Annotated in this window: 8 protein-coding genes and 2 pseudogenes (2 of these 10 only partly in view); all 10 read right to left on the reverse strand. The window is 74.4% G+C overall.

The annotated features are described in order from the left end of the window. Nucleotides 1-2976, reverse strand: the start of a protein-coding gene (locus BS80_RS03025) for a type I polyketide synthase (RefSeq protein ID WP_063771870.1). The gene continues 7992 nt to the left of window position 1, outside the view; 2976 of the gene's 10968 nt are visible here — the first part of the coding sequence; the start codon lies at nucleotides 2974-2976; the stop codon falls past the left edge of the window. Nucleotides 2977-3062: 86 nt separating this feature from the next. Then, nucleotides 3063-9956 (reverse strand): annotated as a pseudogene (locus tag BS80_RS42390) (type I polyketide synthase); the annotation flags it as partial. After that, entirely contained in the window at nucleotides 9941-19096 is a 9156-nt protein-coding gene (locus BS80_RS42395; RefSeq protein WP_063771871.1) for a type I polyketide synthase, read from the reverse strand. The pseudogene BS80_RS42390 and the gene BS80_RS42395, both read right to left, overlap by 16 nt. Nucleotides 19097-19142: 46 nt before the next feature. Beyond that, a complete protein-coding gene (locus BS80_RS43420; RefSeq protein ID WP_269676090.1) occupies nucleotides 19143-34415 on the reverse strand; it encodes a type I polyketide synthase in 15273 nt (5090 codons plus the stop codon). Then, nucleotides 34391-35185, reverse strand: a pseudogene (locus BS80_RS42410) (beta-ketoacyl synthase N-terminal-like domain-containing protein); the annotation flags it as partial. The gene BS80_RS43420 and the pseudogene BS80_RS42410, both read right to left, overlap by 25 nt. 63 nt (nucleotides 35186-35248) lie before the next feature. Then, nucleotides 35249-52330 carry a type I polyketide synthase gene (locus BS80_RS42415; protein WP_035792234.1) on the reverse strand — a complete coding sequence of 5694 codons (17082 nt, stop codon included), beginning with the start codon at nucleotides 52328-52330 and terminating at the stop codon, nucleotides 35249-35251. Between the two features lie 33 nt (nucleotides 52331-52363). Further along, nucleotides 52364-53557 (reverse strand): cytochrome P450, encoded by a 1194-nt coding sequence (locus tag BS80_RS03060; protein WP_035792236.1) that lies wholly within the window; start codon nucleotides 53555-53557, stop codon nucleotides 52364-52366. Between the two features lie 311 nt (nucleotides 53558-53868). After that, a complete protein-coding gene (locus BS80_RS03065; protein WP_035792239.1) occupies nucleotides 53869-54501 on the reverse strand; it encodes an FMN-dependent NADH-azoreductase in 633 nt (210 codons plus the stop codon). 244 nt (nucleotides 54502-54745) lie between these two features. Then, nucleotides 54746-56017 (reverse strand): response regulator transcription factor, encoded by a 1272-nt coding sequence (locus BS80_RS03070; protein ID WP_157535813.1) that lies wholly within the window; start codon nucleotides 56015-56017, stop codon nucleotides 54746-54748. A gap of 1189 nt (nucleotides 56018-57206) precedes the next feature. After that, nucleotides 57207-57671 carry the end of a 5-methyltetrahydropteroyltriglutamate--homocysteine S-methyltransferase gene (metE, locus tag BS80_RS03075; RefSeq protein ID WP_035792241.1) on the reverse strand. The gene runs 1851 nt beyond the window's last position, so 465 of the gene's 2316 nt are visible here — the last part of the coding sequence; its start codon lies beyond the right edge, outside the window — the gene reads right to left on this strand; its stop codon occupies nucleotides 57207-57209.

Here is a 57671-nt window from a genome sequence, read left to right on the forward strand (position 1 = left end):
GCCCAGCTCGTCACCGGCTCGGACGGCCAGCTCCACCAGACCGGTGCTCGGGAAGAGGACCGCTCCCCCGACGACGTGGTCCGCGAGCCAGGGGTGCGTGCGCAGCGACAGCCGCGCGGTGCCCAGCAGGCCGCCCGTCTCGGGCACCTCCACCACCGCGCTCAGCAGCGGGTGGTCGGCGGTGGCCTGGCCGAGCGAGGCCGCGTCTGCGGCCGGGCCCAGCTGGAGCCAGTAGTGGCGGTGGTCGAAGGCGTAGGTCGGCAGGTCGACACGGGCAGTGCCGGTGGGCAGCAGGCCGGTCCAGTCCACGGCCACGCCACGGACGAAGAGTTCGGCCATCGAGGTCAGCAGGCGACGGGGGCCGCCTTCGTCGCGGCGCAGCGATCCGGTCACCAGGGCGTCGGCGTGGGCCTCGTCGACGAGTTCGCTGATCGGCTGGACGAGGACGGGGTGGGCGCTGGCCTCGACGAAGACCGTGTGACCCTCGCTCAGCAGCGTGGCGACCGCCGGGCCGAAGCGCACCTGGCCGCGCAGGTTGCGATACCAGTAGCCGCCGTCCAGCACCCCGGGCTCGGACACCCACTCGCTCGTCACCGTCGAAAAGAACGGGATCTGCGGCGCCTGGCTTTCGATGTTCGCGAAGGCCTCGGCCAACGTCTCCTCGATCGCCTCGACGTGCCGGGAGTGCGAGGCGTAGTCCACCGCGACCCGGCGCACCCGCACACCGTCCGCCGCCAGGACCTCCAACGCCTCGTCGAGCGCCTCGGCGTCACCGGCTACGACGACGGACGCCGGGCCGTTGACGGCCGCGACCTCGACGCGGTCCGCCCAGCGCTCCAGGCGCTTGACGGCGTCCGTCTCCGACAGCGCCACCGACGCCATCCCGCCCCGACCCGCCAGGCTCGCCGCGATCACCCGGCTGCGCACCGCCACGATCCGCGCCGCATCCTCCAACGAGAGCGCACCCGACACGCAGGCCGCCGCAATCTCGCCCTGCGAGTGACCGACCACCGCGTCCGGGACCACGCCCACGGACGCCCAGACGGCGGCCAGACCCACCATCACGGCGAAACTCGCGGGCTGGAGTACGTCCACGCGCTCCAGCAACTCGGCCGGGGCATCACCGCGCAGCACGTCCTCCAGCGACCAGTCCACCCACGGGCCGAGGGCCCGGGCGCACTGCGCGACCCGCTCCGCGAACACCGGTGAGGAGTCCAGCAGTTCACGGCCCATGCCGACCCACTGCGAACCCTGCCCCGGGAACACCAACACCGTCCGGCCCGCGCCGGACACCGCGCCCGACACCACCCCCGGAGACGACTCACCCCGCGCCAGCGCGGCCAACCCCGCCAACGCCTCCTCCCGCGACCCCGCCACCACCACCGCACGCTCGTCCAGCAGCGCGCGCCCGGTGGCCAGCTCCGCGGCGACGTCCTCCAGCGCCGTCCCGTCGGCACCCCCGACGAACGCCTCCAGCCGCGCGGCCTGACCCGCCAGCGAGCCGGTCGAGGCCGCCGACACCACCAGCGGCACGACCAGCGGCATCACACCGCCGGGCGCGGCCACCACCGCGAGCGGCTCGGCCGTCGGCTCGGCGGGGGGCTCCTCCAGCACCACGTGCGCGTTCGTCCCGCTGACGCCGAACGAGGACACCCCGGCCCGGCGCGGGCGGCCGGTCTCCGGCCACTCCCGCGCCTCGGTCAGCAGCTCCACCTCACCGGCGGACCAGTCCACCTCGGAGGAGGGCGTGTCCACGTGCAGGGTTGCGGGCATGACGCCGTGCCGCATCGCCTGCACCATCTTGATGACGCCCGCGACACCCGCCGCCGCCTGCGTGTGGCCGATGTTCGACTTCAACGAGCCCAGCCAGAGCGGACGCCCGGGCTCGCGCTCCTGGCCGTAGGTGGCCAGCAGCGCCTGTGCCTCGATCGGGTCGCCCAGCACCGTCCCGGTGCCGTGCCCCTCCACCACGTCCACGTCGGCCGGGGTGAGCCCCGCCGCCGCGAGGGCCCTGCGGATGACGCGCTGCTGCGACGGACCGTTCGGCGCCGTCAGACCGTTGGACGCACCGTCCTGGTTCACCGCGCTGCCGCGGATCACCGCCAACACCCGGTGCCCGCGTTCCCGAGCCTCCGACAGCCGCTCCAGCACGACCATGCCCGCGCCCTCGGCCCAGCCGGTGCCGTCGGCCGCCTCCGCGTACGACTTGCACCGCCCGTCGGCCGCCAGCGCCCGCTGCCGCGAGAACTCCATGAACATCCCCGGCCCGGCCATCACCGTCGCGCCGCCGGCCAGCGCCAGCGAGCACTCCCCGCGCCGCAGCGCCTGCGCGGCCAGGTGCATCGCCACCAGCGACGACGAGCACGCCGTGTCGACGGTCACCGCCGGGCCCTCGAACCCGAAGACGTACGAGATCCGGCCCGACGCCACACTTCCGGTGGTCCCGGTCCCGGTGAAGCCCTCCAGCTCCGGGGGGACCGGACCGCCGGTCGCATAGCCCTCGTTGATCACTCCGACGAAGACGCCGACGTCCGAGCCCTTCAGCCCCGCCGCGTCGACGCCGGCCCGCTCCAGCGCCTCCCACGAGGTCTCAAGGAGCAGCCGCTGCTGCGGGTCCATCGCGACCGCCTCACGCGGCGAGATCCCGAAGAACCCGGCGTCGAAGAGCCCGGCCTCGTGCAGGAAGCCGCCCCGGCTCACGTAGGAGGTGCCGCTCTTCTCCGGGTCCTCGTCGAACAGCCCGTCCAGGTCCCAGCCACGGTCGGTCGGGAAGCCCGACACGCCGTCCCCGCGCTCGGCGACCAGCTGCCACAGGTCGTCCGGGCTCGCCACGCCGCCCGGCAGCCGGCAGGCCATCCCCACGATCGCGATCGGCTCTGACTTCTCGGCCTCCAGCTCGAGCACGCGTTGCTGGGAGCGGCGCGCCTCGGCGAGGACGCGCTTGAGATAGTCGCGAAGCTTGCTTTCATCCGCCATCGAAGTTCGGCTCCTAGAAGGCTGCGGCGTCGGGGGGGTCTGCGGCGTCGGGTCGTCTGCGGGTCGTGGGACTGCCGGTGGACGGCTCAGCCGCCGAACTCCGTGTCGATGAGGTCGAACAGCTCGTCGTCGGAGGCGGTCTCGTAGTCGATCTGTTCCTCGGCGGGCTGCGCGCCGTTCGCCGTCGACCAGGTGGCCAGCAGGCCCTGGAGCCGGGTGGCGACCTGGGTGCGGGCGGCGTCGCCGGCCGGTGTCCCGGCCAACATCGCCTCCAGCCTGCTCAGTTCGACCAGCAACGGGTGCGAGGTGGACGCGACCTGGGCGTCCGGGTCGAGCCGGTCGTACAGGTAGCGCGCCAGGGCCAGCGGCGTCGGGTAGTCGAAGACCACCGGGGCCGGCAGGCTCAGCCCCGTCGCCTCGCGGAGGCGGTTGCGCAGCTCGACCGAGGTCAGCGAGTCGAAGCCGGCATCCTTGAACGCCATTTCCGGCCTGACCCGCTCCGCCCCGGCGTGGCCGAGGATGGTCGCCACCTGGGCCCGGACCAGGTCCAGCAACAGCGCCTCCTGCTCGGCCGGGGCCAGCCCGGCCAGCCGGCGGACCAGGCCGCCACCGCCGTCACCGGCGGCCGCTCGCACCTGCTGGCGGCCGGTGCGAACCAGACCGCGCAGCAGCGGCGCGACTCCGCCGCCGAGTGCGGCGTCGGCGCGCAGCGCCCGCAGGTCCAGGTCGGCGGGGACGAGCAGCGCCTCGCCGGAGCGCAGCGCCGCGTCGAACAGCTCCATGCCGTCCGCCGCCGTCAGGGGCCGGACGCCACCTCGCCGGACGGTCCGGTCCTGGCCGGGCCCGTCACCGGAGCCGTCCGCGCCGGCGCTCTGCGCCCACACGCCCCAGGCCAGCGAGGTGCCGGGCAGGCCGGCCGCCCGGCGCCGGTGCGCCACCGCGTCCAGGTAGGCGTTGGCCGCGGCGTAGCCGCCGGTGCCCGCGCCCAGGAACACCGAGGAGGCGGACGACATCAGGACGAACGCGCCCAGGCCGGGGGCCAGTTCGCGGGTCAGCTCGTCCAGGTGCCGCACCGCGGTCACCTTCGGTGCGAAGACCCGGGCCAGCCGGTCCGGGTCAACCTCGCCGATCACTCCGGCGTCGAAGACCCGGGCGGCGTGCACGACGCCGGTGAGCGGGTGCCCGGCCGGGACGGCGCCCAGCAGCGCGGCGACCGCGGCCCGGTCGGTGACGTCACACGCCACCACCGACACGGTGGCTCCCGCACGCGTGAGCTCGGCGGCGAGTTCCGCCGCGCCGTCGGCGTCCGGGCCCCGCCGGCCGGCCAGCACGAGGTGGCGGACGCCGTGTCGCGCGACCAGGTGACGGGCGGCCAGGGAACCGAGCCACCCGGTACCGCCGGTGATCAGGACCGTTCCGTTCGGGTCGAACCCGGCCTCCTCCGCCACCGGGCCGGGTCCCGCCTCGGCGGCGCCGGTCCGCACCCGGCCCAGGCGCGGCACGTGCAACGCCGTCCCGCGCACCGCGACCTGCGCTTCCCCGGACGGGAGCACCGAACCGAGCACGGTGTCCAGGTCGCTCGCGGCGGCGGGGTCCAGGTCGAGCAGGAGGATCCGGTCGGGGTTCTCCGCCTGAGCGGCCCGGACCAGACCCCAGACGGCGGCGCCGGCCGGGTCGGTCACCGCGGCGTCGCCGCCAGCAGCCACCGCGCCCCGGGTCTGCACCACCAGCCGGGAGTCCTCCAGGGATTCGTCCGCCAGCCAGGCCTGCACCACCGCCAGCACCCGGGAGGCCAGCGAGAAGACGGCGCCCTCGTCGTCGCCGTCCGCGACCGCCTCCAGGAGAACGACCGGGGGGACCTCCGCGCCGGCCGTCAGGACCGCGAGGTCCGCCGCGGTGACCACGGCCGCGCGGCGCGGCGGCGTCCCGGCGGTCTGCAACGGCGCCGGGGGCAGCACCGTCCACTCCACCCGGAACAGCGCGTCCTCCTCCGCCGTGCCCGCAGCGGCCGCCAACTGCTCGGCCCCCAGCGGCAGAAGCGTCACCGCGGACGCCGTCAGGACCGGGCCGCCGGACTCGTCGGCCGCCGTCAGCGACAGCGTGTCCGCTCCCTGCGCGCTGATCCGCACCCGCAGCGCCGAGGCGCCGACGGCGTGCAGGGCCAGCCCACGCCACTCGAACGGCTGCCACATCCGCTCGCCGTCCGCCGCGCCCGCGTCCCGCAGTGCCGGGTGCAGGGCGGCGTCGAGCAGCGCGGGGTGGATGCCGAACCGGGCGGCGCTGCCCTGGTGTTCGGCAGGCAGCGCGATGTCGACGAAGACCTCCTCACCGCGCCGCCAGACCGCCCGCAGGCCCTGGAACGCCGGGCCGTACGTGTAGCCCAACCGGATCAGATCCGCGTAGAAGGCATCGACGTCGACCTCGACCGGCTGCGCGCCGGGCGGCGGCCAGGCCGTGAAGTCGAACTCCGTGCCACCGGCGACCGCCGTCGCCATCAGCGTGCCGGTGGCGTGCCGCGTCCAGCCGTCCTCGGCGGCGTCCTCCCGGGCCGAGTAGATGGCGACGGTGCGAGCACCGCTCTCGTCCGGGCCACCGACTGCCACCTGCACGCGGACACCACCGTGCTCGGGCACCACCAACGGCGCCTCGATGACCAGTTCGTCCAGCGTGCCGCAACCGACCTCATCGCCCGCCCGCACCGCCAGCTCCACCAGACCGGTACCCGACACCAGGACGACGCCACCGACAGCGTGATCCGCCAGCCACGGGTGCGTGCGCAGCGACAGGCGGGAGGTGAAGACCAGCCCGTCGGACTGCGGCAACTGGACCACCGCACCCAACAGCGGGTGATCGGCCTTGCCCTGCCCAAGCGAGGCCGCGTCGGTGGACGGGCTGCTCTGGAGCCAGTAGTGCTGGTGGTCGAAGGCGTAGGTCGGCAGATCCAGATGAGCACCGGCGGCGCCGGCGGGCAGGGTCTTCACCCAGTCCACCTCCACACCCCGCACGAAGAGTTCGGCCACCGAAGCCAACACCGTCTGGGCCTCCGGACGGCCGTCACGCAACGCCGCGACACAGACCGCAGCCTCACCCGCCGACTCCGCCACCACCGCGCTCAGTGCCGCGCCCGGGCCCAACTCCACGAACAACGTGCCACCCAGCGCAGCCGCCGCACCGATCCCGTCCGCGAACCGCACCGGACGCCGCACGTGCTCCAACCAGTACGCCGGATCGGCCAGTTGGCCCGGCTCCGCGACCACACCTGTCACGTTCGAGACGACCGGCAGCTTCGGCTCCCGCCAGGTCACCCCGGCCAGCACGGCGGCGAACTCCGCGAGCATCGGCTCCATCAACGCCGAATGGAACGCGTGCGACACCGTCAACCGCTTGACCTTGCGGCCCTGCTCCTTCAGCGTCTCGGCCGCCTTCAGGACGGCCGCCTCGTCGCCGGAGAGGACCACCGACGACGGCCCGTTCACCGCCGCCAGATCCACCCCACCGCCGAGCAGCTCCGCGACCTCGGCCTCCGTCGCGGCCACCGCCACCATCGCACCACCCGACGGCAACCCCTCCATCAACCGGCCCCGGGCCGCCACCACCGCCGCCGCATCCTCCAACGACAGGACACCCGCCACATGCGCCGCCGTGAGCTCACCGATCGAATGGCCCATCACCGCATCCGGACGCACACCCCACGACTCCACCAGGCGGAACAACGCCGTCTCCACCGCGAACAACCCCGCCTGGGTGAACACCGTCCGGTCCAGCAACCCCTCCCCCGCCGTGCCGAACACCACATCCTTCACCGAGTGCTCCACCCGACCCGCCAACTGCGCATCGAGCGCCGCACAAGCCCCCTCGAACGCCTCCGCGAACACCGGATACCGCTCAGCCAACTCCCGACCCATACCGACCCGCTGCGAACCCTGCCCCGGGAACACGAACACCGTCCGCGCCCCATCGGACACCACACCGGAGACCACCGTGCCGTCGGACTCACCCCGCGCCAACGCACCCAGCCCCGCCAACGCCTCCCCCGTCGAACCCGCCACCACCACCGCACGCTCACCGAGCACCGCACGCTGAGCAACCAACGCACCCGCCGTACCAGCCAACGACACCGACTCCGCAGCATCCAGGAAAGCGCCCAGCCGCCCAGCCTGCCCGGCCAGCGACCCCGCACTCTTCGCCGACACCACCAACGGCACCGCACCCGACGGCTCGACCGCCGGCGGCGCCGCCTCGGCCTCGACCGGCGCCTGCTCCAGGATCAGGTGCGCGTTCGTCCCGCTCAGCCCGAACGAGGAGACGCCCACCCGGCGCGGCCGACCGGTCTCCGGCCACTCCCGCGCCTCGGTCAGCAGCTCCACCGCGCCGGCCGTCCAGTCCACCTGCGAGGACGGCGCGTCCACGTGCAGCGTGGGCGGCAGCACACCGTGCCGCAGCGCCTGCACCATCTTGATCACACCGGCCACGCCCGAGGCTGCCTGCGTGTGACCGATGTTCGACTTCAACGAGCCCAGCCACAACGGGCGTTCCGGGTCGCGGCCCCGGCCGTAGGTGGCCAGCAGCGCCTGCGCCTCGATCGGGTCGCCCAGCACCGTCCCGGTGCCGTGCCCCTCGACCGCGTCGACGTCGGACGGCGCGAGCCCGGCCGTGGCGAGGGCCTTGCGGATCACCCGCTGCTGCGACGGACCGTTCGGCGCGGTCAGACCGTTGGACGCGCCGTCCTGGTTCACCGCCGAGCCGCGCACCACCGCGAGCACCCGGTGCCCGTTGCGCCGCGCCTCGGACAGCCGCTCCAGCACGACCACGCCCGCACCCTCGGCCCAGCCCGTGCCGTCCGCCGCCTCCGCGTACGACTTGCACCGCCCGTCGGAGGCCAGGCCCCGCTGGCGCGAGAACTGCACGAACGCGCCGGGGCTGTTCATGACGGCCGCGCCGCTGGCCAGCGCCAGCGAGCATTCGCCCGAGCGCAGCGCCTGCCCCGCCAGGTGCATCGCCACCAGGGACGACGAGCAGGCCGTGTCGACCGTGACCGCCGGGCCCTCGAAGCCGAAGACGTACGACACCCGGCCCGACGCCACGCTGCTGCCGGCACCGGTCGTGACGAAGCCCTCCAGCTCGGCGGGCACATCGCTGCCCGAGCCGTAGCCCTGGCCCATCAGGCCCGCGAACACCCCGACATCGGTGCCCTTGAGCGTCGCCGGGTCGATACCGGCCCGCTCCAGCGCCTCCCAGGAGGTCTCAAGCAGCAGCCGTTGCTGCGGGTCCATCGCCAGCGCCTCGCGCGGCGAGATCCCGAAGAAACCGCCGTCGAAGAGGCCGGCGTCGTGCAGGAACCCGCCCTGGTCCACGTAGGACGTACCGGCCTTGTCCGGGTCGGCGTCGAACAGCCCGTCCAGGTCCCAGCCGCGGTCGGAGGGGAAGCCGGACATCGCGTCCCGGCCCTCGCTGACCAGCCGCCACAGGTCCTCCGGACTGCTCACGCCGCCGGGCAGCCGGCAGGCCATCCCCACGATCGCGATCGGCTCGCCGGGATCGGCCGCCGTCGTCGTCGGCAGAGCCGCCGCCGAGTCCCCGGCGCCGGTCGTCTCGCTGAACTCGCTGTGCAGGAGGCGGGCCAGCGCGAGCGGCGTCGGGTGGTCGAACACCACGGTCGCGGGCAGCTTCAGGCCGGTCGCCTCGCGCAGCCGGTTGCGCAGCTCCACCGAGGTGAGCGAGTCGAAGCCGGAGTCACGGAACGCCGTGTCCGTCTTCACGCCCTCAGGACCCGCGTGCCCGAGCACGGTCGCCGCGTGCGTGCGGACCAGCTCCAGCAACAGCGCCTCCTGCTCGGCCACCGCCAGCCCGGCCAGCCGACCGGCCAACCCGCTCGCGCCGTCACCGGCCGCAGCGGAGCGCGCGGTCTGCCGGTTCACCCGGACCAGGCCCCGCAGCAGGGGCTGCACGTCACGGCCGGTCGCCGCGTCGGCGCGCATCGACCGCAGGTCGAGCTTGATCGGGACGAGCAGCGCGTCGCCGGCGCGCAGGGCCGCGTCGAAGAGGTCCAGGCCCTCCGCCGGCGCCAGCGACCGGTTCCGGCTCCGGCTCGCCCGGGCCTCCTCGGCCGTGTCCAGGTGGGCGGTCATGGCGGTGGCCTGCTCCCAGAGGCCCCAGGCCAGCGACATGCCCGGCAGTCCGGCCGCGCGGCGCTGCTGCGCCACCGCGTCCAGATACGCGTTGGCCGCCGCATAGTTGCCCTGCCCCGCCGAACCGAACACCCCGGCAGCCGACGAGAACAGCACGAACGACCGCAGCTCCGGCGCCAGTTCACGCGTCAGCTCGTCCAGATGACGCACCGCGCTCACCTTCGGACCGAACACGTGACTCAACCGCTCCGGCGTCAACGCACCGATCACACCGTCGTCCAGCACACCCGCCGTATGCACCACACCCGTCAACGGATGCTCGGCCGAGACAGCGGCCAGCAGCGCGGCCACCGCCGCGCGGTCGGCGACGTCGCTCGCGACGACCGAGACGGAAGCACCGAGCTCGGCCAGTTCGGCCACCAACTCCGGTGCGCCCTCGGCGTCGAGACCGCGACGGCTGGCCAGCAGCAGGTGCCGCACACCGTGCCGCGTCACCAGGTGCCGGGCCAGCAGCGCGCCCAGCGAACCCGTACCGCCGGTGATCAGGACGGTGCCCTCCGGGTGGAAGGCCGAGTCGCCGGCAGGTGTGTCGCCGCCGGTGGCCCGGACGAGGCGCGGCGCGAAGAGCGCCTCCCCCCGCACGGCCACCTGCGGCTCACCCGTCGCCAACACCCCGGCGAGCAAAGGCTCGACATCCACACCGCCAGCGGGATCGGTGTCCAGCAGCACGATCCGGTCCGGGTTCTCCGCCTGGGCGACCCGGACCAGACCCCACACCGCCGCACCCGCCGGATCCGTCACCGCAGCCTCACCACCGGCGGCCACCGCACCCCGGGTCACCACGACCAGCTGGGCCGCGTCCAGGCCCGGGTGTCCAGCCAGGCCTGGACGACGTCCAGCACCCGGCTGGTCAGAGCGAGCGCCGCGTCGTCGTCCGCGTCGTCCGCGACCGCGTCCAGGACGACGACGGGAGGCACGCCCGAGCCGTTGGTCAGCATGGCCACGTGGGCCGGGGAGGCCACCGGCACCCACGCCGGCGGCAGTTCCATGCCCGGCGCCACCGTGCCGGGGAGCTGGGTCCACTCCACCCGGAACAGTGCGTCCCGCCCGTCGTCGGCGCCCGCCGCGCCCAACTGCTCGGCGGAGACGGCGCGCGAGACCAGCGACCGGAGCGTCAGGACGGGCCCGCCGGTCTCGTCGGCCGCGTCCAGGGAGAGGGTCTGCGGGTCGGACTGCACCAGGCGCACCCGCAGCGCCGAGGCGCCGGCCGCGTGCAGGCGCAGCCCGTTCCAGCCGAACGGGAGGTGCACCTCGGACGCGTCGCCCGAGCGGTTCTCGCCCGTCGGGTCTCCGAGCGCCACGTCCAGCATGACGGGGTGCAGGGCGGCGTCGAGCAGGGCGGGGTGGATGCCGAACCGGGCGGCGCCGTCCCGCTGGTCCTCGGGCAGGGCGATCTCGGCGAACAGTTCCTCGCCGCGCCGCCACACCGCCCGCACGCCCTGGAACACCGGCCCGTAGCCGTAGCCCGCCTGGGCGAGCAGGTCGTAGCCGCCGGTGACGCCCACCTGCTGCGCGCCGGTGGGCGGCCAGCTGGTGAAGTCGAACTGCGGGCCGTCGGCGTCCGCCGTAGCCGTCAGCGTGCCGGTGGCGTGGCGGGTCCAGGCGTCGTCGGCGGCGTCCTCACGCGTCGAGTAGATGCCGACGCTGCGCGCGCCGCTCTCGTCGGGGCCGCCGACGGTGACCTGCACCCGGACGCCGCCCTGCTCGGGCAACACCAACGGCGCCTCGATCACCAACTCGTCGAGCGTCCCGCAACCGACCTCGTCACCCGCCCGCACCGCCAACTCCACCAGACCCGTACCAGGCACCAGGATCGCGCCACCGACGGCGTGATCCGCCAGCCAGGGGTGCGTCTGTACGGAGAGCCGGGAGGTGCAGAGCACCCCGCCCGTCTCGGGTACCGACACCACCGCGCCGATCAGCGGGTGGTCGACGGTGGCCTGGCCGAGCGAGGCCGCATCCGTCGCGGGGCTGGTCTGCAACCAGTAGTGCTGGTGGTCGAAGGCATAGGTCGGCAGGTCCACCGGGACGCTGCCGCTGTCCGTGGGCAGGACACCGGTCCAGTCCACCGCCACACCCCGGACGAAGAGTTCGGCCATCGACAGGAACAACCGGCGCAGGCCGCCCTCCTCCCGGCGCAGCGTCCCGGTCACCAGGGCCGTCGCGTCGTCGGCGTCGGCGATCTCGTTGATCGGCTGGACGAGGACCGGGTGGGCGCTGGACTCGACGAAGACCGTGTGACCCTCGCTCAGCAGCGACGCCACCGCCGGCCCGAACCGCACCTGACCACGCAGGTTGCGATACCAGTACCCGCCGTCCAGCACCCCGGGCTCGGACACCCACTCACTCGTCACCGTCGAGAAGAACGGCACCAACGGCGCCTGGCTTTCGATGTCCGCGAACGCCTCCGCCAACGTCTCCTCGATCGCCTCCACATGCCGCGTGTGCGACGCGTAGTCCACCGCCACCCGGCGCACCCGCACACCGTCCGCCGCCAGAACTTCCAGAGCCTCGTCGAGCGCCTCGGCGTCACCGGCGACCACCACGGACGCCGGACCGTTGACCGCCGCCACCTCAACCCGGTCCGCCCAACGCCCCAGGCGCTCAACGGCATCCGCCTCCGACAGCGCCACCGACGCCATCCCACCCCGACCCGCCAGGCTCCCCGCGATCACCCGACTGCGCACCGCCACGATCCGCGCCGCATCCTCCAACGAGAGCGCACCCGACACGCAGGCCGCCGCGATCTCGCCCTGCGAGTGACCGACCACCGCATCCGGGACCACGCCCACCGACGCCCAGACCGCCGCCAGACCCACCATCACCGCGAAACTCGCCGGCTGCAGCACATCCACCCGCTCCAACAACTCAGCCGGAGCATCACCGCGCAGCACGTCCACCAACGACCACTCCACCCACGGACCCAGCGCCACCGCGCACGCCGCCACCCGCTCCGCGAACACCGCCGAGGAGTCCAGCAGTTCACGACCCATACCGACCCACTGCGAACCCTGCCCCGGGAACACCAACACCGTCCGGCCCGCGCCGGACACACTGCCCGACACCACCCCCGGAGACGACTCACCCCGCGCCAGCGCGCCCAACCCCGCCCATGCCTCGTCCGTCGACCCCGCCACCACCACCGCGCGCTCGGACAGCGCCGCCCGCCGCGTCGCGAGCACGTCGGCCACGCCGGGCAGCGACAGCGGCTCCGGACCGTCGAGGAAGGAGGCCAGCCGCTCGGCCTGACCCGCCAGTGAACCGGTCGAGGCCGCCGACACCACCAGCGGCAGCACACCGTCGGGCTCGGCCACCGGTGCAGGCTCCTCCTCGGGCGCCTGCTCCAGGATCAGGTGCGCGTTCGTCCCGCTCAGCCCGAACGAGGAGACGCCCACCCGGCGCGGACGGCCGGTCTCCGGCCACTCCCGCGCCTCGGTCAGCAGCTCCACGGCGCCGACCGACCAGTCCACCTGCGGTGTCGGCTCCTCGACGTGCAGCGTGGGCGGCAGCACACCGTGCCGCAGCGCCTCCACCATCTTGATCACACCGGCCACGCCCGCTGCTGCCTGCGTGTGGCCGACGTTGGACTTGACCGACCCGAGCCAGAGCGGCTGGTCGGCCGGGCGGCCGCGGCCGTAGGTGGCCAGCAGCGCCTGCGCCTCGATCGGGTCACCCAGCGAGGTGCCGGTGCCGTGCGCCTCCACCACGTCGACATCGGTGGTGGTGAGGCCCGCGTTGGCGAGGGCCTTGCGGATGACGCGCTGCTGGGACGGCCCGTTGGGCGCCGTCAGGCCGTTGGACGCGCCGTCCTGGTTCACCGCGCTGCCGCGCAGGACCGCCAGGATCCGGTGCCCGTTGCGCCGCGCCTCCGACAGCCGCTCCAGCACCACGACGCCCGCGCCCTCGCCCCAGCCCGTGCCGTCCGCCGTCGAGGAGAACGCCTTGCACCGGCCGTCGGGAGCCAGGGCCTTCTGCCGGGAGAACTCCACGAAAGTGTGCGGCGTCGCCATGATCGTCGCGCCGCCGGCCAGTGCCAGCGAGCATTCGCCCGAGCGCAGCGCCTGCGCCGCCAGGTGCATCGCCACCAGCGAGGACGAGCACGCCGTGTCGACCGTCACCGCCGGGCCCTCGAAGCCGAACACGTACGACACCCGGCCCGACGCCACGCTCATGGCGGAGCCGGTGGCGGTGAAGCCGCTCAGCTCCGGCGGGATGACGCCGCCGATCCCGTACCCCTGGGTCATGACGCCGGAGAACACCCCGACGTCGCGCCCCTTCAGCGAGGCCGGGTCGACCCCGGCCCGCTCCAACGCCTCCCAGGACATCTCAAGGAGCAGCCGCTGCTGCGGGTCCATCGCCAGCGCCTCGCGCGGCGAGATCCCGAAGAACCCGGCGTCGAAGAGCCCGGCGTCGTGCAGGAACCCGCCCTGGTCGACGTAGGAGGTGCCGATGTTCTCCTGGTCCTCGTCGAACAGGCCACCGACGTCCCAGCCCCGGTCGGCCGGGAAGCCGGACACCGCGTCGCGGCCCTCGGACACCAACCGCCACAGGTCCTCGGGGGTCACCACGCCGCCGGGCAGCCGGCAGGCCATGCCGACGATGGCGATCGGCTCGTCCCGGTCGGCCGCGAGCACCGTGGAGGCGGTGGCGGCAGCGGCCGCGGTGTCGCCGAGCTCCTCGCGCAGGAAGCGGGCGAGCGCCACCGGCGTGGGGTAGTCGTAGACGACGGTCGCGGGCAGGCTGAGCCCGGTCGACTCGCCGAGCCGGTTGCGCAGTTGGACGGAGGTGAGCGAGTCGAAGCCGGCGTCCTTGAACGCCTTCTCCGCCTTGACGTTCGCCGCACCGGCGTGCCCGAGCACGGTCGCGACATGGGTGCGGACCAGCTCCAGCAGCAGCGTCTCCTGATCCGCCGCCGAGAGCCCGGCGAGCCGGTCGGCCAGCCCGGAGGCGGTGCGCACCGCCCGACGGCCGACGGGCACGAGGCTCCGCAGCAGGGGCAGGACGCCCCGCCCGGTCGCGGCCTCGGCCCGGATGGCCCGGAGGTCCAGCTTGATCGGGACGGTCACGGCCTGGCCGGTGCGCAGGGCCGCGTCGAAGAGGTCCAGGCCCTCCGCCGGCGCGATCGCCAGGAACCCGCCACGGTTCACCCGGGCCTGGTCGGCCTCGGTGAGGTGCGCGGCCATGCCGCCGGCCTGCTCCCAGAGGCCCCAGGCGATCGACGCGCCTGGCAGTCCGGCCGCGCGGCGCTGCTGCGCCACCGCGTCCAGATACGCGTTGGCCGCCGCGTAGTTGCCCTGCCCCGCCGAACCAAACACCCCGGCAGCCGACGAGAACAGCACGAACGACCGTAGCTCCGGCGCCAGTTCACGCGTCAGCTCGTCCAGATGACGCACCGCAGACACCTTCGGACCGAACACATACGCCAACCGCTCCGGCGTCAACGCCCCGATCACACCGTCGTCCAGCACACCCGCCGTATGCACCACACCCGTCAACGGATGCTCGGCCGGAACGGCGGCCAGCAGCGCCGCCACCGCCGCCCGATCCGTCACATCACACGCGGCAACCGTCACCACGGCACCGAGCCCGGCCAACTCGGCCACCAACTCCGGTGCGCCCTCGGCGACAAGACCGCGACGGCTGACCAGCACCAACCGCCGAACACCATGCCGCGTCACCAGGTGCCGGGCCAGCAGCGCGCCCAGCGAACCCGTCCCACCGGTCACCAGGACGGTGCCCTCCGGCCCGAACGCCACCCCCGCACCGGCCCCCGCACCACCCGCCGCCCGAACCAACCGGGGCGCATGGAGCACCGCCCCACGCACCGCGACCTGCGGCTCACCCGTCGCCAACACCCCGGCGAGCAACGACTCGACGTTCCCATCGGAAGCGGCATCGGTGTCCAGCAGCACGAACCGGTCCGGGTTCTCCGCCTGGGCGACCCGGACCAGACCCCACACCGCCGCACCCGCCGGATCCGTCACCGCAGCCTCACCACCGGCGGCCACCGCGCCCCGGGTGTGCACCACCAGGCGGGACGCTTCGAGGTTCGGCGCGGCCAGCCAGGCCTGCACGACCTCCAGCACCCGGCTGGTCACCGCCGGCACCGCACCCTCGTCCGCAGCGTCCCCGAAGGCGTCGAGGACGACGACGGACGGCACCTGCGAGCCGTCGTCCGACCCGGCCAGCCCGGCCACCTCGGCCGCGTCCGAGAGCCGGGCCCAGCGCGGGGCCGCCGCCGAGGTCGAGACCGACGGTAGTTCGGTCCACTCCACGCGGAACAGCGCGTCGCCGCCCGCCGCGCCGACCGCCCCGGCCAACTGCTCGGCGGCGACCGGACGGAGTGTCACCGAGTCCGCCGCCAGGACGGCGGCGCCGGTCTCGTCCGCAGCCTCGAAGGAGAGCGTGCCGGCGGCGAGCCGGGTGAGCCTCACCCGCAGCGCGGCCGCGCCCGTGGCGTGCAGCACGAGCCCGCTCCACCGCAGCGGCTGCCACAGCCGGTCGCCGTCGGCCGCCACGGTGTCCCGGAGTCCCGGGTGCAGGGCGGCGTCGAGCAGCGCGGGGTGGATGCCGAAGCGGTCGGCCTCGTCGCGGTGGTCCTCGGGAAGGGCGACCTCGGCGAAGAGCTCCTCGCCGCGCCGCCAGAGCGCCCGCAGGCCCTGGAACGCCGGGCCGTACGCGTAACCCGCGCCGGCGAGCAGGTCGTAGCCGTCGGTGAGGTCCACCGGCTGCGCGCCGGGCGGCGGCCAGGCCGTGAAGTCGAACTCCGGCTCGGCGGCATCCGCCGTCGCCGTCAGGGTGCCGGTAGCGTGCCGGGCCCACCCGTCCTCGACGGCGTCCTCCCGGGCCGAGTACACCTCCACCGTACGGGCGCCGCTCTCGTCCGGGCCACCGACGGCGACCTGCACGCGGACGCCGCCGTGCTCGGGCACCACCAACGGTGCCTCGATGACCAGTTCGTCCAGCCTGCCGCAACCGACCTCATCGCCCGCCCGCACGGCCAGCTCCACCAGTCCGGTGCCGGGCACCAGGACGACGCCGCCGACGGCGTGGTCGGCCAACCAGGCGTGCGTGCGCAGCGACAGGCGGGAGGTGAAGACCAGCCCGTCCGACTGCGGCAACGGCAGCACCGCACCCAGCAGGGGGTGTCCGGCGCCGGTGAGACCCAGTGCAGCCGCGTCCGTCACCGACGCCATCATCTGGAGCCAGTAGTGCTGGTGGTCGAAGGCGTAGGTCGGCAGCTCCAGATGAGCGCCGCCGGCGCCGGCGGGCAGGGTCTTCACCCAGTCCACCTCGACGCCCCGGACGAACAGTTCGGCGACCGAGGCCAGCACGGTCTGGGCCTCCGGACGGCCGTCGCGCAACGCCGCAACGCAGACCGCGTCCTCACCCGCCGACTCCGCCACCACCGCGGACAGCGCAGCGCCCGGACCCAACTCCACGAAGAGCGTGCCACCCAGCACTGCCGCTGCCGCACCGATCCCGTCGGCGAACCGCACCGGACGCCGCACATGCTCCAACCAGTATGCCGGATCGGCCAGTTGGCCCGGCTCCGCGACCACACCGGTCACGTTCGAGACGACCGGCACCTCCGGCTCCCGCCAAGTCACCCCGGCCAGTACCTCGGCGAACTCCGCGAGCATCGGCTCCATCAACGCCGAATGGAACGCGTGCGAGACCGTCAACCGCTTGACCTTGCGGCCCTGTTCCTTCAGCGTCTCGGCCGCCTTCAGGACGGCCGCCTCGTCACCGGAGAGCACCACCGACGACGGCCCGTTCACCGCCGCCAGATCCACCCCAGCACCCAGCAGCCCCGCGACCTCGGCCTCCGACGCGGCCACCGCCACCATCGCACCACCCGACGGCAACGCCTCCATCAACCGGCCCCGGGCCGCCACCACCGCCGCCGCATCCTCCAACGACAACACACCCGCCACATGCGCCGCCGTGAGCTCACCGATCGAGTGGCCCATCACCGCATCCGGACGCACACCCCACGACTCCACCAGGCGGAACAACGCCGTCTCCACCGCAAACAACCCCGCCTGCGTGAACACCGTCCGATCCAGCAACCCCTCCCCCGCCGTGCCGAACACCACGTCCTTCACCGAGTGCTCCACCCGACCCGCCAACTGCGCATCCAGCGCCGCGCAAGCGCCCTCGAACGCCTCCGCGAACACCGGATACCGCTCGGCCAACTCCCGACCCATACCCACCCGCTGCGAACCCTGCCCCGGGAACACGAACACCGTCCGCGCCGAGCCCGACGCGACTCCGGAGACCACCGTGCCGTCGGACTCACCCCGCGCCAACGCACCCAGCCCCGCCAACGCCTCCTCACGCGACCCCGCCACCACCACCGCACGCTCACCGAGCACCGCACGCTGAGCAACCAGCGCGGCGGCGGCATCCGCAAGCGGCAGGCTCTCGGTGCCCTGGACGAAGGCGGCCAGCCGCTCGGCCTGGCCGGCCAGCGAGGCCGCGCTCTTCGCCGACACCACCAGCGGCACCGCACCCGCACCCGGCGCGGCCTCCCCCGCTGCCGGCTCCAACTCCTCCTCCGGCGCCTGCTCCAGGATCAGGTGCGCGTTCGTCCCGCTGACGCCGAACGAGGACACGCCGGCCCGGCGCGGGCGGTCCAGCTGCGGCCAGGGCCGGCTCCGGTCGAGCAACTGGACCGCGCCCGCCGTCCAGTCCACCTGGGACGACGGCGCGTCCACGTGCAGCGTCGCGGGCATCACGCCGTGCCGCAGCGCCTGCACCATCTTGATCACACCCGAGACACCCGCCGCTGCCTGCGCGTGGCCGATGTTCGACTTCAACGACCCCAGCCACAAAGGGCGTTCCTGCTCGCGCTCCTGGCCGTAGGTGGCCAGCAGCGCCTGCGCCTCGATCGGGTCACCCAGCACGGTGCCCGTGCCGTGGCCCTCCACCACGTCCACGTCGGCCGGGGTGAGCCCCGCCGCGGCGAGGGCCTTGCGGATGACGCGCTGCTGGGCGAGCCCGTTGGGCGCCGTCAGACCGTTGGACGCGCCGTCCTGGTTCACCGCGCTGCCGCGCAGGACCGCGAGCACCCGGTGCCCCTTGCGCCGCGCCTCGGACAGCCGCTCCAGCACCACGACGCCCGCGCCCTCGGCCCAGCCGGTGCCGTCCGCCGCGTCCGCGTACGACTTGCACCGGCCGTCGGAGGCCAGGCCCCGCTGGCGCGAGAACTCCACGAAGGTGTGCGGTGTCGCCATCACGGTGGCACCGCCGGCGAGTGCCATCGAGCACTCGCCACGGCGCAGCGCCTGCGCCGCCAGGTGCATCGCCACCAGCGACGAGGAGCACGCCGTGTCGACCGTCACCGCCGGGCCCTCGAAGCCGAACACGTACGAGATCCGGCCGGACGCCACGCTGCCCGCCGCACCCGTGCCGGCGAAGCCCTCCAGCTCGGGCGGCACATTGCCGCCGAAGAAGTAGTCGACGCCCATGATGCCGTTGAACACCCCGACGTCCGCGCCCTTGAGCGAGGCCGGGTCGATACCGGCCCGCTCCAGCGCCTCCCACGAGGTCTCAAGCAGCAGCCGCTGCTGCGGGTCCATGGCGAGCGCCTCACGCGGCGAGATCCCGAAGAACTCGGCGTCGAACTTCCCCGCGTCACGCAGGAATCCGCCCTGCGCGACATAGGAGGTACCGGCCTGGTCGGGGTCGTCGTCGAACAGCGCGTCCAGGTCCCAGCCACGGTCGTCCGGGAACGCCGACACGCCGTCCCGGCCCTCGCTGACCAGGTTCCACAGCCCGTCGGGGCCGGTGACGCCACCGGGCAGCCGGCAGGCCATGCCGACGATCGCGACCGGCTCGTCCGCGTTCCGCTGGACCTGCTTGCGCAGGTCGTGCAGCTCGGCCGTGACACGCTTGAGGTACTTGAGGATCTTGTCGTCCGTGGCCATCTTCAATTCCTCACCGGAGGTTGGGCAGACCGTGAAGGCGGGGTGTTCAAGAGATTCCGAGTTCGTCGTTGATGAAGTCGAGGACCTCATCGGCCGAGGCGGACTCCAACTGCTCGGCCACCGTGGACTCTTCTGTCTGCTCGACTCCGTTGAACCTCGCCACCAACCCCTGGAGGCGGAGCACGATGCTGGATTTCTTGGACTCGTCGGACAGCAGTCCGGCGATCAGTGATTCGATGTCCTCGATCTTGGCGTTCACCATCGACAACGCGTCGTCGGTGGTGCCGAGTTCGCCGTGCAGGTAGCGGGCCAGCGCGAGCGGGGCCGGGTAGTCGAAGACCACGGTCGCGGCCAACTTGAGGCCGGTGGCCTCGCGGAGGCGGTTGCGCAGCTCGACCGAGGTGAGCGAGTCGAAGCCGGCGTCCTTGAACGCCGTCTCCGGGTCGACCTGATCCACCCCGGCGTGACCGAGGACGGTCGCCACCTGGCTGCGGACCAGGTCCAGCAACAGGGCCTCCTGGGCCGCCGGTGCCAGGCCGACGAGCCGGCGGGTCAGCCCGCCGCTGTCGCCGACGGCCGTGCGCGCCAACTGCCGCCCGGGGCGCACCAGACCGCGCAGCAGCGGCTGGGAGGCCCGGCCGGCGGTCGCGTCGGCCCGCAGCGACCGCAGGTCCAGCTTGATCGGCACCACCAGGGCCGTACCGGTCCGCAGCGCCGCGTCGAAGAGCTGCATGCCCTCGGCCGGGCCGATCGGCAGGACCCCGCCGCGGCTCATCCGGGCCTGGTCGGCGGCGCCCAGGTGGGCGGTCATGCCGCTGATCTGCTCCCAGAGGCCCCAGGCGAGGGACGTGCCGGGCAGGCCCGCCGCCCGGCGCCGGTGCGCCAGCGCGTCCAGGTAGGCGTTGGCCGCCGCGTAGTTGCCCTGACCGGCCGAGCCGAACAGGCCGGACGCGGAGGAGAACACCGCGAAGGTCGTGAGGTCCAGGTCGCGGGTGAGCTCGTCCAGGTGGCTCACCGCGGTCACCTTCGGACCGAACACGTACGCCAGCCGCTGCGGCGACAGCGCGCCGATCACACCGTCGTCCAGCACACCGGCGGTGTGCACGACGCCGGTCAGCGGGTGGTCGGCCGGCACGGCGGCCAGCAAGCCCGCCACCGCGTCCCGGTCGGTCACATCGCAGGCGGTGACCGTCACCGCGGCGCCGAGACCGGCGAGTTCGGCCACCAGCTCCGCCGCGCCCTCGGCCTGCACACCGCGCCGGCTGGCCAGCAGCAGGTGCCGGACACCGTGCCGGGTGACCAGGTGCCGGGCCAGCAGCGCGCCCAGCGAACCCGTACCGCCGGTGACCAGGACGGTCCCCTCCGGGCGGAACGCCTGCGCTGCCTCAGCGCCCGGCCGGGCCTGGGCCCGGACCAGCCGGGGCACGGAGAGCGCCGCCGCCCGCACCGCGACCTGCGGCTCGCCGCCGGCCAGCACCGCGCCGAGCACGGTGCCGAACGCGTCCTCGGTGTCCGGGTCCAGGTCGAGCAGGACGATCCGGTCGGGGTTCTCGGCCTGGGCGGTGCGCAGCAGGCCCCACACCGCCGCTCCGGCCAGGTCGGTGACGTCGGCGTCGGTGCCGGCCGGCACCGCACCCCGGGTGACCACCACGAGCCGGGAGTCCTCGAAGGCCTCGTCGGCCAGCCAGGCCTGGACGACGTCCAGCGCCTTTCCGGTCAGCGCGAGCACCTCGTCGGGGCCGTCGCCGGTGCCGTGGGCCTCCAGGACCGCGACGGCGGGCGGCTCGGCGGCCAGCGCGGCCACCTCCTCGCCGGTGGCGACGGGCACCCAGGCGGGTGCCGGTCCGGCCGCCTGCGGCGCCGGGGCCAGCTCGCTCCACTCCAGGCTGAACAGTGCGTCGCGGCCCTCGTCGGCGGCCGCCGCGGTGTCCAGTTGCGCGACGTCCACCGGGCGGAAGGTCACCGAGTCCACCGTCAGGACCGGGCCGCCGGCCTCGTCGACCGCGCTCAGCGCCAGCACGTCCGGGCCCTGCGGTGCGATCCGGACCCGGATGGCCCCGGCCCCGGCGGCGTGCAGTACCAGCCCGTTCCAGGCGAACGGCAGCACGTTGTGACCGTCCTGCGGCTGGGCGAACGCCTGCGTGTGCAGGGCCGCGTCCAGCAGGGCCGGGTGGATGCCGAACCGGGCGGCCTCGGTGCGCCACTCGTCCGGCAGCACGACCTCGGCGAAGAGCTCCTCGTCGCGCCGCCAGACCGCCCGCAGGCCCTGGAACGCCGGGCCGTAGGCGTAGCCGTGGCTCAGCAGGTCGTCGTAGAAGCCGGCGACGTCCAGCTCCACGAGCTCCGCGCCGGCCGGCGGCCAGACGGTGGTGTCGAAGCCGGGCGCCGCCGGGCGGTCGGCCGCAGCCGCCGTCAGGGTGCCGGCCGCGTGCCGGGTCCACCCGTCCTCGGTGGCGTCCTCACGGGCCGAGTAGATGGCGACGGTGCGAGCGCCGCTCTCGTCCGGGCCGCCGACTGCTACCTGGACCCGGACGCCGCCGTGCTGGGGCACCACCAACGGTGCCTCGATGACCAGTTCGTCGAGGGCTCCGGCGGCCACCACGTCGCCGGCCCGCACCGCCAGCTCCACCAGTCCGGTGCCGGGCACCAGGACGACGCCGCCGACGGCGTGGTCCGCCAGCCACGGGTGGGTACGCAGCGACAGCCGTGACGTGCACAGCACCCCACCGGTCTCCGGTACGTCCACCACCGCGCCGAGCAGCGGGTGATCGGCCTTGCCCTGGCCGAGCGAGGCGGCCTCGGTGGCCGGGCTGGTCTGGAGCCAGTAGTGCTGGTGGTCGAAGGCGTAGGTCGGCAGGTCCAGATGGGTGCCACCGGTGCCGGCGGGCAGGGTCTTCACCCAGTCCACCTCGACGCCCCGGACGAAGAGTTCGGCGACCGAAGCCAACACCGTCTGGGCCTCCGGACGGCCGTCACGCAACGCCGCGACGCAGACCGCGTCCTCACCGGCGGACTCGGCCACCACCGCGCTCAGCGCAGCGCCCGGGCCCAACTCCACGAACAACGTGCCACCGAGCGCAGCCGCCGCCGTACCGATCCCGTCGGCGAACCGCACCGGACGCCGCACGTGCTCCAACCAGTAGGCGGCATCGGCCAGTTGGCCGGGTTCGGCGACGAGGCCGGTGACGTTCGAGACGACCGGCAGCTTCGGCTCCCGCCAGGTCACCCCGGCCAGCACGGCGGCGAACTCCGCGAGCATCGGCTCCATCAACGCCGAGTGGAACGCGTGCGAGACCGTCAGCCGCTTGACCTTGCGGCCCTGTTCCTTCAGCGTCTCGGCCGCCTTCAGGACGGCCGCCTCGTCGCCGGAGAGGACCACCGACGACGGCCCGTTCACCGCCGCCAGATCCACCCCAGCACCGAGCAGCTCCGCGACCTCGGCCTCCGTCGCGGCCACCGCCACCATCGCACCACCCGACGGCAACCCCTCCATCAGCCGACCCCGGGCCGCCACCACCGCCGCCGCATCCTCCAACGACAGGACACCCGCCACATGCGCCGCCGTCAACTCACCGATCGAATGGCCCATCACCGCATCCGGACGCACCCCCCACGACTCCACCAACCGGAACAACGCCGTCTCCACCGCGAACAACCCCGCCTGCGTGAACACCGTCCGGTCCAGCAACCCGTCACCGGCCGAGCCGAAGACGACATCCTTCACCGAGTGCTCCACCCGACCCGCCAACTGCGCATCCAGCGCCACACACGCGCCCTCGAACGCCTCCGCGAACACCGGATACTGCTCAGCCAACTCCCGGCCCATCCCCACCCGCTGCGAACCCTGCCCCGGGAACACGAACACCGTCCGCGCCCCATCGGACACCACACCGGAGACCACCGCCACGCCGGACTCACCCCGCGCCAACGCACCCAGCCCCGCCAACGCCTCCCCCGACGACCCCGCCACCACCACCGCACGCTCACCGAGCACCGCACGCTGAGCAACCAACGCACCCGCCGTACCAGCCAACGACACCGACTCCGCAGCATCCAGGAACGAGACCAGCCGCCCGGCCTGCCCGGCCAGCGACCCCGCACTCTTCGCCGACACCACCAGCGGCACCACCGCATCGGGCGCGGGCACCACCACCGGCACCGACTCCTCCGGCGCCTGCTCAAGGATCAGGTGCGCGTTCGTCCCGCTGACACCGAAGGCGGACACCCCGCCCCGGCGCGGCCGGCCGGTCTCCGGCCACTCCCGCGCCTCGGTCAGCAGCTCCACCGCGCCGGCCGTCCAGTCCACCTCGGTCGAGGGCTCCTCGACGTGCAGCGTGGGCGGCAGCACGCCGCGCCGCAGCGACTCCACCATCTTGATCACGCCCGCGACACCGGCGGCCGCCTGCGCGTGCCCCAGGTTGGACTTGACGGATCCCAGCCAGAGCGGACGCCCCGGCTCCCGGTCCTGGCCGTAGGTGGCCAGCAGCGCCTGTGCCTCGATCGGGTCGCCCAGCGTGGTGCCCGTGCCGTGCGCCTCGACCGCGTCCACCTCGACGGTGGTGAGGCCCGCGTTGGCGAGGGCCTTGCGGATGACGCGCTGCTGGGACGGACCGTTGGGCGCGGTCAGACCGTTGGACGCGCCGTCCTGGTTCACCGCCGAGCCGCGCACCACCGCGAGCACCTGGTGCCCCTTGCGCCGCGCCTCGGACAGCCGCTCCAGCACGACCACGCCCGCGCCCTCGGCCCAGCCCGTGCCGTCCGCCGTCGAGGAGAACGCCTTGCAGCGGCCGTCGGGCGAGAGGGCCTGCTGGCGGGAGAACTCCACGAAGGTGTGCGGGTTGGCCAGGATGGTCGCGCCACCGGCCAGCGCCATCGAGCACTCGCCCTGGCGCAGCGCCTGGGCGGCCAGGTGGATCGCCACCAGGGACGACGAGCAGGCCGTGTCGACCGTCACCGCCGGGCCCTCGAAGCCGAACACGTACGACACCCGGCCCGACGCCACGCTGCCGGCGGACCCGGTCGCGGTGAAGCCGCTCAGCTCCGGCGGCACCTCGCCGCCGAAGCCGTAGCCCTGGCTCATCACGCCGGAGAAGACGCCGACGTCCGTGCCCTTCAGCTCCGCCGGGTCGATGCCCGCGCGCTCCATGGCCTCCCAGGACGCCTCCAGCAGCAGCCGCTGCTGCGGGTCCATCGCCAGCGCCTCACGCGGCGAGATCCCGAAGAACCCGGCGTCGAAGAGCCCGGCCTCGTGCAGGAACCCGCCCCGGTCGACGTAGGAGGTGCCGACCCGCGCGGGGTCGGCGTCGAACAGGCCGTCCAGGTCCCAGCCACGGTCGGTCGGGAACGCGGTCTGGGCCTCCCGGCCGTCGGCGACCAGGCGCCACAGGTCCTCCGGGCTGGCGACACCGCCCGGGAGGCGGCAGGCCATCCCGACGATCGCGATCGGCTCGTCCGGGTCGGCGACCAGGACGGTCGGCGCCGCCGACCCGGCTGCGGCGGCCACGTGGCCGAACGCGCCGTGCAGGTGGCGGGCCAGGGCGAGCGGGGTGGGGTAGTCGAAGACGACGGTGGTGGGCAGGTTGAGGCCGGTGGCCTCGCGCACCCGGTTGCGCAGCTCGACGGAGGTGAGCGAGTCGAAGCCGGCGTCCTTGAACGCCTTCTCCGCCTTGACGTTGTCCGCCCCGGCGTGGCCGAGGACGGTCGCCACCTGGCTGCGGACCACGTCCAGCAGCAGGGCCTCCTGCTCGGCCGCCGACAGCCCGGCCAGTCGGTCCGCCAGCCCGCCGCCGCCGCGTTGCGCGGCGGCCGCCCGGACGGCCTGCCGGCCGGCCCGCACCAGGCCCCGCATCAGCGGCTGGACGGCGCCGCCGGACGCCGCGTCGGCGCGGGCGGCCCGCAGGTCGAGCTTGATCGGCACGACCAGGGCCCGGTCGGCGTGCAGGGCCGTGTCGAACAACGCCAGACCCTCGGCCGGGGTCAGCGCCAGGACGCCGCCGCGGCTCATCCGGGCCTGGTCGAGGTCGCTCAGATGGGCCGTCAGGCCGGTGCTCTGCTCCCACAGACCCCAGGCCAGCGAGACGCCGGGCAGCCCGGTCGCCCGACGACGGGCCATCAGCGCGTCGAGGAAGGCGTTGGCCGCCGCGTAGTTGCCCTGCCCGGCCGAGCCGAACAGGCCTGCGGCGGAGGAGAACACCGCGAACGTCGTCAGGTCGAGATCGCGGGTGAGCTCGTCCAGGTGCCGCACCGCGGTCACCTTGGGCGCGAAGACCCCGGCGATCCGCTCGGGCGTCAGCGCGCCGATCACACCGTCGTCCAGCACACCGGCGAGGTGCACCACGCCGGTGAGCGGGTGCTCTGCGGGCACGGCGGCCAGCAGCGCGGCCACCGCCTCGCGGTCGGCGACGTCGCTCGCGACGACCGAGACGCTGGCGCCGAGCTCGGCCAGTTCGGCCGCCAACTCCGGCGCGCCCTCGGCGTCGAGACCGCGACGGCTGACCAGCACCAGCCGGCCCACGCCGTGCCGGGTGACCAGGTGCCGGGCCATCAGGGCGCCCAGCGAGCCGGTGCCGCCGGTGACCAGGACGGTGCCGTCCGGACGGAAGGCGGGGTCGCCGGCGGGTGTGTCGCCGCCGGTGGCCCGGACGAGGCGCGGTGCGGACAGCTCCGCCCCGCGCACCGCGACCTGCGGCTCACCGGCGGCCAGTACGGCGGCGAGCAGCGGTTCGACGTCCGTCCCGGAGGTGACGTCGGTGGCCGTGTCGGTGTCCACCAGGACGATCCGGTCCGGGTTCTCCGCCTGGGCCGCGCGGACCAGGCCCCAGACGGCGGCGCCGGCCGGGTCGGTCACCGCGGCGTCGCCGCCGGCGGGCACCGCGCCGTGGGTCACCAGCACCAGCCGGGAGTCCTCCAGGCTCGGTGCGGCCAGCCAGGTCTGGACGACCTCCAGGATCCGGTTGGTCAGCGCCAGGGCGTCGCCGTCGCGGCCGACCGCCTCCACCAGCGCGACCACCGGGGTGGTGACGTTGTCGGCGAGGATCTGCACCTCGTCCGCGTGGAAGAGCGGCACCCACGGCGGCAGCGTCCCGGCCCCGGCGGGCGCGGCGGGCAGCTCGGCCCACTCCACCCGGAAGAGCGAGTCGGGGCCGCTGTCCGCGGCGGCGGCTGCGAGCTGCTCGGCGGAGACCGGAAGGAAGGAGAGCGCGTCCAGGCTCAGGACCAGGCCGCCGGTCTCGTCGGCGGCCTCCAGCGACAGCCCGTCCTGGCCGGACGGCGCGAGCCGCACGCGCAGCGCCGAGGCGCCGACGGCGTGGAGGGTGAGGCCGGTCCACTCGGCCGGCTGCCAGAGCCGCTGCCCGCCCGCGCCCCCGTCGGCGACGGCCGCGTGCCGCAGTCCGGACTGGAGGGCGGCGTCGAGCAGGGCGGGGTGGATGCCGAACCGTCCGGCGTCGGCCCGCTGGTCCTCGGGCAGGGCGATCTCGGCGAAGACCTCCTCGCCGCGCCGCCAGAGGCCTCGCACGCCCTGGAAGGCCGGACCGAGGGTGTAGCCGAGGCGCAGCAGGTCGTCGTAGAGCTCGTCGGCGCCGGCCCGCCGGGCGCCGGTGGGCGGCCAGACGACGAGGTCGGCGTGAGCCTCGGTACGGGCCGCCACTGCCGGGGACAGGCTGCCGGTGGCGTGGCGGGTCCAGGCTTCGGCGCCGGTGTCGTCGGCGGCGTCCTCACGCATCGAGTAGATGCCGACGCTGCGCGCGCCGCTCTCTTCGGGGCCGCCGACGGTGACCTGCACCCGGACGCCGCCCTGCTCGGGCAACACCAACGGCGCCTCGATCACCAACTCGTCCAGCGTCCCGCAGCCGACCTCGTCACCCGCCCGCACCGCCAACTCCACCAGACCCGTACCAGGCACCAGGACGACGCCACCGACGGCGTGATCCGCCAGCCAGGCGTGCGTGCGCAGCGACAGGCGGGAGGTGAAGGCCAGTCCGTCCGACTGCGGCAGCCGGACGACGGCGCCGATCAGCGGGTGGTCGACGGTGGCCTGGCCGAGCGAGGCCGCATCCGTCGCGGGGCTGGTCTGCAACCAGTAGTGCTGGTGGTCGAAGGCATAGGTCGGCAGGTCCACCGGGACGCTGCCGCTGTCCGTGGGCAGGACACCGGTCCAGTCCACCGCCACACCCCGGACGAAGAGTTCGGCCATCGACAGGAACAACCGGCGCAGGCCGCCCTCCTCCCGGCGCAGCGATCCGGTCACCAGGATGTCGGCCTGGGCCTCGTCGACGATCTCGCTGATCGGCTGGACGAGGACCGGGTGGGCGCTGGACTCCACGAACACCGTGTGACCCTCGCTCAGCAGCGAAGCCACCGCCGGGCCGAAGCGCACCTGACCACGCAGGTTGCGATACCAGTAGCCGCCGTCCAGCACCCCGGGCTCGGACACCCACTCACTCGTCACCGTCGAGAAGAACGGCACCAACGGCGCCTGGCTGCGGATGTCCGCGAACGCCTCCGCCAACGTCTCCTCGATCGCCTCCACATGCCGCGTGTGCGACGCGTAGTCCACCGCGACCCGGCGCACCCGCACACCGTCCGCCGCCAGGACCTCCAGAGCCTCGTCGAGGGCCTCGGCGTCACCGGCGACCACGACGGACGCCGGACCGTTGACCGCCGCGACCTCCACCCGGTCCGCCCAGCGCTCCAGGCGCTCAACGGCGTCCGTCTCCGACAGCGCCACCGACGCCATCCCACCCCGACCCGCCAGGCTCCCCGCGATCACCCGACTGCGCACCGCCACGATCCGCGCCGCATCCTCCAACGACAACGCACCCGACACGCAGGCCGCCGCGATCTCACCCTGCGAGTGACCCACCACCGCATCCGGCACCACACCCACCGACGCCCACACCGCCGCCAAACCCACCATCACGGCGAAACTCGCCGGCTGCAGCACATCCACCCGCTCCAACAACTCCGCCGGAGCATCACCCCGCAGCACGTCCACCAACGACCACTCCACCCACGGACCCAGCGCCACCGCACACGCCGCCACCCGCTCCGCGAACACCGGCGAGGAGTCCAGCAGTTCACGACCCATGCCGACCCACTGCGTGCCCTGCCCCGGGAAGACCAGCACCGTCCGGCCCGCGCCGGCCGAGCCGAGCGAACCGCCGGTCACCAGGGCCGGAGCGGACTCGCCCCGCGCCAGCGCGGCCAGTGCGGCCAGCGCCTCGTCCGTCGAGCCGGCCACCACCACCGCGCGCTCGGACAGCAGCGCGCGCCGGGAGACCAGCGCGTTCGCCGTACCGGGCAGCGACACCGGCTGCCCGGCGTCGAGGAAGGAGACCAGCCGCGCGGCCTGGCCGGTCAGCGAGCCGGTCGAGGCCGCCGACACCACCAGCGGCAGCACACCGCCGGGCTCGGCCCCGACCGGGACCGGCTCGGCCACCGGCGCCTCCGGGGACTCCTCCAGGATCAGGTGCGCGTTGGTGCCGCTGATGCCGAAGGAGGACACCCCGGCCCGGCGCGGCCGGCCGCCGCCCGCCCAGTCCCGCGGCTCGGTCAGCAGCTCGACCGCGCCGGCCGTCCAGTCCACCTCGTGCGTCGGCTCCGACACGTGCAGCGTCGACGGCATGACGCCGTGCCGCAGCGCCTGCACCATCTTGATCACGGCGGCCACGCCGGCTGCGGCCTGGGTGTGACCGATGTTCGACTTCAACGAGCCCAGCCAGAGCGGACGCTGCGGGTCGCGGTCGCGGCCGTAGGTGGCCAGCAGCGCCTGCGCCTCGATCGGGTCACCCAGCGCCGTCCCGGTGCCGTGCGCCTCCACCACGTCGATGTCCGAGGCGTCCAGGCCCGCGTTGGCCAGGGCCTTGCGGATCACCCGCTGCTGCGAGGGGCCGTTGGGCGCCGTCAGGCCGTTGGACGCACCGTCCTGGTTGACCGCGCTGCCGCGCAGGACCGCCAGCACCTGGTGCCCGTTGCGCCGCGCCTCCGAGAGGCGCTCCAGCACCACGATGCCCACGCCCTCGGACAGGATGGTGCCGTCGGCGCCCGTCGAGAACGCCTTGACCCGGCCGTCGGCCGCCAGGCCGCCCTGACGCGACATCCCGAGGACGCCGACCGGCGAGCCCATGACGGCGACGCCGCCGGCCAGCGCCAGCGAGCATTCGCCCGAGCGCAACGCCTGCGCCGCCAGGTGCATCGCCACTAGCGACGAGGAACACGCCGTGTCCACCGTCACCGCCGGGCCCTCGAACCCGAACACGTACGACACCCGGCCCGACGCCACGCTGCCCGCGGTCGCGGTCGTCACGAAGCCTTCGAGCTCGGCGGGCATGCTGGTGAGGGACTCGACGTAGTCGTGGATGGAGACACCGGAGAAGACGCCGATGTTGCCGCCGCGCGCCGTGCCGGGGTTGATGCCGGCGCGCTCCAGGGCCTCCCAGGAGGCCTCGAGCAGCAGCCGCTGCTGCGGGTCCATCGCCAGCGCCTCACGCGGCGAGATCCCGAAGAACTCCGCGTCGAACTTCCCGGCGTCCTGAAGGAAGCCACCCTTGTGCTCGGAGGTTCCGGGCTGCGCCGCGTCGTCGTCGAAGACGCCGTCGAGGTTCCAGCCGCGGTCGTCCGGGAAGCCCACCATCCCGTCGCGGCCCTCGTGCACCAGCCGCCACAGGTCCTCGGGGGTCAGCACCCCGCCGGGCAGCCGGCAGGCCATGCCGACGATGGCGATCGGCTCGTCCGGGTCGGCCGCGACCACCGTCGGGGTGGCGGCGGCGCCGGCCGCGGTGTCGCCGAGCTCCTCGCGCAGGAAGCGGGCGAGCGCCACCGGCGTGGGGTAGTCGAAGATCAGGGTCGCGGGGAGCTTGACGCCGGTCGCGCCGCTCAGCCGGTTGCGGAGCTCGACCGCGGTGAGCGAGTCGAAGCCGATGTCGCTGAACCCGCGGGTGCCCTGGGCCAGTTCGTGGCCGTTGAAGCCGAGCACGGCGGTGGCCTCGGCCTGGACGATGCCCAGCAGGATGCCCTCCTGCTCGGCCTCGGACTTCCCCGCGAGGCGGCGGACGAGCCCGCTCTCGTCACCGGCGGCGGCCCGCGCCAGCCGTCGGCCGCTGCGCACGAGGCTGCGCAGCATGTGCGGGACGGCGCCGCCGGTCGCGGTGTCGGAGCGCAGCGCCCGCAGGTCGAGCTTGATCGGCACCAGCAGCGTCTGGTCGGCGTGCAGGCCGGTGTCGAGGTGGGACAGGCCCTCGGCCGGGGTCAGTGGCAGGACGCCGCCGCGGCTCATCCGGGCCTGGTCGACCTCGCTCAGATGCGCCGTCAGGCCGGTGCTCTGCTCCCACAGGCCCCAGGCCAGCGAGAGACCGGGCAGCCCGGTGGCCCGACGACGGGCCATCAGGGCGTCGAGGAAGGCGTTGGCCGCCGCGTAACTGCCCTGGCCGGCCGAGCCGAGCAGCGCGGCGGCGGACGAGAAGACCACGAACGCCCGCAGCTCCGGGGCGAGTTCGCGGGTGAGCTCGTCCAGGTGCCGGACCGCGGTCGCCTTGGGCGCGAAGACGCCGGCGATCCGCTCCGGCGTCAGCGCGCCGATCACACCGTCGTCCAGGATGCCGGCGAGGTGCACCACGCCGGTCAGCGGGTGCCCGGCCGGGACGGCGGTGAGCAGCGCGGCCACCGCCTCGCGGTCGGCGACGTCGCTCGCGACGACCGAGACGGAGGCGCCGAGCCCGGCCAGTTCGAGGGCCAGCTCGTCGGCGCCCTCGGCGTCGGGGCCCCGGCGGCTGGCCAGCACGAGGTGGCGCACGCCGTGCCGGGTGACCAGGTGGCGGGCCACCACGGCGCCGAGCGAGCCGGTGCCGCCGGTGACCAGGACGGTGCCCTCGGGGTCGAAGGCCGCGGGGGCACCGGGCTCCTCGGCCGCGGGGGCGGCGTCGGCGCGCACCAGGCGGGCGGCGGACAGCGTCGTGCCGCGGACGGCGACCTGCGGCTCGCCGGAGGCCAGCACCGCGCCGAGGACCGGCCCGGCGCCGGTGGCGGCGGCGGGGTCGAGGTCGATCAGGACGATCCGGTCCGGGTTCTCCGCCTGGGCCGCGCGGACCAGGCCCCAGACGGCGGCGCCGCCCGGGTCGGTCACCGCGGCGTCGCCCCCGGCGGGCACCGCACCCCGGGTGGCCACGACCAACCGGGCCTCCGCCAGGCCCGGTGCGGCCACCCAGGCCTGGATCACGGCCAGGGTCCGGCAGGTCAGTGCCAGCGGGTCCGCGTCACCGCCACCCTCGGCGTCGAGGACGGCGACCGCCGGGACGCTCTCGCGGGCGGCGAGCGCGGCCACGTCGTCCGGGCCGGACAGCGGCGCCCAGACCGGCGCGGCCGCGGCGCCCTCGGGCGCGGGCAGCCGGGTCCACTCCACCCGGAACAGCGAGTCGCGGCTGTCCTGTCCGGCCGCGCTGCCCAACTGCTCGGCGGAGACCGGCAGGGAGACCAGCGAGTCCATCGTCAGGACCAGTTCGCCTGCCTCGTCGGCGGCCTGGAAGGAGAGCGCGTCGGTGCCCCGGGGGGCGACCCGCACCCGCAGCGCGGCGGCGCCCAGGGCGTGCAGGACCAGACCGTTCCAGGCGAACGGCAGCACGTTGCGGCCGTCGTCCGGGTTGGTGAACGCGTTGGTGTGCAGGGCGGCGTCGAGCAGGGCGGGGTGGATGCCGAACCGGTCGGCGCTCTCCCGCTGGTCCGGCGGCAGGACGGCTTCGGCGAAGAGCTCCTCGCCGCGCCGCCAGACCGCCCGCAGGCCCTGGAACGCCGGGCCGTAGGAGTAGCCGCGGACGACCAGGTCGGTGTAGAAGTCCTCGATCTCCACCGGCTCGGCGCCGGCCGGCGGCCAGGCGGTGAAGTCCACGGCGGGCGTGCTGCTGCCGGCCGGGGCGGCGGACGAGAGGAGGCCGGTGGCGTGCCTGGTCCACTCGCCCTCGCCGTCCTCGCCTGCGGCGTCCTCCCGCAGGGAGTAGACGTCCACCGTGCGGGAGCCGGTCGGGCCGGGGCCGCCGACGGCGACCTGGACCCGCACGCCGCCCTGCTCGGGCAGCACGAGCGGGGCTTCGATGATCAGCTCTTCGATGATGCCGCAGCCGAACTCGTCACCGGCGCGCACCGCCAGGTCGACGTAGACGGTACCGGGGACGATCACCACGCCCTGCATGGCGTGGTCGGCGAGCCAGGGGTGGGTGCGCAGCGACAGGCGGGAGGTGAACACCAGCCCGTCCGACTGGGGCAGCCGCACCACGGCGCCGAGCAGCGGGTGGTCGGTGCCGGTGAGGCCCAGCGAGGCGGCGTCGGTGGCCGATCCGGTCAGCTGGAGCCAGTAGTGCTGGTGGTCGAAGGCGTAGGTCGGCAGGTCGACGAGGGTGCTGCCGGCGCCGGCGGGCAGCAGGCTCGTCCAGTCCACGGCCACGCCCTGGACGAAGAGTTCGGCCATCGAGGTCAGCAGTCGGCGCGGGCCGCCCTCCTCCCGGCGCAGTGTCCCGGTCACCAGGACCGTCGCGTCGCCCGCGTCGACGATCTCGCTGATCGGCTGGACCAGCACCGGGTGGGCGCTGGACTCGACGAAGACCGTGTGACCCTCGCTCAGCAGCGACGCCACCGCCGGGCCGAACCGCACCTGGCCGCGCAGGTTGCGGTACCAGTAGCCGCCGTCCAGGACTCCGGCCTCGGCGACCCACTCGCTCGTGACGGTGGAGAAGAACGGGATCCGCGGGACCTGGCTGCGGATGTCCGCGAAGGCCTCGGCCAGGGTCTCCTGGATCGCCTCGACGTGACGGGAGTGCGAGGCGTAGTCCACCGCGATCCGCCGCACCCGCACGCCCTGGTCCTCCAGCGCGTCGAGGACCTCGTCGAGGGCCTCGGCGTCACCGGCGATGACGACGGAGGCCGGGCCGTTGACGGCCGCGACCTCCACCCGGTCCGCCCAGCGCTCCAGGCGCTCGACCGCGTCCGTCTCGGAGAGCGCCACCGACGCCATGCCGCCGCGACCGGCCAGGCCGGCGGCGATCACCTGGCTGCGCACCGCCACGATCCGCACGGCGTCGTCCAGCGAGAGCGCACCGGAGACGCAGGCCGCGGCGATCTCGCCCTGCGAGTGACCGACCACCGCGTCCGGGACCACGCCCACGGACGCCCAGACGGCGGCCAGGCCCACCATCACGGCGAAACTCGCGGGCTGCAGCACGTCCACCCGCTCCAGCAGCTCGGCCGGAGCCTCACCGCGCAGCACGTCCTCCAGCGACCAGTCCACCCAGCGTTCCAGCGCGGCCGCGCACTGCGCGACCCGCTCCGCGAACACCGGTGAGGAGTCCAGCAGTTCACGGCCCATACCGACCCACTGCGAACCCTGCCCCGGGAAGACCAGCACGAGCTTGCCCGCCCCGCCCGAGGACGCGGCGCTCCCGGTCACCAGCGAGGCGGCCGACTCACCGCGGGCCAGCGCGCCGAGCCCGGCGAGCGCCTCCTCGTGCGAACCGGCCACGACGACCGCGCGCTCACCGAGCACCGCGCGCCCGGTGGCCAGCGTCCCCGCCACACCGGCGAGGGAGAGCGCCTGCGACGCGTCGAGGAAGGAGACCAGCTGCTCGGCCTGGCCGGTCAGCGACCCGGTCGAGGCCGCCGACACCACCAGCGGCAGCACGGCGTCCGGCGCGGCCTCGGCGGCCTGCTCCGGCTCCAGCACGGGAGCCTGCTCCAGGATCAGGTGCGCGTTGGTGCCGCTCGCGCCGAAGGAGGACACCCCGGCCCGGCGCGGGCGGCCGGTCTCCGGCCACTCCCGCGCCTGCGTCAGCAGCTCGACCGCGCCCGCCGACCAGTCCACCTGCGGCGTGGGGGCGTCGATGTGCCGGGTGGCCGGCATCACGCCGTTGCGCAGCGCCTGCACCATGTTGATCACACCGGCGACGCCGGAGGCCGCCTGGGTGTGACCGATGACGGACTTGACCGAGCCCAGCTGCAACGGGCTGTCGGCCGAACGGTCCTGACCATAGGTGGCCAGCAGCGCCTGCGCCTCGATCGGGTCGCCCAGCACCGTGCCGGTGCCGTGGCCCTCGACCATGTCGATGTCGGCGCCGGACAGGTTGGCGCTGTCCAGGGCCTTGCGGATGACCCGCTGCTGGGCGGGCCGTTGGGCGCGGTCAGGCCGTTGGACGCGCCGTCCTGGTTCAGAGCGGAGCCACGGATGACCGCCAGGATCTGGTGCCCGTTGCGCTGGGCCTCGGAGAGCCGTTCCAGCAGGACGACACCGACACCCTCGGCCCAGCTGGAGCCGTCGGCACAGGCCGCGTAGGACTTGCAGCGGCCGTCGAAGGCCAGGCCGCGCTGGCGGGCGAAGCCCACGAACCCGCCCGGGGTCGCCATCACGGTCGAGCCGCCGGCCAGCGCCATCGAGCACTCGCCGCGGCGCAGCGCCTGGGAGGCCAGGTGGATGGCGACCAGCGACGAGGAGCACATGGTGTCGACGGTGACCGCCGGGCCCTCCAGCCCGAGCGTGTACGCGACGCGGCCGGAGGCGACGCCGCCGGCGGTGCCGAGCGCCCGTTCCAGGCTGAGGAAGTCCTCGTACCCGCTGAGGTCCGGGGCGTAGTCCTGGTGCACAATGCCCGCGAACACGCCGATGTCGGCGCCCCGGACGGAGTGCGGGGCGATGCCGGCCCGCTCCAGGGTCTCCCAGGCCACCTCCAGCAGCTGCCGCTGCTGCGGGTCCATGGCGAGGGCCTCACGCGGCGAGATCCCGAAGAAGCCGGCGTCGAACTGGCCCGCGTCGTGCAGGAAGGCGCCCTCGCGCACATAGGTGGTGCCGGGGTTGTCGGGGTCCGGGTGGTAGAGGCCTTCGAGGTCCCAGCCCCGGTCCTCGGGGAAGGTGGTGTACACGTCGGTGCCGTCGGTGACCACCCGCCAGAGGTCCTCCGGGGTGCGGATCCCGCCCGCGTACCGGCAGGCCATCGAGACGATCGCGATGGGCTCGGTCGGGGCTTCGAGGAGCTTCTGGTTCTCCTGCTCGAGCCGTGCGTTCTCCTTCAGCGAAGCACGCAGTGCGTTGACGATCTGCTGGTCCGGCGTCGTCATGTTCCTACGTCCTCCGTGTCAGTCCGCTGTCAGTGGTCAGCTGGTCGTACCGGGTGGTCAGGGTCAGTTCGTGGTGCGCAGGGCGCGGGACACGAGGTCGGCCACGTCCATGGCGTCGATCAGGTCCGCGTCGGCCCCGGCCGCGGGGGCCGACGCCTCGGCAGCGGCGCCGTCCTCGGCGGTGGCGAGGGCGAGCAGGCCGTCCAGGAGGCCGGCCTCCTTGAACCGGGCGAACGGGACGTCCGCGAGCGCGCGCCGCAGGTCGTCCTCCCGCCCGTCGAGGTCGTCGCCCGTGTCCCGCAGGAGCTCGGAGCGCAGGTACCCGACGAGGGCGTCCGGGGTGGGGTAGTCGAAGATCAGCGTCGCGGGCAACCGCAGGCCGGTCGCCACGTGCAGGCTGTTGCGCAGGTTGACGGCCGCCAGCGAGTCGAAGCCCACCTCCTGGAAGGCCTGCAGCGGGCCGATGCTCTCGGCACTGCTGTGCCCCAGGACCGTCGCGGCGTGGCCGCAGACGAGTTTCAGCAGGATGCGGCTCTGTTCGGCCTCCGGGACCGCCCGCAGGGAGTCCACCAGCGAGGACGTGGTGTCGCTGTTCTCGCTGTCCGGCTGGGAGGCCCGCAGGGCGGCGTCCGCCTCGGGGAGGTCGGCGAACAGCGGGCTGACCCGGACGGAGGTGAACGCCGGGATGAAGGCGTCCCAGTCCATGTCGGCCACCGTCACGAACTTCTCCTGCGCCCCCACCGCCTGCTCGAAGGCCGTCATCGCGACCTCCGGGGCCATCGGGAGGACACCGCGGCGGCGCAGCTGGGCGAGGGTCGCCTCGTCCATGCCCGCGCCGATCTGGTCGAGGGCGCCCCAGGCGATCGACGTCGCCCGCAGGCCGCGGCCGCGGCGCCATTCGACCAGGGCGTCCAGGACGGTGTTGGCCGCGCCGGACACCCCCTGTCCGCCGCCGCCCCAGACGCTGGCGATGGAGGAGAAGACGACGAACGCGTCGAGCGGGGTGTCCGCGAACAGCTCGTCCAGCCAGAAGGCCGTGTCCACCTTGGCGGCGAAGACCTCGGCGAGGTCGGCCGCGCCGGTGTCGGCGACGGAGCTGGTCCAGGCCATGTCGGCGGCGTGCAGCACCGCCGTGAGTGGCTGGTCCGCGGGGCTCTCGGCGACCAGCCGGGCCAGCTGCACCCGGTCGCTGTCGGCGCAGGACACGACGGTGATGTCGGTGCCCAGCTCGGCGAGTTCGCCCCGCAGCGCGGCCAGGCCCTCCTCGGGTGTCCGGTCGTTGGTGGTGACGATCAGCCGCCGGGCGCCGGAGCGGGCCAGCCAGAGCGCGGCGTGCCGGCCCAGGCCCTCGGCGCCGCCGGTCACCAGCACGGTGCCGCCGGGCTGCCAGCCGCCGCCGGCGGTGGGCTCGGGCGCGGGCTTGCGGAGCAGCCGGCGGCTGTAGACGCCGGAGCGGCGGACCGCGAGCTGGTCGTCGCCGGCGGAGCCGTTCAGCGCGCCGAGCAGGTACTGGGCCGTCCGGGCGTCGGTCGCCGCCGGGAGGTCGATCAGGCCACCCCACCGGTCGGGGAACTCCAGGGCGGCGGCGCGGCCCAGACCCCACAGCGCCGCCTGGGCCGGTGCGGTCAGGGTGTCCTGGATGCCGATGTTCACCGCGCCCCGGGTGAGGCACCAGAGCGGGCGGCCGGCGCCGGTGTCGCCCAGCGCCTGCATCAGCGCGAGGGTCGCCACCGTGGCGCTCGCGTGCTGCGGGCCGGTCGCGGCGCCGGGGTCGAGCGCGAGCAGCGAGAGCACGCCGGCCACGTCGTGTTCGGCCAGCACGCCGGTCAGCCGCTCGGCGAGCCCGGCCCGGGTTGCCTCGGCGGCGGCGACCTCCAGCGGGACGAGGTCGAGCCCCTGGCCGGCCAGCGCCGCCAGCAGGTCGCCGGTGGACGCGTCCGCCGCCTGGCCGGACGGGACGACCACCAGCCAGGTGCCGCCCGGCACCCCGGTCGCTTCGCGTTCCAGCGGGCGCCAGGTGACGTTGTAGCGCAGCTTCTCGGCGCTCGACCGTCGGCGCCGCCGGCCGCGCCAGTCCATCAGGACCGGCACCACCGTGCGCAGTGCGTCGTGCTGGTCTGCCGAGGTCAGGTCGAGCAGCTGGGCCAGCGAGTCGGCGTCCGTCTGCTCGACGGCGGCCCAGAAGTCGGCGTCCGCGCCCTCGGCCGCCGAGCCGGGGCCGTCGGTCGTCTCACCCTCCTGCAGCCAGAAGTGCCGGCGGTCGAACGCGTACGTCGGCAGGTCCACGGTGTCGGCGCCGGCGGGCAGCAGGCTCGTCCAGTCCACGGCCACGCCGCGGACGAAGAGTTCGGCCATGGAGAGGAACAGCCGCCGCAGGCCGCCCTCGTCCCGACGCAGGGTGCCACCGACGACCGCGCGCAGCTGGACGCTGTCGTCCGCGCTGGTGTCGAACACCTCGTTGATCGGCTGGACGAGGACGGGGTGGGCGCTGGACTCGACGAAGACCGTGTGACCCTCGCTCAGGAGCGAGGCCACCGCCGGGCCGAAGCGCACCTGACCACGCAGGTTGCGATACCAGTAGCCGCCGTCCAGGACTCCGGCGTCGCGGATCCACTCGCTCGTGACGGTGGAGAAGAACGGGATCTGCGGCGCCTGGCTTTCGATGTCCGCGAACGCCTCGGCCAGGGTCTCCTCGATCGCCTCGACATGACGGGAGTGCGAGGCGTAGTCCACCGCGACCCGGCGCACCCGCACACCGTCCGCCGCCAGGACCTCCAACGCCTCGTCGAGGGCCTCGGCGTCACCGGCGACGACGACGGAGGCCGGGCCGTTGACGGCCGCGACCTCGACGCGGTCCGCCCAGCGCTCCAGGCGCTTGACGGCGTCCGTCTCGGACAGCGCCACCGACGCCATACCGCCGCGACCGGCGAGGCTGCCGGCGATCACCCGGCTGCGCACCGCCACGATCCGGGCGGCGTCCTCCAGCGAGAGCGCACCCGACACGCAGGCCGCCGCGATCTCACCCTGCGAGTGGCCCAGGACCGCGTCCGGGATCACGCCCACGGACGCCCAGACGGCGGCCAGACCCACCATCACAGCGAAACTCGCCGGCTGCAGCACGTCCACCCGCTCCAGCAACTCGGCCGGAGCATCACCGCGCAGCACGTCCTCCAACGACCAGTCCACCCACGGACCCAGCGCCACCGCACACGCCGCCACCCGCTCCGCGAACACCGCCGAGGAGTCCAGCAGTTCACGCCCCATACCGACCCACTGCGAACCCTGCCCCGGGAACACCAACACCGTCCGGCCCGGGCCGGACACACTGCCCGACACCACCCCCGGAGACGACTCACCCCGCGCCAGCGCGGCCAACCCCGCCAACGCCTCCTCCGTCGACCCCGCCACCACCACCGCACGCTCGGACAGCGCCGCCCGCCGCGACACCAGCGCACCTGCCACGCCGGTCAGGGGCGCCGCCGCAGCCTCGACGAAGGAGGCCAGCCGAGCGGCCTGGCCGGTCAGCGAGGCGGTGCTCTTCGCCGACACCACCAGCGGCAGCACGCCGCCGACGGCCGAAGTCGGCTCCGCCGGGGCCGACTCGGGCCCCTCCTCCAGGATCACGTGCGCGTTCGTCCCGCTCGCGCCGAACGAGGAGACCGCGGCGCGGCGCGGGTGGCCGTTGCGCGGCCACTCCCGGGCCTCGGTCAGCAGCTCGATGGCGCCCGCCGTCCAGTCCACCTGCGGCGTCGGCTCGGTCACATGGAGCGTGGCGGGCATGACGCCGTGCCGCATCGCCTGCACCATCTTGATCACGCCCGCGACGCCCGCCGCCGCCTGAGTGTGGCCGACGTTCGACTTCAGCGACCCGAGCCACAACGGGCGCTCCGGGTCGCGGTCCTGGCCGTAGGTGGCCAGCAGCGCCTGGACCTCGATCGGGTCGCCCAGCGAGGTGCCGGTGCCGTGGCCCTCGACCACGTCCACGTCGGACGCGGAGAGGCCCGCGTTGGCCAGCGCCCGGCGGATCACCCGCTGCTGAGACGGGCCGTTGGGCGCCGTCAGACCGTTGGACGCGCCGTCCTGGTTCACCGCGCTGCCGCGCAGGATCGCCAGCACCTGGTGCCCGTTGCGCCGCGCCTCCGAGAGCCGCTCCAGCACCACGACGCCCACGCCCTCGGCCCAGCCCGTGCCGTCGGCCGTCGCGGAGTAGGCCTTGCACCGGCCGTCGGCGGAGAGGCCGCGCTGCCGCGAGAACTCCAGGAAGGCGTCCGGGCTGGCCATCACGGTCGCGCCGCCGGCCAGCGCCATCGAGCACTCGCCCGACCGCAGGGCCTGCGCCGCCAGGTGCATCGCCACCAGCGAGGACGAGCAGGCCGTGTCGATCGTCACCGCCGGGCCCTCGAAGCCGAACACGTAGGACACCCGGCCCGACGCCACGCTGGACGACGTGCCGGTCATGACGTAGCCCTGCACGTCCTCGGGCACCTCTCGCAGCCGCGTCACGTAGTCGTGGTGGACGATGCCGGTGAAGACGCCGATGTCGCGGCCACGGGTGGAGAGCGGATCGATGCCGGCGCGCTCCAGGGCCTCCCATGAGGTCTCCAGGAGCAGCCGCTGCTGCGGGTCCATGGCGAGCGCCTCGCGCGGCGAGATCCCGAAGAGCCCGGCGTCGAACTGCGCCGCGTCGTGCAGGAACCCGCCGAACCGGGTGTAGCTGGTTCCGGCGTGCGCCGGGTCCGGGTGGTACAGCCGGTCGACGTCCCAGTCCCGGTCGGCGGGGAAGGCGGAGAGCCCGTCGCGCTCCTCCGCGACCATCGTCCAGAGTTCCTCGGGCGTGCTCACGCCGCCCGGCAGACGGGTGCTCATGGCGATGATGGCGATCGGCTCGTCCGGGTCCGTCGCGGCCGCGGTGGGCGCCGGGGCGCTCTCCGGGCCCTCGCCGAGCAGTTCGGCGCGCAGGTGGCCGGCCAGCGCGGACGGGGTCGGGTAGTCGAAGACCAGGCTGCTGGGCAGGCTCAGTCCGGTGAAGTCGTGCAGCCGGTTGCGGAGTTTGACGGCGCTGAGGGAGTCGAAGCCGAGGTCCCGGAAGGGCTGGTTCGCGTCGAAGGACTCGGCGCCCAGGTGTCCGAGGACGACGGCGGCGCTCTCCTGCACCAGCTCCAGGAGGACGCGGTGCTGTTCCGTGCCGGCGAGGCCGGCGAGGCGGGCGGCCATCGAGCCGCCGGCCGCCGCGCCGCGCCGCACCAGGCGCCGGGCGAGGGTGCCGTCCGCCGTCGGGTGCCCGGCGACCGACGGATCGGCGCTGGTGTCGGCGCTGTCGGCGCCGTCCGCAGTGCCCTGAAGCGTCAACGGCCCGAAGGCGGCGACCGGTTCGCCCTCCGCGTCGGCCAACTCCACCAGCCGGCGCCCGCCGTCGATCGCGGTGATCCGCAGCCGCAGGGCCGTGGCGCCCTCCGCGTACACCGCGAGGTCCGCGCGGGCGGCCGGCTCGCGGCCGCGGTCACCGGGGGCCTCGCCGCCGGTGTGGGCGGCCAGGACCCGCAGCGCGGTGTCGATGAGTGCCGGGTGGAGCGTGAACGTCCCGGCCTCGTCCACCAGTTCGGCGGGCAGCTCGATGTCGGCGAGGATCCGGCCGTCCCGCTGCCAGAGCCGGCGGACACCGGCGAGCTCGCCGGCGACCACCTCCCCGGCCTCGGAGGCGGACGGCCAGGTCCGCAGGTCGAAGGCGGGCTCCGGCAGGCCGGGCGCCAGCAGGGCGCGGGCGTGGCAGGTCCACGGCTCCCGCTCCCGGCCGTCCGGCCTGGAGTGGACGCCGGCCCGGCGCAGGCCGCCCCGGCCCGGGGCCTCCACCGACACCCGTAGCTGGAGGTGCCCGTGCTCGGGCAGGGTGAGGGGCGTCTCGACGGCGATCTGCCGGACGGCTCCGCTGCCGGTCTCGCTGCCGGCCCGGACGAGCAGGTCCAGCAGCACGGCCACCGGGACAGCGGCGGTGCCGGTGCCGGCCGGGTCGACGAGCAGGCCGCGACTGCGCCGCGTCACCCGCCCGGTGAGCACCACACCGGTGCCGCCCCCGTCGCCGGGGACCTCGACGACCGTGCCGAGCAGCGGGTGCCCGGTGCTGCGGGCGCCGAGGGCCTCGGCGTCCACACCGGTGCCGCTCTCGACCCAGTACCGCTCGTGCTGGAAGGCGTAGGTGGGCAGGTCGGCGCCGACCTGCGCGACCGGCCGCCCGAGGACGGCGGGCCAGTCCACGTCCACGCCCCGGACGTGCAGTTCCGCGAGCGCCGTGAGGACGGCGGTGTCCTCGGCGGTGTCGGTGCGCAGGGTCGCGACGCACCCTCGCTCCTGCGCGCCGAGCGTGCCGAGCGCCATGGCGGTCAGGACCCCGCCCGGGCCCAGTTCGAGGTAGGTCACCGCGCCCTCGCGTTGCAGCGACGCGACCGCGTCGCCGAACCGCACGGCGTGACGCACCTGGTCCACCCAGTACGCGGGAGTCCCGAAGTGCCCCTCCTCGGCCGGCGCGCCGGTGAGGGTGGAGACGACCGGGATGGTGCCCGGCCGGTACGGCAGCCGGGCCGCGACGGCCTCGAACTCCGCCAGCATGGGGTCCATCAGGGGCGAGTGGAAGGCGTGGCTGACGGCAAGTCGCTTGGTCTTGCGGCCGGTGGCCGCCAGCTCGGCAGCGACGGCCAGCACCGCGTCCCGCGCACCGGAGAGCACCAGCGCGTCGGGGGCGTTGACCGCCGCGATGCCGACCACGCCCGCCGCCCCGGCCAGCAGCGGCGCGACGTCGGCCTCGGTCGCCTGGACGGCGACCATCGCGCCGCCTGCGGGCAGCGCCTGCATCAACCTCCCACGGGCGGCGACCAGTTCACCGGCTGCGGCGAGGTCCAGGATACCGGCGGCGTGGGCGGCGGTGATCTCGCCGATCGAGTGACCGGCGAGCAGGTCCGGCCGCACGCCCCACGAGGTGAAGAGCCGGAACAGCGCGGTCTCCAGGGCGAACAGCCCGGCCTGGGTGTACATCGTCTCGTCGAGCAGCGCGGCCTGCGCCGTGCCGGGGTCGGCGAAGACGACCTCGTGCAGCGGCCGCGCCAGGTGGCCGTCCAGGTGCCGTTCGACGGCGGCGCAGGCGGCGGCGAAGGCGTCCCGGAAGACCGGGAACGCCGCGGCGAGCTCGCGGCCCATGCCGGCCCACTGGCTGCCCTGCCCGGTGAAGAGGAAGGCCAGCTTGCCGTCCGCGTCGACGGAGTTCCCGACGACGGTCGCGGCGCCGGGCGCGCCCTGTTCGAGGGCGCGCAGGGCGTCGGCCAGTTGCTGCCGGTCGCCGGCCAGGACGACGGCGCGGTGGTCGAGCCGGGCCCGGGTGGTGGCGAGCGCGTGGGCCGTCTCGGCGACGGAGAGGTCGGACCGGTCGTCGACGAAGCGGGCGAGGCGCCCGGCCTGGCCGCGCAGGGCGGCCGCCGTGCGGGCCGACACCGGCACCAGCACGGGCACCGGCACCGCTACGGCGACGGGTGCGGCGTCCGGCTGCGGCGCGACGGGCTCGGGGCGCGCCGCGCCGTCGGCCGGCGCCTCCTGGACCACGACGTGCGCGTTGGTCCCGCCGATGCCGAAGGAGGAGACCCCCGCGCGGCGCGGCCGGCCGGTCTGCGGCCACTCCCGGGCCTCGGTCAGCAGCTCGACCGCGCCCGCCGACCAGTCCACATGGGTCGAGGGCTGGTCGACGTGGAGCGTGCGGGGCAGGATGCCGTGCCGCATCGCCATGACCATCTTGATCACACCGGCCACGCCGGCCGCGGCCTGCGTGTGGCCGATGTTCGACTTGACCGACCCGAGCCAGAGCGGCCGGTCGGCGGGGCGGTCCTGGCCGTAGGTGGCCAGCAGCGCCTGCGCCTCGATCGGGTCACCCAACACCGTCCCGGTGCCGTGCCCCTCCACCACGTCCACGTCGGCGGTGGACAGGCCCGCGGTGGCCAACGCCTTGCGGATCACCCGCTGCTGCGAGAGCCCGTTCGGCGCCGTCAGACCGTTGGACGCGCCGTCCTGGTTCACCGCGCTGCCGCTGATCACCGCCAGCACCTGGTGCCCGCGCCGACGCGCCTCGGAGAGCCGCTCGACGAGCAGCACGCCCACGCCCTCGGCCCAGCCGGTGCCGTCCGCGCCGTCCGCGAAGGCCTTGCAGCGGCCGTCCGGGGCCAGACCGCGCTGCCGGGAGAACTCGACGAAGGTCTCCAGGTTGCCCATCACCATCACGCCGCCGGCCAGCGCCATCGAGCACTCGCCGCGGCGCAGCGCCTGGGCGGCCAGGTGCAGGGCCACCAGTGAGGAGGAGCACGCCGTGTCGACCGTGACAGCCGGTCCCTCGAAGCCGAACTGATAGGCGACGCGGCCCGACAGGACGCTGGCGGAGCCGCCGGTGAGGCGGAAGCCCTCGACGCCGGCCGCGTGGTGCATCCGCACGGTGTAGTCGTGGCTGTTCACGCCGACGAACACGCCGACGTCCTGCCCGCTCAGCCCGGTCGGGTCGATCGCGGCGCGTTCGAAGGCCTCCCAGGAGGTCTCCAGCAGCAGCCGCTGCTGCGGGTCCATCGCCAGCGCCTCGTTCGGCGAGATGCCGAAGAAGCCGGCGTCGAACCCGGTGGCGTCGTCGAGGAAGGCCGCATGGCGGACGTAGGTCTTGCCGGGGCTGTCCGGATCGGCGTCGTAGTGCCGCTCGACGTCCCAGCCCCGGTCGTCGGGGAACTCGGTGACGGCGTCGACCCCGCCGGCCACCAGCCGCCAGAGGTCCTCCGGGCTGGCCACGCCGCCCGGCAGACGGCAGGACATCGCGACGATCGCGATCGGCTCGTCCGGATCGGCGGCCGCCGTGGCGGCGGCGCCGGCGGCGGCGCGGTCCGGGGTGGTGTCGCCGAAGAGCCTGGCGCGCAGGTGCTCGGCGAGAGCCACCGGTCGCGGGTAGTCGAAGACGATGGTCGCGGAGAGCGTGAGGCCGCTCGCGGCGGCCAGCCGGTTCCGCAGCTCCACGGCGGTCAGCGAGTCGAACCCGGCCTCCTTGAAGGCCCGGTCGGCCCGGACGGCGTCGGGGCCGGCGTGACCGAGCACGTTGGCGGCGTGCCGGCGCACCAGGGCCACCAGCTCCTCGCTCTGCTCGGCCGAGCCCAGGCGGGCGAGGCGCTCGCGCAGCGAGGCTGTGGCCGAGCCGTCGGCGCTCCGGGCGGTCCGCCGCCCGGTGGGCGCCAGAGCGCGCAGCAGCGGGGCGACGGGCCCGGTGCGGGCGGCCGTGCGCAGGGCAGGCAGGTCGAACCGCGCGGCCACCAGGGCCGCGGGCGTCGCGGCGTCGGCCCGCAGCGCGGCGTCCAGCAGCGCCATCCCCTCCGCGTCGGAGAGCCCGACCATGCCCAGCCGCTTGGTGCGCTGCAGGTCGGCGGAGCCGAGGTGGCGGGTCATGCCGCTGGCCTGACTCCAGTAGCCCCAGGCGAGCGAGACGCCGGGCAGGCCGAGCGCGCGGCGGTGGTGGGCCAGGGCGTCCAGGCAGGCGTTGGCCGCCGCGTAGTTGCCCTGGCCGGGGTTGCCCAGGACGCCCGCGGCCGAGGAGAACAGGACGAACGCGGCGAGGTCCAGGCCCCGCGTCAGCTCGTGCAGGTGCAGCGCGGCGTCCAGCTTCGGCCGCAGCACGGTGTCGAGGCGCTCCGGGGTCAGCGCCGTGACCACCCCGTCGTCCAGGACGCCGGCGGTGTGCACGACGGCGGTCAGCGGGTGCTGCGCCGGTACCTCGGCCAGGAGGGCCGCGAGCTGCGCCCGGTCGGCGGTGTCGCAGGCGGCGACCGTCACGGTGGCGCCCAGGGCGGTGAGTTCGTCGCGCAGGGCGTCCGCGCCGTCGGCGGCGGGGCCGCGGCGGCTGACGAGCAGCAGGTGCCGGGCGGCGTGCGCGGTGACCAGGTGCCGGGCGACCAGGGCGCCGAGCGTCCCGGTGCCGCCGGTGACCAGGACGGTGCCGGCGGGGTCGAGGGCGCTGACGGGGTCGGGGCCGGGCGCGTCGGCGGGGCGGTCCGGGGTCGCGGCGCGCACCAGTCGGGGCACCTCGGCCACGCTCCCGAGCACCCGCACTCGCGGTTCGCCACTGGCCAGCACGGACGGCAGCAACATGGCTGCGGCGTCGTCGAGTTCGGCGATCACGATGCGGTCCGGGTGCTCGGACTGGGCCGAGCGCAGCAGGCCGGACACCGCGGCGGTCGCGAGGTCGGCCGGGTCGCCGGTGGCCGTCACGACCAGCCGGGACTGCCCCAGGGCGGGTGCGGCCAGCCACGCCTGCAGCAGGGCCAGGGCAGCGGCGACGGCGGTGCGCGGGTCGCCGCCCGCGTGCTCCACCGCGTAGCGCAGGACGTCCGGGGCAGGCCCGTCCGGGCCGGCCAGCGCCTCGACATCGCCGGCGGTCGTCACCAGGGCCGTGCTGACGGCGGCCGCCGCCTCGTCCACAGCGGGCAGCGCCAGCTCGGACCACTCGACGCGGAACAGCGCGTCCTGGGTCAACTCCCGGGTGATCCCATCCTGTTCGGGCGAGAAGGGCCGGGCGAGCACCGCCTCGGCGACCAGCACCGGCGCGCCGGTCGGGTCGCTCAGCTCCAGGCGCGTGCCCTCGTCCGGTGTCCCGGACGTCCGCGCCCGTACCTCGTCGGCGCCCGAGGCCAGCAGGGTCACTCCGCGCCACTCGGCCGCGATCATGCCCTCGGGGACCGCCGTGCGGACCGCCGCGTCCAGCAGGGTGGGGTGCAGGCCGTAGCGGTCGGCGCGGCCGGCCGCTTCGTCCAGGGCGAGTTCGGTCGCGGGCCCGCCGGCGAACCGGAAGGCCGGAGCGTCCACCGGGGCGGGCGCCAGGGTGCCGTGCGCGTGGCGGGTCCACTCCGTGTCCAGCGCCGCTTCGTCCGCGCGCGAGTACACCTCGACGGTGCGCCGCCGCGTGGCATCGGCCTCTCCGACGATCATCTGAACGGCCCGGCCACCGCGCAGCGGGAGCACCACGGGCCGGTCGACGGTCAGTTCGGCGACGGTCGGGGTGCCGACCTCGTCGCCGAACCGGATGGCCAGCTCGACCAGGGCCGCGTTCGGCACCAGGACGGCGTCCCCCAGCACGTGCCCGGCCAGCCAGGACTGCGCGCCGAGCGACCACCGCGCGGTGGTCATGAAGCCGCCCGAACCCGGGATGCCGACGATCGCGCCGATCAGCGGGTGGTCGACGGTGGCCTGGCCGAGCGAGGCCGCGTCGGTCGCGGGGGCGGTCTGCAACCAGTAGTGCTGGTGGTCGAAGGCATAGGTCGGCAGGTCGACGCGGGTGCTGTCGGCGCCAGTGGGCAGGACGCCGGTCCAGTCCACGGCCACGCCACGGACGAAGAGTTCGGCCATCGAGGTCAGCAGGCGACGGGGGCCGCCCTCGTCGCGGCGCAGCGATCCGGTCACCAGGGCGTCGGCGTGGGCCTCGTCGACGAGTTCGCTGATCGGCTGGACGAGGACGGGGTGGGCGCTGGACTCGACGAAGACCGTGTGACCCTCGCTCAGGAGCGTGGCGACCGCCGGTCCGAAGCGCACCTGACCGCGCAGGTTGCGGTACCAGTAGCCGCCGTCCAGCACCCCGGGCTCGGCGACCCACTCGCTCGTCACGGTGGAGAAGAACGGGATCTGCGGCGCCTGGCTGCGGATGTCCGCGAACGCCTCCGCCAACGTCTCCTCGATCGCCTCCACATGCCGCGTGTGGGACGCGTAGTCCACCGCGACCCGGCGCACCCGGACACCGTCCGCCGCCAGGACCTCCAGAGCCTCGTCCAGGGCCTCGGCGTCACCGGCGACCACGACGGACGCCGGACCGTTGACGGCCGCGACCTCCACGCGGTCCGCCCAGCGCTCCAGGCGCTCGACCGCGTCCGTCTCCGACAGCGCCACCGACGCCATCCCGCCCCGACCCGCCAGGCTCCCGGCGATCACCCGGCTGCGCACCGCCACGATCCGGGCGGCGTCCTCCAGCGAGAGCGCACCCGACACGCAGGCCGCCGCGATCTCGCCCTGCGAGTGACCCACCACCGCGTCCGGGACCACGCCCACCGACGCCCAGAGGGCGGCCAGACCGACCATCACGGCGAAACTCGCGGGCTGGAGTACGTCCACGCGCTCCAGCAGCTCGGCCGGGGCCTCACCGCGCAGCACGTCCTCCAACGACCAGTCCACCCACGGACCCAGCGCGACCGCGCACGCCGCCACCCGCTCCGCGAACACCGGTGAGGAGTCCAGCAGTTCACGGCCCATGCCGACCCACTGCGAACCCTGCCCCGGGAACACGAGCACGAGCTTGCCCGCAGCGGACACGCTGCCCGTCACCACGCCCGGAGCGGACTCACCCCGCGCCAGCACGGCCAACCCGGCCAGCGCCTCGTCCGTCGACCCCGCCACCACCACCGCACGCTCGTCCATCAGCGCGCGCCGGGAGACCAGCGCACCGGCCAGCGCCACCGTGCCGCCCGCCGCCGCGAGGTCCGCCAGTCGCTCGGCCTGGCCCGCCAGCGAGGCGGCGCTCTTCGCCGACACCACCAGCGGCACGACCCCGTCGGGCTCAGCCGCAGCGCCGGACTCGGCCTGCTCCTCGGGTGCCTGCTCCAGGATCAGGTGCGCGTTCGTTCCGCTGACGCCGAAGGAGGACACCCCGGCCCGGCGCGGGCGGCCGGTCTCCGGCCACTCCCGTGCCTGCGTCAGCAGCTCGACCGCGCCGACCGACCAGTCCACCTGTGCGGACGGCGCGTCCACGTGCAGCGTCGACGGCATGACGCCGTGCCGCAGCGCCTGCACCATCTTGATCACACCGGCGACACCGGCTGCGGCCTGGGTGTGGCCGATGTTCGACTTCAACGAGCCCAGCCAGAGCGGATGTTGGGCGTCACGGTCGCGGCCGTAGGTGGCCAGCAGCGCCTGCGCCTCGATCGGGTCACCCAGCACCGTCCCGGTGCCGTGCCCCTCCACCACGTCCACGTCGGCGGTGGACAGACCCGCGTTCGCCAGCGCCCTGCGGATCACCCGCTGCTGCGAGAGCCCGTTGGGCGCCGTCAGACCGTTGGACGCGCCGTCCTGGTTCACCGCCGAGCCGCGCAGGACCGCCAGCACCTGGTGCCCGTTGCGCCGCGCCTCCGACAGCCGCTCCAGCACCACGACACCGGCGCCCTCGGCCCAGCCCGTGCCGTCGGCCGCCTCCGCGTACGACTTGCACCGCCCGTCCGTAGCCAGCGCGCGCTGGCGCGAGAACTCCACGAACGTGTCCGGCGTCGCCATGACGGTCGCGCCGCCGGCCAGCGCCAGCGAGCACTCCCCGCGCCGCAGCGCCTGCGCCGCCAGGTGCATCGCCACCAGGGACGACGAGCAGGCCGTGTCGACCGTCACCGCCGGGCCCTCGAACCCGAACACGTACGACACCCGGCCCGACGCCACGCTCGACGCCGTTCCGGTGGCGACGAAGCCCTCCAGCTCCGCCGGCGCCGCACCGCCCGCGCCGTAACTCTGGCCCATGACGCCGGAGAACACCCCGACGTCGCTGCCCTTCAGCGTGCCCGGGTCGATACCGGCCCGCTCCAGCGCCTCCCACGAGGACTCCAGCAGCAGCCGCTGCTGCGGGTCCATGGCCAGTGCCTCACGCGGCGAGATCCCGAAGAACCCGGCGTCGAAGAGCCCGGCGTCGCGCAGGAATCCGCCCCGGTCCGTGGTGGAGGTGCCGGCCTTGTCCGGATCCCCCGAGAACAGCCCGTCCAAGTCCCAGCCACGGTCGGTCGGGAAGCCGGACAGGGCTTCCCTGCCCTCGGACACCAGCCGCCACAGGTCGTCCGGGCTGCCGACGCCGCCCGGCAGCCGGCACGCCATGCCGACGACCGCGATCGGCTCGTCCGGATCGCCGGGGACTGCCCGCAGGTCCGCCTCCGGGGCCTCGTCGATACCGAGGACACCGGCCCGCAGGTGGGCCGCGAGCGCCTGCGGCGTCGGGTGGTCGAAGCTGACGGTGGTGGGCAGCCGCAGCCCGGTGCTCTCCGTCAGGCGGTTGCGCAGTTCGACAACGGCGAGCGATGTGAGACCGAGGTCGCGGAAGGCCCGGTCGGCCGGGATCGCCCCGGTTCCCGGGCGGCTCAGTACGGCGGCGGCCTGGGTGCGGACGAGTTCTTCGAGCAGGGCGAGTTGGGCGCGCTCGTCCAGCTCCGACAGGCGTGCGCGCAGGGCGGCGGTGACCGCCTCGTCGGGCCGGGCCGCCGGGGGCGGCGTCGCGACGAGGGCGGCGAGCAGCGTCGGCACCGGGCTGTCCGGGGCGATCGTGCCGGTCCGCAGCGCCACCAGCGCCGGGGCTCCCGTCTCGATCAGCACGTCGAACGCGGCGAGCCCGTCCCGCAGGCGCCGTGCCTCGCCGTCGGCGGCGGAGCCGCCGTCCGACGCGTGGGGGTGACTTCCCGACCGGGAGGGGTGGCTCCACGCCAGCACCGCACCGGTGCCGCCGCGCAGCCGGCGGCCGTGCGCCAGCGCCTCGGTCAGCGCCTCGGTGACGGCCGTCTGCGGAGCGTCGGGCGATCCCAGGGTGCCGGCCGTGCCGGTGACGGCGACGAAAGCGCAGAGTTCGGCATCGGCCGTCAACTCATCGAGGATCAGGGCGAGTTCAGGATCTTCGGCGGCGTGCACGACGGCGGTCACCGGGCGGCCGAGGCCGACCAGCGCGGCCCGCAGCGCGGCCCGGTCGGCCCCTGCGGCGGCGATCCGGGTGATCTCGGCCCCGACGGGCTCGTCCGCCGGTGCGGGGCGGTCGGCCGCTGCCGGGGAGTCGACCAGCAGCAGGCGCTCCACCCGGTGCACGGTGGCCAGGTGGCGCACCAGTGCGGCGCCGGTCGCCGTGTCGGCCCCGGTGACGACCACGGTCGCGCCGAGGCCGGCCGAGCCGCCGGCGTCCGGACGCTCGGCGACCGGCACCCGGAGCAGCCTGGGGACCAGCAGTTCCCCTGCCCGTACCGCGAGTTGGGGCTCACCGGAGGCGACGGCGGCCACCAGGGTCCCAGCCTGCACACCAGCGCCGGACGACCCGTCGGGGCCGGCTTCGAGGTCGAGGTCGAGGTCAAGGACGGTCACGGTCGCAGGGTGCTGCCCGTCGGCTTGGACGGACCGCACGACGGCCCAGAGCGGGGCGCCCGCCAGTGCCGCGTCCCCGGCGGCGGCGGCCACCGCACCGCGGGTGAGGACGATCAGCCGGGTCGCGGCCGGGGCCGGGGCCGCCAGCCACTCGGCCAGCTGACGGCCGTTGGCCCGCCCGGTGGCCAGCGGGTCCGCGCCGGCGGCCACGGCCGGCGGGGCGAGGAGCGTCACGGCGGGAACCGGCTCACCGGCGGCCACGGCGGCGTCCAGGGCCGCGAGGTCGGGGTGCCGGCGGACGTCGAGGCCGGCGGCCCGCAGGCCCTCGGCCAGTACGTCGGCCAGTGCCTCGGCGGCGCCGATCACCGCCCAGTCGGTCGCGGCGGGCCCGGGGGCGGCCGAGGGCTCGGCCGGCGCCGGTACCCAGGCCGGGGCCAGCAGGGCGTCGTGGTGTCCGTCGGCGGCGTAGCGCAGTCGGGCGGGCTGGTCCGCCAGCAGGCGCCGGACGATCTTCCCGGAGGCCGTCCGGGGGATGCCGGCGACCTCGTAGACCCGCTCCGGCAGCTTGTACGCGGACAGCTGCGCGCGGCAGCGCTCGATCAACTCGGCGGTGTCGAGGCCCGCCGGGCCCGGGACGACCCAGGCGACCGGAACCTCGCCGAGCGTGTCGTGCGGCACGCCGGCCACGCCGGCGTCGGCCACGCCCTCGACCGTGCGCAGGACCGCTTCGACCTCGTCGGGGTGGATGTTCTCGCCGCCGCGGATCACCAGGTCCTTGAGACGGCCGCAGATGGTGAAGTAGCCGGCCTCGTCGCGCCGGGCCAGGTCGCCGGTGTGGAACCAGCCGTCCTGCACCGCCTCGGCCGTGGCCTGCGGGCTGTTGTGGTAGCCGACCATGACGTTCGGTCCGCTGACCCAGACCTCGCCCTCCTCGCCGGCCGCGACGTCCAGGCCGGTGCGCGGGTCGACGAGCCGCACCCCGACGCCCGGCACGGGCAGGCCGCAGGAGCCCTCGACGTGCGCGGCGTCCGGCGGGTTGATGGTGATCGCCCCGCACGTCTCGGTGCTGCCGTAGGCGTCGACCAGCGGCACCCCGAAGCTCTCCTCGAAGGAGCGACGCAGCTCGGAGCCGGTGACGGCGCCGCCGACCAGCCCGATCCGCAGGTCGGGCAGCGACAGGCCGGTCCGCCGGGCGGTGGCGACCAGGTGGTGGTAGGTGGTGGGGACGCCGGCCAGGAAGGTGGAGCGGTCCTCGCGGAGCGCGGTCAGGATGTCGTCCGCCGAACTCCCGTCCATGATGCGGGCGGTGGCGCCGGCCACCGGGACGGACAGCACGCAGGCGATGTGCGAGAGGCTGTGGAAGAGCGGCAGCGGCCACAGCACGCGGTCCTGCTCACAGAGGCCCGGCACGGGCACGTAGCAGGAGGCGACAGACCAGAGGCAGTTGCGCTGGGTGGACAGCACGCCCTTGGGCCGGCCGGTGGTGCCCGAGGTGTAGAACATCCAGGCCACCTCGTCCAGGCCGAGGTCGTCGGGGGCCTGCGTCTGCGGCTCGGTGACGGCGAGTTCGTCGAAGGAACGGGTGCCCGCCGGGAGCGGTGCCGGGCCGGCCACCAGGACGTTGGCACCGAGCGTCGGGGCAGGCAACAGGCGCAGAAACGTTTCGGCGTGACCGGCGTCGGTCAGCGCGAAGGCCGCGCCGCTGTCGGTCAGCAGGTACGCGGTCTCGGCCGGCGTGACCTGCGGGTTGATCGGCACACCGATCCCGCCGGCCCGCACGACGGCGAGGTAACCCTCCACCATGGCAACGGAGTTGCCGAGGCACAGGGCCACTCGGTCGCCGCGCCGGACGCCGAGGCCGGCCAGGTGACCGGCCAGCCTCCGCGTCCGTGCTTCGAGCTCTCCGTAGGTGACCGCGTGTCGGTCGTCCTCGAAAGCGATCTTGTCCGTGAGACGGACCGCGTTCTCCCGGAGGATGACCGGGAGCGGGGTGATCAGTTCGGGGCGCACCTTACCGCTGACTCCTTCCGGAGAGACGGGGAGTTACCAGGAAACGGGAAGCGTCTTCACGGCGAAGACGGACCCGTGGAGCCGGAGCGGGACCTCGTCCGCCGGCACGGCCAGCCGGAGGTCGGGGAACGCGTCGAGCAGCGCGCGCAGACCGACCTGCAGCTCCAGGCGGGCCAGGTTCTGGCCGATGCACTGGTGGACGCCGTAGCCGAAGGCCACGTGGCCCGCGGTGTCCCGGCTGAGGTCGAGGTCGGCCGGGCAGCCGAACTTCGCCGGGTCACGGTTGGCCGCCGGCAGCGAGACGGTCACCGTCTCGCCCTTCTTGACGGCGTGGCCGCCGAGTTCGAGGTCCTCCAGGGCGGTCCGGAAGATCTCGTACTGGTTGACGGTGACGTAGCGGAGGATCTCCTCCACCGCGTCGTCGAGCTTGGACGGGTCCGCCCGCAGGGCCGCCAGCTGCTCGGGGTGGTGCAGCAGCGCGAACACGCCGACCGCCAGCGCGCTCTCCGTGGTCTCGTAGCCGGCGAACAGCAGCAGGGCGGTGATGTTGCCCAGCTCCTCGTCGGTCAGCTCGCCGGAGGCGATCAGGCGGCTGAGGACGTCGTCCCCGGGCTCCGCCTTCTTGCGCGCGATGGTCTCCTGGATGAACGCGCCCACCTGGGCGAACGCCGCCATCGACTCCTGCGCGTCACCGAACGGGTTGTTCATCACCACGGGCGCCTCGGCGAACCGGTCCCGCTCGCTGTAGGGCAGGCCGATCAGGTCGGACAGCACCCGCAGGACCAGCGGGTTGGCGTAGGTCTCCACCAGGTCGGCCGAGTCGCCGTGTTCGCGCATGGCCTTGATCTGCTCGGCGGCCACGGCCTCGACCTGCGGCGTCAGCTGGCTGATCCGGCGGGCGGTGAACTCACGCGTCAGCAGCCGCCGGAACCGGGTCTGCTCCGGCGGGTCCATGTGGATGAACATCCCCGGCATGGCCGGGAACTGCGGCACCGGGCCACCGTACTTGGTGACCGGGAAGTGCCCGATCTCCAGGTTGTGGCTGAACTTCGGGTCGCTCAGGACCTGTCGGGCGAGCTCGTGGCTGGTGGCGATCCACCCGACGTGCCCGTCGGGGTAGACCATCCGGGCCAGCGGGCGCTCCTTCCGCAGCTCGTCGAAAATCGCCGGCGGGTCGAACTTGTCAGTCCGCGCCCAGGCTTCCTCGTAAGAGATCGCCTCGCTCATGAACGCACCTTCTCCGTTTCGGGTCGAAAATATCCCTGCATACGAAAACGGCGGCCCCGCCGGTACGGTGCGAAGCCGCATTCCCGAGTGTTTCGCCGAGCCCGCGCAGGTGTACGCACGGAAAAAGGGGGTATTCGAAGTCGATCGGGCAGCACAGATCGATCAGCCGCGAAGTGTCGTCTCCGCAGCGAGATCTGACCTTCCCGCACCTTCGATGATCCGCCGCGGGCGCCGGGCGACCGTCGGCCACAGCCCGCCGCGAGCGCTGTCCGCCCGCGAGGTGCCCGCCGGCCGGAACAGCGGCCGTGACGTCAGAGAGCGAGCTTCTTGAGCGTCTCGTGGGCGGTCGCCAGGGACTGCTCACCCAGCGGCTTGAGGGCCGCCATGGCCGGCACGATCGCCGAGAGGGTCAGCTCGGCGTGGACGAACTTCAGGTTGTCCGCGAGCCCGATCGAGCTCAACACAGCCCGCAGGTACGGCTCCTGGTGGTCCCAGCCCTCGCGCGGGGTCCCCGGTGCGTACGAACCGCCGCGGGCGGTGGCCACGATGACCGTCTTGCCACTGAGCAGGCCCGAGTCGGCGCCCGGGGCCACCATGTGGGCGGGGCTGACCAGCAGGTCGATCCAGGACTTGATCGTCGACGGGATGGCGTAGTTGTACATCGGCACGCCCAGCAGCACCGTGGTCGCCTCGCGGACCTCGGCCACCACCGCCTCGGTGAGCGCCTTCTCCTCCGGCGACAGCCCGTGGTCACGGCTGGGGTCCAGGAGGGATTCGCGCACCGCGTTGGTGATGTGCGGGATCGGCTCGGCGCCGAGGTCGCGGTAGGTGTAGCCGCCGTCGGGGTGGTTCCGGCGCCACTCGGTGGCGAAATAGGACGACAACTCCCTCGTCACGGAGCCGGTGGTGCGGATGCTCGAATCAATGTGGAGAAGAGAAGACACCAATGGCCCCTAGATTGTCCTGATCGATTCACCGGAACGGCTTTTCCAACTCTCTTGGAGTCTAAGGAGAAACGCCCCGGACGGGCATCCCTCAGTCTGGTAGCGCCGGTGGCCACCGGCCCTGTGAGGAGCGGCGCAGCCCGCCCGCGCGCCGGTCCCGACGGTCCGGCCGGCGCCCGCGGAGCCCCGTTGGAGGGGCCGATTCCGCGGTCGGCCGTGGACCTCGCGCACCGGCGCGCGGGCCTCACACCGCCAGCCGTCCCACCGGAGCCTCGGTCACGAACGCGGACTCGGCGCCCAGCCCGGTCGTCCGCTCCTCCACGAGTCGGTTCCAGGTGCCGGCCAGCTCCACCCGGGACGCGACGTCGAGCTTGCGGAAGATCTTCTTGAGGTGGAAGGCCACCGTGTGGGGCGACATGAAGAGCTGCCGCCCGACCCGCCCGTTGGTGAGCCCCTGGCTCACCAGCTCGGCCACCGCGTACTCGGTGTCGGTCAACTGACTGACCTTCATCCTGCTCCGGCTCGGGCGCCGCGAGAACTGCCCGCTGTTCACCTCCAGTTCCCGGAGCTTGCTGCGCACCCGCAGGACGTCCCGGGAGGCGCCGACCGCGAGGTAGCCGTCCGCCGCCCGTTTGAGCAGCTCGACGGCCTGTTCCTGCTCCGAGCGGCGGGCGAACCGCACCGCACTCGCGTCCTCCAGCGCGGAGGCCTGCGCCCACTGGTCCAGATGCAGACCGGATGCCTTCTCCAGGGCGGACGCGTTGCGCTCGAACAGGCCGATGGCGTGCGCCGACGCCGCCTGGACGGTACGGAAGCTGGGGTTGCGCACCGCGAGTTCGCTGACCTCGGTGACCGTCCGCACCGCGATCTCGTCGTCCTCCAACCGCTGCGCGGCCCGGACCAACCAGGCGGCCGCCGCCGGCTGCGAGACCAGCAGCTCCCGCAGCAGCGCGCCGTCGTGCACCAGGCCCTTCAGGAGGTGGGCGATGCTCTCCGTCCCGTCCCGGGCCTCCAGGACCTGCGCGACGGCCCAGGCACACTGCCCGGCCATCAGGTTCGCGTGCCCGAGCAGGGCGTGGTCCCGCAGCCGGTTCGCGTAGTGGAGGGCCGTGGTGAGATCAAGCCGCCGGGTCATGGCGACGGCCATGACGAGGAACCCGCTGGGGGTCAGCGCACGGTTGCCGGCCTGTTGTGCGAGACGAAGACCGGCCTCCGCCGACGCGAGCGCCCCGTCGAGGTCCCCCTTGGCCAGGCCGATCTCCGCCTCGCACAACAGATAGGCGGCGCGCTTCTCCACCTGGTTCGACCCGTGCGTGGACGACGTGTCGTCGGCGAGCAGGTCGGTGGCCGACTCCAGGCCGCGGACCCGTGTCAGCAGCGTCGCGTGCCAGATTCTGGCCTTCAGCGTGCATTCGCCCGGGGCTCCGGCGCGCGCCCGCACCGTGGCGGCGGCGGCCAGGTCCATGCTCCGGCCGAGCCGGCCGTCGCACCACGACTGCGCGGAACGCGCTGCCAATCGGGTTACTTCGTCGGATACTTGCAGGGAGGGTCCGGGTGTCGTGGCAGTCCGAAATAACACTGTATTCTCCAACTCGGAATCGATGACGCCCTGCGAAGCCCTGCTGGTCGGCGGGCCTCGCTCAGGTGCCACGCGATTCGACATAGGTATGGGGGCCTGCCACACGATCGTGCCGAGTGTGCCTGGATCGATCGCGGGGCAGGCGGGGGCCTGGCGGTCGGTGGCGGACGGTGGAATCCCCCGTGATCCGGGGACGGGGGGAGGCGGCCGGGGCCGGGGGCGCAAGCGGGGCGGACCGGCCTGCGAAAGCCGACATCTCGGGACATCGTCCGGCATTCCCCTTGCGGGGAACCGGCGTTCGGCACCAGGAAGGCATGCCGGTGCCACCGGGGGCAGTGCCGCGCGATCGGCCGGTTCGAGCTGCGGCGCCGACCGCCGCACACGCGGTGGCAGCCATCCGGCGCGCGGGGAGAATCCGGGCCGGTCACGATGCGACAGGAGCGATCACGACGCCGGGAGGGCCCTGGACGGCCGCCCGGCCGGCGGACCGAGTCCGCAAAGGGCGGCGAGGCGACCGCACTGTCGCCGGGCACCCGTACTCAGTCGGGCAGCGAGCACCTTCCGATCGTTGAGAGGGTTTCCCTGGAAGCACGGTGAAGCACCGCCGCGCAACCGGGGCTGCGACCCCGGTCAACGGGACGCACGTCGGCAGCACCTCACCGGCGGTCTCACACAGCATGCCCAGAACACCCAGGTGTTGGAAAGGTCTGGACACATCGTGGGACGGATCGTCTCGCCGCAGGACCTGTTCAGGTATGTCGTCGCCCAACGCGACCCGTGACCCGACTCGCACGACAATCCCACCCCCTCGGTCGGCCGCCTCACCCCGCTCCGCGACACCCCGGGGCGAACCCGCCCACACCCGTGGTGCGAACCGGCCCTCACCAGGCCCCCGCCGGGGAGGACGGGCCGGGGTATGCCCCTGGCCTGTCCATCCACTCAGACTGTACGTCATTTCGACCACGATCGGGTGGCGATCGTGATCAATCCTGCGAACAGCGTGACGGCGCTAACTCCCTGTTCCACGAGGTGCGCTAAGACGTCGGCAGGCGGTCGGGCAGCTCCGCGAGCGTTCCCCCGCTACCCGCTCCGCCGCCCGGCCGCCCCGACACGGCCTGAGATCAGCTCAGCCTTCCAGCTCACCCCGCAGCCGGCGCGCGGCGCCGACCAGGCTCTCCAACGACGCGCGGGTCTCGGTCCAGCCGCGGGTCTTGAGGCCGCAGTCGGGGTTCACCCAGAGCCGCTCGGCCGGGATCGCGGCGAGGCCGGCGCGCAGCAGTTCGACGGCCTCCTCGGTGCTCGGGACGCGCGGGGAGTGGATGTCCCAGACGCCCGGGCCGACCTCGCGCGGGTAGCCGGCCCCGGCCAGCTCGTGGGCGACCTCCATGTGCGAGCGGGCCGCCTCCAGCGAGATCACGTCGGCGTCCAGCTCGTCGATCGCGGTCATGATCGCGCCGAACTCGGCGTAGCACATGTGGGTGTGGATCTGGGTGTCGGCGCGGACGGCGGAGGTGGCCAGCCGGAAGCCCTCGGTGGCCCAGTCCAGGTAGCCGGGCCGGGCGGCGGCGCGCAGCGGCAGGGTTTCGCGCAG

It is taken from the genome of Kitasatospora mediocidica KCTC 9733 (genome assembly GCF_000744225.1).
GTDB lineage: Bacteria > Actinomycetota > Actinomycetes > Streptomycetales > Streptomycetaceae > Kitasatospora > Kitasatospora mediocidica.

Excerpts from the sequence above, each read along its gene's own strand:
- BS80_RS42395 (WP_063771871.1), bottom strand. The coding sequence starts at position 19,096 with ATGGCCACGGACGACAAGATCCTCAAGTACCTCAAGCGTGTCACGGCC.
- BS80_RS03060 (WP_035792236.1), bottom strand. The coding sequence starts at position 53,557 with ATGAGCGAGGCGATCTCTTACGAGGAAGCCTGGGCGCGGACTGACAAG.